Source organism: Kribbella sandramycini, assembly GCF_013131805.1.
GTDB lineage: Bacteria > Actinomycetota > Actinomycetes > Propionibacteriales > Kribbellaceae > Kribbella > Kribbella sandramycini.
Genome location: NZ_JABJRC010000007.1, coordinates 56923 through 114593, shown reverse-complemented (window position 1 = coordinate 114593; position 57671 = coordinate 56923). Strand labels below are relative to the sequence as shown.

Genomic DNA, 57671 nt, shown 5'->3' with positions numbered 1-57671 from the left:
CGACCCAGTCCGCCTTCGAGACCGCCTGGCTGTCGCCCTCCGCGACAACACCGATCTGGTCCGACGCCTGGCCGCCCGAGACTCCTCTGCCCCCCGAGTCGCCAGCCGCGTAGATCTCCTCCCCGGCGCCTCCGAAACCGCCACCGTCCTCCAAGTCCGCGCCCACGACCGCCCTGGCCTCATGTACGACGTCACCTCCGCCATCGCCGCCACCGGCGCCGACATCCGCTCCGCCCACGTCAGCACGCTCGGCGCCGAATGCGTAGACGTCTTCTACCTCACCGACCGCCACGGCTCCCCCCTCGAAGCAGAAGACGCCCGCACCACCGCCAAAACCGTCCTGGATCGCTTGAGCTCCTGACTACCGCGGCGCGAAGGACCAGCGCTGGCATTTACCGCCGTGGTAGAACCAGGTGATCACCTCGGTCGGGATGTCAGGCCGGCATCCGGCGACGTCCAGCGACATCCCCGTACTCACGGCGACGACGCTGTAGGTCCCGCCGGGTGTCGGCTCGATCCGCCACTTCTGGCAGTCCGATCCGTCCACCGGGAACAAGTAGACCGTTGCTCTGGGCAACCTCGAACATCCCTGAATGGTCAGCGGATGACCGGAGGTCGGGTCGACGATGCGATAGATGTCGTCACCCAGCGAGTCCAGCTTCCAGGCCTGGCATTTGCTGCCCTCGACGATCTCCCACATCCGGACCTCGCTCTCCGGCCCGGTCCGGCAATCGGTCACGTCGAGGACCGCCGGGCCGGTCGCGGCCGTCGTCCGGTAGCGCTCGTTCGCCCCGCCGAGCTGAGTGGCGTTGAAGGCGGGCCGCAGAATCCATTGCTGGCTGGTCGCCTGCCCACAGGTCTTCTGGGTGGCCGGCGCCGTGTCGTCGAGCCGCGCCTTGTCGACATCAAGACACTTCCCGCTGTGCGCGAACTTGAGCTGAACGACGGTGTCGTACGCGCTCCCGTCGACGTAGTCGAACGTCACCTGCTGCCAGGCGAACGGATCGCCCTGACCGCCGCCGCACGGGTACTGCACGATCCGTGTGTCGTCGTCGGTCCTGCCCTCGAACACGTCCGCGCACTTGATCGGCCCGTCGTCGACCGCGGTGTGCACCGGCCGCACACTGTACTGATCGGTGCCCGGCACCGGCATCAGCCGAAAGCGAGCGTTCAGCTCGACCGGCAGACAGCGGTACTGGATGAGCTCTCCCAGGTCGGCTGTACTCGCGTGATGCACATTGAGGCATTTCCCGCTGTTCTTGTTCACCAGCTCGTACTGCCGGTGCTCGATGTCGAACTTCGGACCGGTGACCGCTCCGACCGCCCCGGACCACGTTTTCACCTTCCCGGCGAATGCCGTACCGGTGGACCGCAGCGTGTACACCTCACGGTCGCCCTCACCAACGGCGTACAGCAGCCCCACGTCCTCCTTCCGGTCACCGTCGTAGTCACCGGTCACCAGGGTCGTCCGCGCCAGCGCCAGCCCATCAGTTCGCTGCCACTCCGACCGGGTCAGTTTCGACCCGTCCGAACGCAGTACCAACACACTTGCCTCGGACGGCGCCAACTCGTACAGAGCAACGATGTCGTCCCGTCCGTCTCCATCCGGATCAGCCACGGCGAACCGGTTCTTCTCCCAACACACCTGCCCGGCAGCCGAGTCGTACACCGTCGTCGGCGTACCGAACGCCGACCCGGTCGACTTGTACAGATCCACCGTGGTCCGGCATCCGGTGAGGTTCCGGACGCTGAGCAGATCGGCCTTGCCGTCCCCATCGACATCAGCGATCAGCGGCGTGCTGTTCGACCACGGGTTACCCGCAGCGGACCGAACCCACCGGACCGGCGTCCTGAACCCGTCCGACGACCGGAACACGAGCGCCTGCCAGTCATCACCACTACCCGCCGTCTGGACGACGATGTCGTCCTTCTGGTCACCGTCGACGTCTCCGGCCACCACTCGCGCCGTAGCCAGCGACCAGTCGGCCGAACTCGTCATCCACGACGCCTCCGGGTTCAGGTACGTGTTGCCGTCAGCCGGTAGCGGGTACAACCACATCCGCTGCCCAGCGCCAACCCGGAACACAGCCATGTCGCTGCGCCCGTCCCCGTTGAAGTCGCCCTGCACCGGCTTCACCTTCGCCAGCGAGAACCCTGTCCCCTCACCGGTGTCCCACGTCATGACGCCAGGGTGGAAACCGCTGCCGGTAGAGGTCAGGTTCCAGATGCCGGTCCGGCCGAACCCGTGATCGAAGACCGCTGTCACATCTGCTTTGCCGTCACCATTGCTGTCCGCCCGCACCCGCGCCGGTGTGACGTCCGAAGCGGCTGCTTTGGCATCCCAGCCCTTTCGGGTCTCGCTGACGTTGCCGGCCCGGTCGACCGCCTGGACGTACAGCCGCAGCGCCGCGGGTAGTCCGGGCTGCGGGTGGATGGTCAGTGGGATGACCGCCGAGCCGTCCGCTGCCGCCTTGACCCGGTTGGTCAGCACATCGGCGTTGTCGGTGCCGTAGCGGTACTCGACGATGTCTGTCTCGGCCGGAGTGCCACCGGGGCGGAACGTCACGGTGCCGGTCGTCCGGACCTTGATCGGGCCGGTCGTGCCATCCGGGAAGTCGGTCGAGCTGACTCGCGGAACCTCCGGCTGTGCGGTGTCGATGACGAAGTGGCACGGCGGGGTCTCCGGGCTGCTCGCGTCTGCGGTGTCGGTCGTCACGGCGGTGTAGCTGTAGACCTGCCCGTCGTTGAGGACTCCGGCCGGCACCTCGGGCCAGGTGAACGCCGCTCCGCTCACGGTCGGGCCGATCGACGACTCGTGGACGACGGCGCCCCCGGCGTCCCGGACCCGGAGCCTGGTCGTCACGTTGTCGCCGAGGTCAGGGTCGTTGGCCACTGCGGCCCACTGCGGCCGCGTCGTGTTCACCCGGGCCGGCGCCGTCGAAGTACCGCAGGGGAGCGGCCGGCTGAAGGTGAGGCCCTTCGGCATCTTGGGTGTCGAGTTGTACTTCACCGCGAGCAGCGCGGTGTGCGGGTGGAACTTCTTCCACTGGTTCTGCGCCACGGCGCTGGTGGTCTCGTTGGGCGCCTTCAGCCCCAGCGAGATGCCCGGCCGGCGGCCGTCGGCCGCGGCCTGGACGATCTGCTGGAGACCGCCGCCGAACTCCATCGGGTTGTCCTCGTGCTCCGGCCAGGCCTCACCGTTCTGGGTGTCCAGATGACGCTGCCAGTACCCGCTGGTCGTGCCCCAGTGCAGGCCGCGGTTGCTCGGGTCCAGATCGTTGACCTGCCACAGCTCGACCGGGGTCGCGGTGGACGTCGGGGTCTTGTTGAGCGTGATCCGGAACGTTGCGGACAAGATGGTGGTACCGCCGAGGCTCTGCGTCCCGCTGCTGGTGTTCATCAAGAACATCGACCGGTACAGGTTGGCGGTGTCCCGGTAGGCCCGCCCGACTTTCGCGCCCTCGTCATCGCGGTCGTAGGTCCAGCCGTCCACCTGCCCCGAGCGTTCGTTCACATGCAGCCAGTCGACCGCCGTACCGGCGAAGGACGGGTCGATGAACAGCGGGAACTTCGCCTTCGGGTCGCTGAGCAGGCCCAGCTCGGGGGTGAGCCGGAACTGGCCCGGCACCTGCTGGATCCCGACCCGGGCGGTCCGCTGGGCGGCGTCCCACATCCGCGGCGGCTCGGCGGTGTAGAGAGTCTTCCCTGCCGGTGTCTTCGCGACGGTCGTACCGTCGCGGCGGACGTCGAGCCGCACGCCGTCCGCGGTCACCGGGTAGTTCAGCCTGCGCAGCGCCGGGTTGCGGGCCGCGTCGCGGCTCTTCACCACCAGCAGGTGCGAGAACCGGTCGACGCCGACCCGGACCTGCAGATCGACACCCGGCAGAACCTCGGCGTACGTCGCAGTGTCGCCGGCCAAGCTAGGCGCAGGCAGCCGGCCGGGCCAGCCGAGGCTGAGGGCGGCGCCACGGCAGCCGATGGTGAGCAGGTGTCGCGACCCGCCGCCGGACAACGCGATCGGCAGCACGGCGGCCTTCGGACGGATCCGCCCGTCCCGCTCGCGAACGAGCGTTGGGTCGACAGCCACCCAGTCGGCGCCGCGGCGGACGCGAACCGGCCCTGCGTGTTGCTCCATCGTCTTGGTGCCGTCCGGGTTCGCGAACACCTGGCCGGTCTCGGAGCGCAATGCGGCCAGCTCGACCGGCCGTCCGGTTCGACGGGCGGTCGCCATCGCGCGCGCCTCCGCGCCGCCGTCCTCGACCGCGACGAAGCTCCCGGGTCTCGTTGCCTGGGCACCCGATCCGGACGCCGCCCGCGCGGCGTCGTTCCGCGCGGCGACCGGTACGACGAGCAGCCCGGCGGCCAGCACCAGCGCGGCGGTCAGTCTCGGCAACCTGTTCGAACCTGGTTGCATTGTGCTCTCCTAACGGTGCCCCCAGGCACCGGGGGCCCAGCGTGGACTGTCGCACGCGATCACCCTCCGGCGCCCATGTTTCAGTCCTGGCCGAAGGGGTCTTCGATCCTGGTCGAAGGGCTTCTCCATCGATAGAAAGCCCTGTGAGCCTGGCAGCTTCTCAGCTGCCTGCTCTGGAGGCCCCGATGACCACCCGATTGCCCAAGGCATCATTTGCCCGAGCGACGATCGCGCTGGGACTAGCCGTCTCACTGTTGCTCGGGGATCAGCAGCACGGCCTCAGCGCCGCAGCTGCCACCCGTCCCGATCCCAAGTTCACCCCGACGAAGTTCGACTCGATCGAGGGGCGGACGGCCAAGGCCGATCCCCGGCCCGCCGATCCGTCCGCGAACCGGGCCGTCCGCTCCGCCCCGGTCGTCCGCTGGCCGGCCGCCGGGACGGCGGAGGTCGCCGTGCCGGCGCCGGACGCGAAGGGCACTTGGCAACTTGCGCTGAACGGCGGCCGGGTCACCGACCGGGCCAGGGCCGGCGCGCTGCCGATCTGGGTGGGCCCGACCCGGGCGGCGGCCCAGCAGAAGCTGCGATCCGGGACCACCGATGCCCCCGGCAAGGTTCACGTGGAGCTCCTCGGGCGCCGCGGCAACGCGCTCGAACTGAAGGTCAGGCGGACCGACGGGCCGGCGAAGTCCGGCCAAGTGGCGCTCGCGGTCGACTACCGCGAGTTCCGCGACGCCTTCGGGGGCGATTGGGCCACTCGCCTGCGATTCACCCACCGGCGCAGAGGTCGTACCGTGGTCGTCCCGACCCGTAACAACGGCAACGGCGAAGCGATCGCGGACCTCCCGGTCAGCGCGCAGACGCAGACCTTCCAGCTCGCGGCCGGTCCGTCAAGTGGCGCGGGCGACTACAAGAAGGCTGCCGACGAGGGCGCCGCGACCTGGTCGATCGGCGGATCCTCGGGTGACTTCGAGTGGAAACAGCCGCTCAAGGTGCCGCCGCCGGCCAACGGACCGGTCCCGGAGATGGCGCTGACCTACTCGTCCGGTGGTCTCGACGGGATGTCGTCGGCGTCCAACAATCAGCCGTCGACGATCGGCCAGGGATTCAGCCTGTCCGGCGGCGGCGCGATCGAGCGCCGGTTCAAGCCGTGCTCGAAGGACGGCGAGGAGGGCAAGGGCGATCAGTGCTTCGCCGGTGACAGCCTCAACGTCTCCGTGGCCGGCAAGTCCGGCTCCCTCGTGCTGGAGAGCCGGACGCAGGAGCGCGAGGTCTGGCGGATGCGCGGCGACGACGGCTCGGTGATCGAGCGGCTGTCCGGCGCCGAAAACGGGGACCAAGGCAAGGAGGTGAAGGACCGCGGCGAGTACTGGCGGATGACCACGCCGAACGGCACCCAGTACTACTTCGGCCTGAACCGCCCCGACGGCTGGACCGACGGCAAGGACACCACGAACTCCACCTGGACGGTCCCTGCCTACGGCAACAACTCGGGTGAGCCGTGCCACGGCAGCAGCTTCGCGGACTCCTGGTGCCAGCAGGCCTACCAGTGGAACCTCGACTACGTCGTGGACAAGTTCGGCAACACGATGACGCTGTTCTACGAGACCGAGACCGGCCGGTACGCCCGGAACGCCGACAAGACCGCGGTCACCGAGTATGTCCGCGCGGGCAACCTGAAGCGGATCGAGTACGGCCAGAAACACGGCCAGGTCTACAGCCGGCAGCCGATCGCCAAGGTCCACTTCGGGATGGCGGAACGGTGTGAGCCGGCGCCCTGCGGCCCCGGCCAGCAGGAGCGTTACCCCGACACCCCGTGGGACCAGAACTGCACCGGGACGACCTGCGAGGACCACCTTTCGCCGACCTTCTGGACGCAGAAGCGCCTGGACCGCGTGAGCACCCAGGTCTGGCGGCAGGCGACCGGCAAACACGAGGACGTGCAGGCCTGGTCGCTCCGGCAGGAGTACCTGCGCGGTGACAACAGCAGCCCGGCACTGTTCCTGAAGGAAATCATCCCGGTCGGGCTGGTCGGCGGCCGGCCGCTGCAGATGCCGGCGACCGTCTTCGACGGCGTCGCGATGGCCAACCGGGTCGACACGACCAGCGACAAGGTGCCGCCACTCGAATGGTTCCGGATCGCCGCCGTCCACAACGGAATCGGCGGATCGGCGGCTGTCACCTACGAGGCGATCGATCCGGGCTGCAAGCCGACCGGTCTCCCGGCCGCGGACAAGAACACCCTGCGCTGCCGGCCGCAGAAATGGGCGCCGGAGAACTCCGAGCAGCGCGAGGACTGGTTCCACAAGTATCGCGTCGCCAAGGTCGTCGAGACCGATCGCACGGTCTCCGCATCGGATCCGTGGCAGGCGCCGATCCCGCAGGTGACCACGGTTCGCTACCTCGACAAGCCGGCCTGGCGTTTCGAGGAGCAGGACGTCGGTACCGACCTGAAGGAATCGACCTGGTCGCAGTGGCGCGGCTACGGCAAGGTCCAGGTGATCAAGGGGCACGAGCAGGAGACCAAGACGGTCACCGACAGCCTCTATTTCCGCGGGATGGACGCCGACCGGGACGCGAACGGCCAGCCGACCGATGTGAAGATCGAGGACTCCCGCGGTGTCAAGGTCGACGACACCAACGAGTACAGCGGCCAGGTCCGCGAGCAGATCAGCTACCGCGGCGCCGAGGTGACCTCGAAGCTGATCAACGATTACTACTTGTCGGCGCCGACTGCGACCATGAAGCAGCCCTGGGGCACGCTGACCTCGAACCGGTCCGGCCAGCAGGCGTCGGTCCAGTTCATGCAGTCCGACACCGGCCTGGTCCAACTCGGCACCGAGAACCGGTACGACGATGCCGGTCGGCTCACGGCCAAGGACGAACGCCACGGCCCGGGCACCGCGGACGACACCTGCACGCGGTTCACCTACGTCGAGAACGCGGCCAAGAACCTCCTGGAGCTGCCGGCCCGGCAACAGGTCGTGTCGAAGTCGTGTGACGCCACGTTCGGGAACGCCGACGTGATCAGCGACGAACGGCTGTTCTACGACAACGCCACCACCGTCACCGCCGAGCCGGAGCGGGGGCTGGTCACCCGGGCCGAGCGACTCGCCGGTTTCGACGCTGCCGGACAGCCGCGCTACGAGCTCGTCCACACCGCGACGTACGACGGCGCCGGCCGCGAGACCAGCCGGACCAACGCGATGAACGAGACGGTGTCGAAGAAGTTCTTTCCCGAAACCGGGCCGGTGACGAAGATCGTCGACCGGGCGCCGAACGGTCAGGAGACCGTCACGGAGCTCGAGCCGGCCTTCGGCGCCACGATCAGCACGACCACGGCGAGCGGCCTCCAGGAGTCCCGCGAACTCGATGCTTTCGGCCGGGTCGCCAAGGCCTGGAACGCCGGCAGCCCGCGATCCGGCGCGGCCGACCTGGAGTACGAGTACCTGCTCCGTGACAACGGCGCCACCGTCGTCACGACCAAACGCCGTGTCGACGGCGAGGTCAAGGACATCAGCCACGACCTGTACGACGGTCTGAACCGGCATCGCCAGACCCACGAGCGCACCCCGACCACCGGCACCGGCTGGCTGGTCACCGACCACCGCTACGACTCCCGTGGCAACGAGGTCAAGGTCAACGGCCCCTACTTCACCAGCGTGCTGGCCGAGCTCGAGCTCAAGACGGTCGACGAGGCCACCCTCCCGAAGCAGGAGGTCAAGACCTTCGACGCGGCCGGCCGGCCGCAGGCCCAGACGGTTCGGTCGCTGGGCAAGGACAAGTGGTCGGTGCTGCACGACGTGAACACGTACCGGCAGACCGTGGACCCGCCGGACGGGCAGACCCCGACCGCCCGGATCACCGACCCCCAGGGCCGGCTGACCGAGCTTCGGCACTATCGATCCGGTTCGCCGGCCGGCGCGTACGACAGCACGAAGTACACCTACTGGCCGGGCGGCCGGATCAAGACCGTGGAGGATGCCGCAGGCAACAAATGGACCTACAAATACGACCTGCAGGGCCGCAAGATCGAAGAGAGCGACCCGGACAGCGGTATCACGCGTAACGAGTACGACGCTGCCGACCGGTTGATCGCGTCAACCGACTCCCGTGGCCGCAAGATCGTCACGGCGTACGACGTGAACGGTCGTAAGACCGCGCTGCACAAGGACTCGTTGCAGGGACCGAAGCTCAGCGAATGGACCTACGACACGCTGGCGCCCGGAATGCCGACCGGCTCGGCCCGGTTCGTCACCAGGGACGGCGTCACCTCGGCGTACCGGACGGAGATCACCGGGTACGACGGGGCCGGTCGACCGACCGGCACCAAGGTCACGATCCCGGCCGCCGAAGGCAAACTGGCCGGGACGTATGCGATCGGCCAGACCTACGGCGACGCCGGTCAGCTGAAGACCCGGACGCTCCCGCAGGTCGGTGACCTGGCAGGCGAGACCCTGAAGTACAGCTACAACCGCAAGGGGCTGCTGAACGGGCTCAGCGGTCAGGACAGCTACGTCCGGGATCTGAGCTACACCCCGTTCAAGGATGCGAACATCCTGACCTTGGGGACGGCGAACGGGCCGTACGTCCAGCAGAAGTTCGGCTACGACAAGGTCACCCGCCGGGTGAACCAGGTGACGGTCGACAAGGAGCTCGCGCCGGAGCGGGTGTCGGACACCTATTACGAGTACGACCCCGGCGGCAACATCACGAAGGTCACCGATCTCGCGCCGAACGGCTCGGGCGCGGCGACCGACACGCAATGCTTCGGCTACGACCACCTGCGCCGGCTGGAGAAGGCGTGGACGCCGAAACCCTCGCCCGACAACGAGAGTGGTGACTGCCGGGCGCCGCCGTCCGTCGCGAACCTGGGCGGACCCGCGCCGTACTGGCAGCAGTGGACCTTCGACAAGATCGGCAACCGCAAGACCGAGGAGCGGATCTCCGCCGCCGGCACGACGACCAGCACCTACGAGTACGGCACCGCCAAGCCGCACGCGGTGACCTCGGTGCAGACCACCGGTCCGAACGGAACCAGCACCAAGACGTTCGGCTACGACGAGACCGGCAACACCACCAAGCGCTCCGACGAGGTTCTCGAGTGGGACGATCTCGGCCTCCTGGTCGAGACCCGCAAGGGCGACAAGAAGACCGGCGCGGTCTATGACGCGGACGGTCAGCGACTGCTCCGCAAGGACTCCTCCGGCACCACCCTGTACATCGGCGAGACCGAGCTCCAGCTGGACAAGGCGGGCGCCAAGCTCACCGGCACCAGGCACTACGCCCTCGGCGACCAGATCGTCGCCGTCCGCACCGGCGGCAAGCTGAGCTGGCTGCTCAGCGACCTGCAGGGCACTCCCAACACAGCGATCGACTCCGTCACCCAGACCGTCCAGCGCCGCCGCAGCACGCCGTACGGCGAAACCCGCGGCGCACCCCCGGTCAACTGGCCAGGACAACGCGACTTCCACAAGGGCATCAGCGACCCGGACACCGACCTTGTCCACCTGGGCGCCCGCCAGTACGACAAGAGCATCGGCCGATTCCTCTCGGTCGACCCGCTGATCGACAACACCGACCCCCAGCAGATGCAGGGGTACGTCTACGCCAACAACAACCCGGTCAGCTTCGTCGACCAGGGCGGCACCAACCCGGTGATGATCGTCGTCCCCGTGGTCCGGATCGTCATCCAGCTCGTCCAGATCGTCGTCTCGATCGTCGAACTGGTCGAAGAGACCCGCATGGTCGAACAGGTCCAGACGGTGGTCGACTCGGTCTGGAGCTTCTTCGCGATGCTCTGGCAACAGATCGAGCGGGCGATCATCATCCTGGTCGCCATCGTCGTCCTGATCTACAAGACGCTCGAGTACATCGCCGAACAGGTGTACACGATCACCGAGATCGCCTACGAGACGATCATGCGGGACACGCCCAAGGTCGTCGAGGCGACCAAGAGATCGAATTACGTCCCCGCCGATCCCAAGGAGAAGGCGAAGCAGGCCGGTCAGTCGAAGAAGGACGAAGCCTACGCGGAGAGAACCAGAGCCGACCCGAAGCAACCCCCTCGGCCGGGGCGGGAGCACGACGACGAGGACGAGAACCTGTATCGCGGCGTCGACCCGGCGAAGGGGCCGGCCGCTCCCCGGCTCAATGTGGACTACAAGATGCAGCCCGACGGCGTGCACATCATGAACAACCGGGGGATCTCGGTCGACACCGACGCCGATTTCCTCCGCCTCCGGAACCTGGAACCCTGGATCGTGGACAAGACGTCCATCGATCCACGGCTCGAGGTTCGCCGAACATCCACGAGACCGAGCCATTTCGAGGTGGTGCCGAGAGCAGGGACACAGATGACCGAGCAGACTTACCACAGTCTCATCGCCCAGATACGTCTTACCCCGAACAAGTAGGAGCCGATGACCATGCCCGACACCCCGGCCTCGTGGAGACTGGAACCCATCGAGCTGTTCGAGAGCAGCGACTGGGACATGTTGGAGAGCCGCGGGATCCTGATGGGCGTGCAACTCGTTCATGGTGACCGGAGTTTCCCGGTAGTTCTCTACGACCACGTCCGGATCGCACAGGATGCCGAGGTGGAGACGCTCAGTCCCGATCCGTATTACGAGGCCAACGTCATCATCGTGCGCAACCTGACCAAGGAGACCGCTGAGGCGGCCGTCGCGCGGTTGGGCGAACTGGGTGCGTTCGACTGGATGTTGAAGTGAGCTGACTGGGTCGGCGTCGTCGTCAGGTGGGGCTGGCGGCGGCGCCGGCTTTTGGTTCTAGGGTCGGGGTATGGGTCTTGTGGAGTCTTTGCAGCGGCAGGCCGGGTGGTGTGCGGGGCTGGGGTCGCCTATGTATGCCGAGTTGTTGCGGCGGGTGGTGGACGACTTCGAGGTGGGTGGGGTGTCTGCTGCGGTGTTGGCTGGGTATGAGGGGGCCGGGCCGGGGGAGGCGGTGGGGTTGCGGTTGTTGGGGGGTGTGCATGGGCTGGTGCTGGCGGGGGAGGTGCCGGAGCTGGCGGGGTTCTATCCGAGTGTGGGTGGGGTTTGGGATCCGGTGCTCGGGTGGGAGGCGTTCGAGCAGGTGCTGGGGGCTCGGTCGGGTGAGGTACGGGCGTTGTTGACGCAGCCGCCGCAGACCAATGAGGTGCGGCGGTCGGCGGCGTTGTACGGCGGGTTGCTGCAGCTGGTGCGGGAGGTGCCGTTGCCGGTGCGGTTGTTCGAGATGGGGGCCAGTGCTGGGTTGAATCTGCGGGCTGACCAGTTTCGGTACGTCGCGGACGGGCGGGCGTACGGCGCTGTCGACAGCCCGGTGGTCATCGAGGACGCGTGGTCGGGGCGGGTGCTGGAGCCGGTTGAGCTGCGGGTCGCCGAGCGGATTGGGGCTGATATCGCGCCGGTGAATCCGCTGTCGGAGGAGGGGGCGCGGACGCTCGCGTCGTACGTGTGGGCGGATATGCCGGAGCGGTTGGCGCGGCTGCGGGCGGCGGTGGAGGTCGCGCGGCGGGTGCCGGCTGATGTGCGGCGTGAAGATGCGGTGTCGTTCGTCCGCGGGCTCGAGGTGTCGCCGGGGCATCTGACGGTGTTGTGGCACTCGATCATGTGGCAGTACCTGACCGACGACGACCGCGCAGCTGTGGATGCGCTGGTGGCCGAGCTGGGGGAGCGGGCCGACGCGTCGGCGCCGTTCGCGCGGCTGCGGTACGAGCCGGGGCCCGAGCAGGGCTTCCTGATCGAGGTGGAGACCTGGCCGGGCGGCGTCCGGCGGGTGCTCGGACGTATCGAGGGTCACGGTCAGGGGCTGGTCTGGGAGCTTCCCTCCGGAGTCAGGTAACGACTAACCTTAGTTAGGTAAGGCTTACCTATCTCAAGGGAGTTTCCGCTCAGATGATGCGTCGTATCGTTCTGACTCTCACCGCCGCCGTCGCGCTCTCGGCCGGGCTGGTCGCTCCGGCCTCGGCCGCGCCCGGAAGCGCTTCGAATCTTGGCAAGACCCTGAACGCCTCGAACGCCACCGGCCTCGCGAAGGCCGGCGAGACCATCACCGTGACCGGCAGTGGCTACAACCCGGCGCAGGGGTACTACGTGGCGCTGTGCGCCGTCCCGTCGGACTACAGCTACGGCACCAAGCCGAGCCCGTGCGCGGGTGGTGACGGCCAGGGTGGGACGACGGTCGGCCCGTCGGCGTGGGTGACGAACAACCCGCTCGGCGGCAGCGCGTCGTACCCGATCGCGTCGAACGGGACGTTCACCGCGCAGATCCGGATCGCCGAGGTGAACTCCGGCCTCGACTGCAGCGACCCGGACATCACCTGCGCGATCGTCAGCCGCCGCGACCACTTCGCGTCGAGCGACCGCACCGGCGACGTCTACATCCCGGTCTCGTTCAGCTGAGCGCTGCCACCAGCGTGTCGGTGAGCTCGGCCGCGTAAATCAGGTCGGGATCGAGATCGGGGTCGTAGATGCCGATGTCGATCCCGACGCAGTTCGGCGCGGCCAGCAGCGGCTGCAGCAGCGCCCGTAGCTGCGCGTGGTCGAGGCCGCCTGGGTCTGGGCTGTCGACGGCCGGCATGATCGCGGCGTCCAGGATGTCGACGTCGAGGTGTACCCAGAAGCCGTCCAGCTCCGGCCGGGTCAGATGCTCGAGTACGCCGGCCGCGGCGGCTGCCGGGTCGTCGATGATCCGGCGTGCCGACCAGTGCGGGATCCCCGCCTCGTCGAGCGTCTCCAGGTACGCCTCGTCCTCGCGATAGCCCAGCATCACCGCGTCGGTGTCGAGTACGTACGGCGCCCGCCCCTCCAGATCGGTCAGATCCGCCTGCCCGCGCCCGGTCGCCAACGCCAGCGCCTCGCCGCCCGCGGCGCCGACGTACGCGTCGTTGTCGACCGTCCGCATGTCCGAATGCCCGTCGAGGTAGACGACGCCGTACCGCCCCAGTCGTTTCAGCGCCAACGCCGGCCCGAGCACGTTGCTGCACTCACCCCCGAGCAGCACCACAAACTTGCCCTCAGCAACAAACCCGCCGACCCGATCGGCCAGCCGCACGCTGTACGCCGCCATCCCCGCCGCGTTGAACACCCCGTCCCCCGGCTGCCACCCGGCCCGGTCGTACCGCGGCGGCACCACGCACCCGCCGTCCACCGCCCCGATCCGCTCCCGGATCCCCTGATCCCGCAACGCCCCCGCCAACTTGTAACACCCCGGCACCGCCCCCGCGACCGGCGGTCGCAAACCCAAGTTCGACGGCCCGTCCACCACAACCCGCATCAACCCACCCCTAACCACTAACCCGTACTCGCTCGGTTAGCAGACCTTACCCCCGCTCCATCCCGGTTGTCTGCCCGGCGCGCTCCGGCCGGCCACGGGCGCCGTCCCCGAGGTCCGGCGCGTTCTGCACCGCCCCGGACGCCGCGGGCTGGTCGGCCAGGAACCGCGCGAGACCGCCGTCCCGCCCGGCGTCGGTCACCTGCTGGCCACTCGTCGCCCCCGGGCTGTTGCCCGGCTGCGCGGCTGTCGCGGTCGCGCGCTCGGCCGCTGATGCGATCCGGCTCTCCGCGGCCGGGGGCGGCAGTGCACGCAGCTCCTCGGCGCTGATGGTCCGCTGTTGCTCCCCGGCCTGCGCCGCGCGCGAAGCCGCCGGGTTCGGCGTGACCGCCGGATACGGTTCGTCCGGGCTCTGCCGGTAGTGCTCGCGGAGCTGTCCGACGGCGCGATCTACGCCGGCCCGGGTGAGGTCGGCGGTCAGGCCGCCGGCGTTCGGCCGGTGCTGTACGCCGTCCCATTCGGGAATCGCCATCTGGTTGACCAGCTGGGCGCGAGCGGCCTGCTGGTGCGCCGGCTCCGGCGGCACCACATCCGCGAGTTCGTTGCGCACGATGTGGTCGGCGACGGCGTCGAAGCGCATCACCACCGGCTGGTCGAGGGCGGACTGCAACAACTGCTGACGCTCCGCGGCGGAGCTGGTGGCACGATCGAGCAGCTCCGAGCCGGCCCGGACCGCGCCCGGATACTCCGGCGTCGGCTGCGGAACTCCGGCATACCCGGCCCGCTGGACGAACTCGGGGAAGTTGTCACCGGTGCTCAGCTCGGTGAGCGACTCGTCGAGGCCGAAGGACTCCCGCCGTCGGACGGCGTTCGGCTCACCCGGCGCGTCGATCGCGACCCGTGCATGTTCGGACTCGTGCAAGACCGTCGCCAATGCCTGCGCCTGCCGGTCCGGATCGTCGGTCGGCTCGCCACCGGTCAGCTGGTCGAGGACCAGGTCCTTGTGCAGCCGCATGGTCCCGTCGACGGCCAGGCCGCCCCACTTGTCGTCGGTGCGCGCGTACAGCTCGCGGTTCCAGCGGTCTTCGCTGCCCGGGCGCAGCTCCTGGGCGATCTGGTAGAGCCGGGCGAACTCCTGGTACGTCCGGGACGACGGGTCGACCCGGACCATGCCGTCGTTCGGGGACATCTCAGGCTCCGGATGGCGACGGGTTGTTCCAGGGGTCGTCGGTGAGCAACTCCTCGGATCGCTCCAGGCCGCGGGTGAGCCCGCGGATGGCGCCGCTGTCGGCTCCGGCGCGGTCGGCGATCGCCCAGATCTGGCGCCGCGCCGCGGCCAGTGCGGCCAGGCGCTGCTCCGGGGTGCCGCTGGTGAAGTCCGCCTCGTCCAGGACGCGGAGCGCTGATTTCAGCTCCGGCGACTGCTCGGAGTTCTCCGGTGCCGCGAGCCGGGCGATCAGACCGGCTGCGACCTCGCGATCCGTTGCCGTTTCCAGCTGGGCGGCCAGCTCCTGCAGCTGCGCCTTGATCTCGCCGACGTCGGTGAGCCGGCCGGACTCCAGCTCCGTCCGCGCCACGGCGTATTCCCGGGTGAACCGCTCGAACTCCATCGGACCCTTTCGACGATCGGTGAGGTGCTCCCGACATCATCATCCAGGCCAGGGCGGCGGGGCGGGAAGCGGGCGTCGGCAGGCCGGTAGACTCGGGGAGTTGTTCGGTCCTGGCTAGAGGATGGATGTTCTCGTGTTCGACACGCTTTCCGATCGGTTGTCCGCCGCGTTCAAGAATCTGCGCGGCAAGGGCAAGCTGACCGATGCCGATATCGAGGCGACCACGCGGGAGATCCGGATCGCGCTGCTGGAGGCGGATGTCGCGCTGCCGGTGGTCCGGGAGTTCATCGCGAAGGTGCGGGAGCGGGCCGGCGGCGCCGAGGTGCGCGGCGGGCTGAACCCGGCGCAGCAGGTGATCAAGATCGTCAACGAGGAGCTGGTGAGCATCCTCGGCGGCGAGACGCGTGAGCTGCGGATGGCCAAGCGGCCGCCGACGGTGATCATGCTCGCGGGTCTGCAGGGCGCGGGTAAGACGACGCTGGCCGGCAAGCTCGCGAAGTGGCTCAAGGAGACCAAGCACCAGACGCCGATCCTGGTCGCGGCGGACCTGCAGCGGCCGAACGCCGTGACCCAGCTGCAGGTGGTCGGCGAGCGGGCCGGCGTGCCGGTCTACGCGCCCGAACCGGGGAACGGCGTCGGCGACCCGGTGGAGGTCGCGCGGAAGGCGATGGACGAGGCGCGCGCCAAGCAGCACAGCGTCGTCATCGTCGACACGGCCGGCCGGCTGGGTGTCGACGAGGAGCTGATGAAGCAGGCCGCGGACATCCGCGACGCTGTCAGCCCGGACGAGATCCTCTTCGTCGTCGACGCGATGATCGGTCAGGACGCCGTCACCACGGCGCAGGCCTTCCTGGACGGCGTCGGCTTCGACGGCGTCGTGCTGTCCAAGCTGGACGGCGACGCCCGCGGTGGCGCCGCGCTGTCGATCGCCCAGGTGACCGGCCGCCAGGTGATGTTCGCCAGCAACGGCGAGAAGCTCGAGGACTTCGACGTCTTCCACCCCGACCGGATGGCGTCGCGCATCCTCGGCATGGGCGACGTGATGAGCCTGATCGAGCAGGCCGAGCGCACCTTCGACGCGGAGGCGGCGGCCAAGACCGCGGCCAAACTGCAGAAGAAGGGCGGTAAGGACTTCACGCTGGACGACTTCCTCGCCCAGATGCAGTCGGTGCGCAAGATGGGCCCGCTGACCAAGATCTTCGGCATGCTGCCCGGCGCGAACCAGTTCAAGGACCAGCTGGAGAACTTCGACGAGCGTGAGATCGATCGCATCGAGGCGGTCATCCACTCGATGACGCCGGCCGAGCGCAACGACCCGAACATCATCAACGGCTCCCGCCGGGCCCGGATCGCGAAGGGCTCGGGGACGGAGGTGGCCACCGTCAGCGGCCTGGTCGAGCGGTTCTTCGAGGCCCGCAAGATGATGGCCGCGATGGCCTCCGGCAAGGGCCTCCCGGGGATGCCCGGGATGCCGGGGATGCCGGGCGGCGGCGGCCGCAAGGCCAAGCAGCAACAGCAGAAGAAGGCCAAGAAGCGCGGCTCGGGCAACCCGGCCAAGCGGGCCGGTCAGGGCGCTCCGCAGCCGTCGGAGCCGCAGCCCGGCCAGCTCCCGGCGGCCTTCGGCGGGGCGGCCGGCGGCGGCGACTTCGAGCTCCCGGACGACCTGAAGAAGATGCTCGGCGGGGGCAAGTAGTCCCGCCGTCCTGCCCGATCGGACCACCGGTCACTGCATCAAGTGACACCCCGTGACCGGTTGTCGATGATCCTGAGCCCGCTAAGATCGTCCCTACGCCCGGATGGACAGTTACTGCGGAACGTCGAAGGACGGATCGGATGAGGCAGCAGTTCAAGAACCTGGACACGTGGCGGGGCAAGCTGACCGCCACCTGGGTCTGCTTGGCTCCGCCCACCGCGATGGTCGCCGTTTTCGTGGTCGGCGGCGTCACGTCGAACACGTTCATCGTCGACGCGCACGCCCTCGCGCAGCCCCGGCCGGATTCGGTCTTCGACGAGCTGGCGAACAACCTGCCGCCCGGTCCCGGCGTCGACGGCAGCCTGCCGACGCAGGAGAAGTCGACCATTCAGGTCCCGATCACCGGCACCACCGACGGCTCGGTGAACCCGATCCAGGGCGTCACCGGGAACACCTCCGGTATCCCGAACACCGTGCTCGCGGCGTACCAGAAGGTCGCCGCCGACCTGGCCGCCGCGAAACCGGGCTGTCACCTGACCTGGCCGCTGCTGGCCGGGATCGGCAAGATCGAGTCCGATCACGCCAAGGGCGGCAAGGTCGACGCGAAGGGCGACACCCGCGGCCAGATCCTCGGCCCGGTGCTGAACGGCGGCCCCGGGATGGCCGCGATCTCCGACAGCGACCAGGGCCAGTTCGACGGCAACACGCAGTGGGACCGCGCGGTCGGCCCGATGCAGTTCATCCCCGGCACCTGGAAGGCCTTCGGCGCCGACGGGAACGGCGACGGCGTCAAGAACCCGCACAACATCTACGACGCCGCCCGCGCGGCCGGTGACTACCTGTGCTCCGGCGGCTCGAACCTGGCCGACGCGCAGGCCCTCGTCAAGGCCGTGCTGCGCTACAACCACTCGATGGACTACGTCTCCAACGTGCTGCGCTGGATGCAGTCCTACAGCAAGCAGACGGTGACCGTCCCGAACGACGACGGCTCGATCGACAACCCCGGCGACGACGGCAACGCGAACGACCCCGGCCGGACGGACACCACTCCGACGCCGACTCCGACGCCGACGATCACGCCGTCCCCGACCAAGCCGACGTCCCCGAAGCCGTCGTCCCCGAAACCGCCGAACACCCCGGGTGGGACGCCGACGACCCCGAAGCCCTCGACGCCGCCGCCGAGTACGCCGAAGCCGCCGGTGACGCCGCCGACGAAGTACACGCCGCGCCCGACGCCGACGCCCACGACGCCGACCACCCCGACGTCGCCCACGCCCAAGCCGCCGGCCTGCTCGCCGTCGACGCCGCCGACGACGACGCCGGAGGAGACTCCGTCGACCACGCCGGAGGCCACCCCGACCGAGCAGGCGAAGGCCGAGGCGCAGGCCGAGGAGCCGACGCCGACCTGCACGACCCCGCCGCCGGACCCGGAGGCGGCCGCCGCCACCCCGCAGGACGCCCCGAAAACGGTGAGCTGACTGCCCGTTAGGGCACCCTCAGGCACCCGTTGCCGGGAGGGTTTGCGGGTCAGGTAACTTTGCGTCGTCTTGATGTAACTTTTTGGCGCATCGGTCGTTGACGAGATCATGCGCCTAACCCGTAGTGGAAACCGTCGGGTCAAAATAATCATCGCGTCACTGTGCACGGTCCCGCTCCTGGTCGGGGCCATCGTCACGGTGGCCTCGGGCGGGGCCGGTGCCTCCGGTCAGCTCGCGGCGGACAGTCCGGTGGCTCCTTCGCCTGGAGCCGGGCTGAACAGCGGTGAGTTCGACGAACTGACGATGATCGTGCCGCAGCGTCCCGGAGTGGACGGCCGGCTCGGCTCCGACAAACCCGCCCGTGCCGACGTGCCCGTCCAAGGGGCCACCGACGGCCGCTCGGTCGTCCGTCCCGGGCGTCCGGATGCCGTCAACGGCATCCCGCGCGGGGTCTTCCCCGCCTACCGCCGCGCCACCGCGAATCTCGCCGTGGTCCGGCCGAACTGCGGCCTCACCTGGCCGCTGCTGGCCGGGATCGGCAAGGTCGAGTCCGACCACGCGAGCGGCGGCCGGGTCGACGTCGCGGGTACCACCCGCGGCAAGATCCTCGGCCCCCAGCTGAACGGCAAGGGCGGCAACGGCCGGATCACCGACAGCGACAAGGGCAAGTTCGACGGCGACCTGGTCTGGGACCGCGCGGTCGGGCCGATGCAGATCATCCCGCAGGTCTGGGACGACTTCGGCGCCGACGGCAACGGCGACGGCTTCCGTAACCCGAACAACGTCTACGACGCCGTCACCACGGTCGCCGTCTACCTGTGCGCCGAGGGCGACGACCTGAAGCGCCCGCGCGACCTGGTCGAGTCCCTGCTGCGCTACCAGCACTCCAAGGACTTCGTCGCCACCGTGCTGAAGTGGATGCGCGTCTACAGCAAGAACGCCGTCCTGATCCCGAACGAGAAGGGCCTGCTGTCGGTGCCGAAGCCGGCCGGGAACGCCGAGCGCAAGACCGACCCGCGCGAGGTCCCGGACATCCCGGACGGCACCAAGACGCCGACCCCGACGCCGACGAAGAAGCCGACCGCGACGCCGACCGGCACCCCGGACCCGGTGGATCCGACGACCACGACACCGACCCAGAAGCCGACGAAGCCGCCGACACAGCGGCCCACGCCGACCCCGACGCCGACTCCCACGCCGACGCCGACCCCCACACCCACCCCGACCCCGACGCCTACGCCGACCCCCACGGAGACGCCCACCAGCTCTCCCTGCACGGCCGACCCGACAACCCCCACCTGCACCCCAGGCGGCGGCTCTCACGGCTGACGGGCCCCAACAGCCCGTAGTAGGCGTACCCGAGCCCCTTCACCTCAGACCGCTGAGGTGGAGGGGCTCGCGGCGCGGCAGGCGGTATGCGGGTGTGCGGGCCGGGATACGGTCGGGGGTATGACCGTACTGAGGCTGGTCGGGACGGTGTTGCCGTCCGGTGAGCGGCAGGAAGTGTTCGTCCAGGGCGGGCTGGTGGTGGAGCGGCCCGCGACGGGCGAGGTGACGACCGTGCATACCGGCGGCTGGATCTTGCCGGGACTCGTCGACGCGCACTGTCATATCGGCCTCGATCAGCACGGCGGTGTTGATCGGGAGACCGCCGAGCGGCAGGCGATCGCGGATCGGGACGCCGGGGCGCTGCTGGTGCGGGACGCCGGATCGCCGACGGACACCCGGTGGATCGACGATCGGCCGGATCTGCCGAAGATCATCCGCGCGGGCCGGCACATCGCCCGGTCGAAGCGCTACATCCGCAACTACGGCTGGGAGATCGAACCCGACGAGCTGGTCCGGTTCGTCGAGCAGGAGGCCCGGGCCGGTGACGGCTGGGTCAAACTCGTCGGCGACTGGATCGACCGCGCCGCCGGCGACCTGACGCCGTGCTGGCCGGTCGAGGCGCTCACCGCGGCGATCGCCCGCGCCCACGAGCTCGGCGCCCGCGTCACCGCGCACGTCTTCGGCGAGCACGCCCTCCCCGACCTCCTCGCCGCCGGTATCGACTGCATCGAGCACGGCACCGGCGTCGAGCCCGGCCTGCTCGCGCACATGGTCGAGCGCCAGGTCGCCGTCGTCCCGACGCTCATCCAGCTGGAGAACTTCCCCGAGTACGCCGAGCAGTCCGCCGCCAAGTTCCCCGTCTACTCGGCCCACATGACCGACCTGTACGAACGCCGCCTGCACCGGCTCCGCGACGCGTTCGAGGCCGGCGTCCCGATCTACGCCGGCACGGACGCGGGCGGCGTCCTCGGGCACGGCCTGGTCGCCCAGGAGATCCAGGCGCTGACCGGGATCGGGATGTCGGGGGAGCAGGCGCTCGCGGCCGGCTCCTGGGCCGCCCGCGAGTGGCTGGGCGCGCCGAGCACCCTGCAGCCGGGCGACCCGGCCGATCTGGTCGTGTACGACGAGGACCCGCGCGCCACCCCGGCGATCCTCACCCACCCGCGGCTGATCCTGCTCCGTGGGATGATCCCCTGAATTCAGACAGTACGGGAATTCAGACAGTGACGGGAAAAAGTTCACCCAACCACTGGTCACGGCGGAAGTTTTTGGCTTAGCGTGCTGAACGGAGTCCCCGACGCCCCTCGGAGACCCGACCTAGGGAAGGAACACCCATGGGGAAAACCGCCCGAGTACCCGTGTCCAAGCTCTCCGCCCTTCTGGCCGCCGCGGCCGCCGGCACCCTCGCGCTGAGCGCCCTGCCGAGTAGCGCGGTCCAGCCCGTCCAGCTCGCCCAGCCGGTGGGCTCGGTCGACATCTCGACCGCGTTCACCAACGCCGCCGCGAAGTACGACGTCCCGCGCGAGGTCCTGGTCGCCGTCGGCTACGCCGAGTCGCACCTGGACGGCCACGACGGCAAGCCGAGCCAGGCCAACGGCTACGGCGTCATGCACCTGGTCAGCAACAACCAGAACCCGACCATGTCCGAGGCCGCCAAGCTGACCGGCCTGCCGGTCGAGAAGCTCGCCAAGGACACCCCGTCGAATATCGACGGCGCCGCCGCCGTCCTCGACTCGTACGCCGATGCCGCCGGCCTGGCCGGTGACGCGCGCAAGGACGCCGGCCGCTGGTACGAGGTCGTCGCCAAGTACTCGCATTCGGCCGACGCCCCGACCGCCCGGCTCTACACCGACGAGGTCTTCCGGATCATCAACGCCGGCGTCCAGGCCCCGGGGATCGACGTCGCGCCGAAGAAGGTCGCACCGGCCCGCGGCGCCTACACGAAGGTCGCTCCGCTCGGCACCCGGACGGAGTCCTCGATCGAGGCCGTCGACTACCCGGGTGCGATCTGGAACCCGGCCAGCAGCAGCAACTACACCGTCGGCCGGACACAGGCGATCACCTCGATCACCATCCACGTGACACAGGGCTCGTACGCCGGGACGATCAGCTGGTTCAAGAACCCGTCGTCCAAGGTCAGCGCGCACTACGTGATCCGGTCCAGCGACGGCCAGGTCACCCAGATGGTGGCTGAGAAGGACAAGGCCTGGCACGTCGGTACCGCGAACGGCTACACCGTGGGTATCGAGCACGAGGGCTGGGTCGACCAGCCGTCCTGGTTCACCGACGCGATGTACCGGTCCTCGGCGGCGGTCGTCCGCAACATCGCGGATCGCCGGGGGATCCCGAAGGACCGGACCCACATCAAGGGACACGTCGAGTACCCGAACCAGACGCACACCGACCCGGGGCCGAACTGGAACTGGAACTACTACATGCAGCTGGTGAACGGCGGTAACCCGAACCCGCCGACCTACAACTTCACGACCTACGGCAGCGGCGTCCGGGTCCGGTCGGCGCCCCGGCTGAACGCCTCGATCGTCACCGAGCTGCCCGGCCCGACGCAGGTCTACGTCACCTGCCAGATCCAGGGCGACTCGGTCACGGCTGAGGGCACCACCAACAACTGGTGGGCCAAGCTACGCGACCAGAACGGCTACATGACCAACATCTACATCGACCACCCGGACGCGAAGCTTCCCAACGTGCCGGTCTGCGCATCACCGTAGTCACCCCGTCGTCACAGGGCCCAGGATGCGAATCCTGGGCCCTGTGGTGTTTTCTGGAGGCTGAAGAGTAGAGCCTGCTGTACCGACGGACGCGCCGCCAGTGCCGGAGGATCGAGGGGACGGGCGACGGAGGAGGCCGCAAGATGGTGAGCAGGGTGCTGGCGCGGGGTGTGGCGGCATGTGGGTACTTGACGATGCGCTGCCTGAAGTCGATGCTGCTGTTCGCAGCGACGCCGATCTGCCTGCTGGTGATCGACTGGGCGCCTTGGGTGCGAGGTGGGCTGGTCCGGCTGGCCAAGAGCGAGCTGGCGGCGGCATACCGCTATCTGGGCCGTCCGGCCGCGCTCCAGCTCCCACCAGCCGCAGCGCGGATGCCGTTCCGGCGCAGCCTCTGGCTCTACCTCGGCTGTCTGGTCATGATTCCGGAGCTGTTCCTCGCAGTGGCGGCGTTCTTCGCCATTCCGGCTGCACTGCTGACCGCAGTGCTCTGGCCGCTCGACCCCGGCAGCTTCACCATGATGGGCGTTCCGGTCGACAGCTGGTGGGACATCGCTTATCTGGCGCCGCTGCAGCTCCTGTTCGCGGTAGGCCTGCTCAGCTGGCTGGCTCCGGCCGCTGCGCGTGGCCACGCCAAGGCGGCCGGCAAACTGCTGGCCCTGACACCTGACGAGCTGGAGAACGCCCGGCTGGCCCAGCGCGTCGAGGAGCTGACCCGGACCAGGTCCGGCGCTGTGGACTCGCATGGCGCCGAGCTGCGCCGGATCGAGCGTGACCTGCACGACGGCACACAAGCGCAGCTGGTGTCGCTCGCGATGCGGATCGGCATCGCGAAGCAGACCATGGCCGACGACCCGGAGAAGGCCGCCAAACTGCTCGACGATGCGCGGGACGGCGCAGAGCAGGCCATGCACGAGCTACGCGGCGTCCTGCGGACCATGTATCCGCCGATCCTGCAGGACCGCGGTCTGACCGGTGCCGTCGCCGCACTGTGCGCCCGCTGCCCACTTCCGGTCGAACTGCGCATGGGTGAGCTCGGCCAGGTCCCGGCCGCGGTCGAGGCCGCTGCGTACTTCGTCGTGGCCGAGTCGCTCACGAACGTCACCAAGCACTCGGCCGCCGGCCATGTCGACCTCCTGCTCGAACGCCGCGACCACGAGCTCTATCTGGCCATCACGGACGACGGAATCGGTGGCGCGCGCATCAACGAGCAGTCCGACCTGCTGGGCCGGGGGAGTGGTCTGCATGGCATGCTGCACCGGGTGCAAGCAATTGACGGCCACCTCGAGCTGACCAGCCCGATCGGCGGGCCCACCACGGTCGAGGTGCTGCTGCCGTGCGAGTGATCATCCTCGAGGACAATCCGATCCTTGCCGAGGGCCTCGGTCTGCTGCTCGGCAACTCGGGTTTCGAGGTCGCCGCGGTGGCGGCGGACGTCGATGAGTTCGCCCAGGCGATGACCGAGCACGAGGTGGACATCGCGGTTGTCGACGTCCGGCTGCCGCCGACGTTCACCGACGAGGGACTACGGGCCGCGATCGACGCCCGCAAGGCCCGGCCCGGCCTGCCGGTGCTGGTTTTCTCGCAGTACGTCGAGGAAATCTACGCGGCCGAGCTGCTCGCGGCCGGCAGCGAAGGCGTCGGCTACCTGCTGAAGGACCGGGTGTCCCGCGTCGACGAGTTCCTCGAGGCGGTCCGCCGGGTGGCGGCCGGCGGCACCGTGCTCGACCCCGAGGTCGTCAGTCAGTTGATGATCAAGAAGAGCAATCCGCTCGATCGGCTGACCCCGAGAGAACGCGAAGTCCTCGCGCTGATGGCCGAGGGATTGGGCAACACCGCCATCGCGGACAAGCTCGTCGTCTCCGAAGGCGCCGTGCACAAACACGTTGGAAACGTTTTCCTCAAATTGGACCTGCCGCCGTCGGACTCCGGGCATCGCCGCGTGCTCGCCGTCCTGGCCTACTTGGGACTCTGACCGCCGCGGTCTTGACGCGCGCCGGAACGTCCGCCACTCTCGGTCCAGAGAGCGCTCTCACACCCACCGAAACCGCCCCTAGGTGAGGAGAGATCCATGAAGGTTCTGATTGCCGCCGTGCTCGCGGCCGGTGCGCTGACCGTGCCCGGCGCCGGCCAGGCTGTTGCCGCAGGCATCGATCAGCCGTTGGCCGGGCCCGGCCAGGCGGCCGCGATGCAGGAGGCGTTCGGGCTGACCGAGCAGCAGATGACCGCGCGGCTGAAGTCCGAGACCGACGCCGCCAAGCTGTTGCCGACGGCCCAGCGTGCGGCCGGTGCCGAGTACGGCGGCGCCTGGTACGACGCCGCCACCAGCAAGCTCGTCGTCGGGCTCGCGGGTTCGTCGCGGACCGCCGCCGTCCAGGCGACCGGTGTCGAGACGATCGCCGTCCCGAAGAGCGCCGCGGTGCTCGACAAGCAGAAGAACGCCGTCGACAAACTGGCCGGAAAGTCGGTCCCCGCCGCGGTCAGTGGCTGGGCCGCCGACCCGAAGACCGGCAGCGTCGTGGTGAATGTTCAAGCAGGTAAGCGGTCTCCGGCGGTCGACGCCTTCGTGGCGAAGGTGGCCAAGGCCGGTGCGGTGACGGTTCGCGAGGTCGCGGCCCAGGCGCCGCAGACATTCGCGGCCGGCACGGTCGGCGGCGATCCGTACTACGTCGGCAACATCCGCTGCTCGATCGGCTTCTCGGTGCACGGCGGTTACGTCACCGCGGGGCACTGCGGCCGCGGCGGCATCGTCCGTGGCTGGGACGGTTCGAACCAGGGCGAGTTCCGCGGCTGGTCGTTCCCGGGTAACGACTATGCCTGGGTCCAGACCGGCTACGGCTGGTGGACCGTCCCCGTCGTCCTCGGCTGGGGTAACGGCGACAGGCTCGTCCGCGGTTCCTGGGAGGCGCCGGTCGGCTCGTCGATCTGTCGCAGCGGCTCGACCACGCACTGGCGTTGCGGCACGGTCCTGGCCAAGAACGAGACGGTGAACTACGGCAACGGTCAGTTGTTCTACGGAGCGACCAAGACCAATGCCTGCGCCGAGGGCGGCGACTCGGGCGGGTCGTTCATCACCGGCGACCAGGCCCAGGGCGTCACCTCCGGCGGCTGGGGTAACTGCAGCAGCGGCGGGGAGACCTGGTTCCAGCCGGTGAACGAGATCCTGCAAGCGTACGGCCTCACTCTGCATACCGCGTAACGGACAGGTGTCCCGGATCCCCCGCGCAACAAGGGATCCGGGACACCTGGTTCAGCAGAGATCCACGCCGGGCAGGCGGGCGTCCGGGTGGTCGATGTAGATGTTGGTCATGAAGCCGTTCTGATCACGCAACTTCGACCACCAGTTGTGCGAGTAGCCCTCGGCGGTGACCGTGTCGCCTTGGGTCTGGCAGAGCACGTAGACCGTGGTCGGCCCGCCCAGCGTCGTCACGATGGACGCGTTCAGTCGCGGCTGCGAGCGGACGTTGATCCCGGAACCCCAGGTCCGGAACTGCTTTCCGGGCCCACCGCAACCGTTGTCGCTGGTCAGGTGGTGGCTGCCGTACGAGCCCGGGTAGGCGAGGCCGCTGCCGTTGATGACGATGTTCTGACCGACACCGTTGTACAGCTGCTCGTAGTGGATGTGTGGGCCGCTCGAAGCGCCGGTGCTACCGGTCACCCCGATCTGCTGACCCTGGGAAACGGCTTGCCCGTTGGCGACGGAGTACGCGGACAGGTGGAAGTAGTAGGTCTTCCAGCCACCGCCGTGCTCGACGGCGATGTAGTTGCCGGCGCCACCGGGCTGGGAGAAGCGGTACGCCGTACCGCCCGCGGATGCGAGCACCGGCGTACCGTTCGTGGTGCCCCCGTCGGAGCGGATGAAGTCCAGCGCGCGCCGGACCTCCTGCGAGTGGTGGCTGTAGGTCCACCGTTGGCCACACGGGAACGGGGCCTTGAAATTCGGCGCGGCCTGCGCCTGCGTCGGTACCGCCACCAAGGTGGCGGCACCGAGCAGCAGCGCGGCGAGAACTGCTAACAGTTTTCTGGGCGGCATTTTTTCAGTGTCGTGGTGAACGACCTACCATGCAACAGCCCAGATGGTGAATTTATGTCAGACGCTGTGGTTGGATCAGACGCTGTGGTTCTGGTTGTTCTCCAGCGCCGCCTTGGTCTCGTCGCCCTTGCCGTTCAGGGATTCGATCAGCTGCTTGGCCAGCGCGAAGCCGGAGCCGCCCATCGTGATCGTCTTGACCAGGGTGTCCTCGATGCCCTGGGCACCGTTCAGCACGACCATGTTGCCGACCTTCTCGAACGACGACGCCGCCGCCGAGACGATCTCCGGGTAGGCCTCGGCCAGCTGCTGCGCGACGACCGCGTCGGTGTTGGTGGCCAGGGCCTCGGCGCGGGCCTTGATACCGGCCGCCTCGGCCATCGCCTTCGCCTGCACGGCGGCCGCCTCGGCCTTACCGGTCAGCTCGGTCGCCTTCGCCTCGGCCTCACCGCGCAGCTGCACCTCACGGGCGTTCGCCTCGGCGGCCGCGATCTGCGCGTCGCGCGCGGCGGCGGCCAGCGTGCGCTGCCGGTACGCCTCGGCGTCGGCCGGCTTCAGCACCGACGACTCCAGCTGCTTCTCGGCCAGCGACGCGTTCAGCTTGGCGGTCTCGGTCTCGGCGACCACGACCTCCTGGCGGGCCAGCGCCTCGGCCAGCGGGCCGGACTGCGAGGCCTTCGAGTTCGCCTGGTCGACCTCGGCCTGGTAACCGGCCTGCGCGATCGAGCTCTGCCGGACGGCGGCGGCCTTGGCGGCGGCCGCGACCTGCTCGCGCTCGGTGGCCTCCTTGTCCCGCTCGGCCTGCGCGATCCGGGCCGCGGCCTCGACGGCCGCGGCCTGCGGACGACCGAGGTTGCGGATGTAGCCGGACTCGTCGTCGATCTCCTGGATCTGCAGCGAGTCGACCACCAGGCCGAGCTTCTCCATGTCGCCGGCCAGCGAGCCGCGGATGTTCGTGGTCAGGGTCTCCCGGTCGTGCAGCATCTCCTCGACCGTGGTGGAGCCGACGATCGCCCGCAGGTGACCGGCGAACAGCTCGTGGATGGTGCCCATGACCTGCTCGTCGCTCTGCTCCAGGAAGCGGCGCGCGGCGTTCGCGATCGAGCCGTAGTCGTCACCGACCTTGTACGCCGTGACGCCCTTGATGTGCAGCGGGATGCCCTGGGACGACACGCACGTCACGGTCAGCGGCGTCGCCCGGATGTCCAGCGGGAGCCGGCGTACGGTCTGGAAACCCGGCAGGACGGCGGTGCCGCGGCCGACCACGATCTTGAAGCCCAGCGTCTCGTTGACCTGTTCGGAGCTGGAATGCGCGCCGAGGCCGGAGATGATGAGCGCCTCGTTCGGCTCGGCCACCCGCCAGACCATCCGGAAGATGATGAGCAGGACGATCAGAGCGACGGCGCCGCCGATCAGGTACGTGAGCATTTCCCCTCCAGGGAACCCGTGACGTTCAGAGAGCGCGGGAGACGTAGACCGTGCGCGGCGGGTCGTAGTCCACGACCACGACCTGCGCGCCGACCTCGATCTCTTCGTCGACCGCGGGGTAAGCGTAGAAGGCTTCGGTGGCACCGCGGACCGGCAACATCACTTCACCGACGATCCCCGGCGCGATCCGCCCGATCACGCGTCCCCGCTTGCCAACCATGACGCCCCTCCGACGTACCGCTGCTGCTCTCGGTTCCGCCGAAGCTTATCCCCTGACCGCGCCCTCGGTGGCCCCCTTGATGAACTGCCGCGCGAACACGATGAAGACCACGATCAGCGGGACCATCGCCATCAGCGCCCCGGTCATCACCATCGAGTAGTCGACGCCGTGCGAACGGTTCAGCGACGACAGCGCGACCTGCAGGGTCAGGTGGTCGGGGTTCGTCAGCACCACCAGCGGCCAGAAGTAGTCGTTCCAGGAGGCGACGAAGGTGAAGATGCCGAGGAACGCCAGCGCCGGCCGGGCCGACGGCAGCGCCACGTGCCGGTAGACGCCGAGGAAGCCGCAGCCGTCCAGCGTGGCGGCCTCGACCAGCTCGTCGTGGATCGAGCTGGAGAAGTACTGCCGCAACCAGAAGATGCCGAACGCGTTGGCCGCGGCCGGGATGATCAGCGCCTTCAGCGAGCCGACCCAGCCGAACGCGGCCATGGTCTGGAACTGCGGGATCGCGCCCAGCTGCGCGGGCAGCAGCATCGTGGCCAGCAGGATCACGAACAGCGCGTTCCGCCCCGGGAACCGGAACTTCGCGAACGTGAACGCCGCCAGCGAGTCGAAGAACAGCACCAGCAGCGTCGTCGAGACCGCGACGATCACCGTGTTGCCCATCGACTGGAAGAACGCCACGTTGTCGAGCACTGCGCGGATGTTGTCGTCCAGCTGCGAGCCGAGCGTGAACTTCGGCGGGAACCGGTAGATGTCGGCCGTCGTGTTGGTCGCCATCACGAGCGTCCAGTAGAACGGGAACAGGCTCAGGACCGCGGCCAGCGCCAGAACGACGTGCAGCGTCACGCGCCGCCATTGCCACCTCACTGCTTACCCCTTCCGCCGACCAGCTTCCAGTTGATCGCCGTGAACAGCAGCACCAGCATGAAGATGCTCAGGGCAATCGCCGCGGCGTAGCCGTAGTCGTTGTTCAGGAAGGCCTGCTGGTAGAAGTACATGACGATCGTCAAGCCGCTCTGCCCGACGCCGCCGGTGTTGCCGACCATCACCTGTGGTTCGGTGAAGGTCTGCAGGCCGCCGATCGTCGACGTCACGACGGTGAACAGCACGACCGGCCGCAGTTGCGGCAGAGTGATCGAGAAGAACGTCCGGACGGCGCCCGCGCCGTCCACCTTGGCGGCCTCGTACTGCTCCCGCGGGATCGCCTGCAGGCCGGCCAGATAGATGATCGTGTTGTACCCGGCCCATTGCCAGACGATCATCGTGGAGATCGCGATCTTGATCCCCCACGGTTCGCCGAGCCAGTCCTGCGCGGCGATGCCGAGCGCCCGCAGGCCGGAGTTGATCAGGCCGAAGTTGGTGCTGAACACGGCCGCGAAGAAGATCGCCGCGGCCACCAGCGAGGTGATGTTCGGGATGAAGTACGCGATCCGGTACACGCTGGAGAACCGGACGGCGGAGTTCAGCATCACGGCCAGCACGAGCGCGATCGCCAGCGTCGGCACGGTCGACATGAAGAACAGCACGACGGTGTTCTTCAGCGCCAGCCAGAAGGTGCTGTCCTCGAGCAGGAAGGCGAAGTTCTGCAGGCCGACGAAGGTGCGCGGCGTGAAGCCGTCCCACTTCTGGAAGCCGAGCAGGATCGTGGACGCCATCGGGTAGAGCCCGAAGATCAGGAACAACAGGTAGAACGGCGACAGCGCCAGGTAGAACCGCCAGTAGGACCAGACGCTGCGCCGGCGCCTCGGCTTGAGCGGCCGAGACGCCTTCGCGGGGGATGTCGCGGTCAGCGTCACTGAACGCCCTGACGTTTGCCGATCTGCTTGGCCTTCGCGACGGCCTCGGCCCAGGCCGCGTCGGAGGTTTTCTTACCGACCTGCACCAGCTTCAGCGCGTCGGTGAACGGGACGGCGATCGCGGCGTCCAGCGGGGCCTCGTACGCGATCGGGATGTCCTGGGCGGCCGGGCCGAACACCTCGATCGGCACCTGCCCGCCGAAGAACGGGTCCGCCGCCTTCAGTTGCGGTTTGTCGTACGCCGCCGGCGTCGCCGGGAAGATCTGGGCGTCGGCGAAGGCCTTGGCCTCGTTGTCCGGGCTGAGCATGTACTTGATCACCTCGAACGCGGCCTTCGGATCGGCGGCGTTCTTGGTGATCGCCAGGAACGAGCCGCCGAAGTTCGCCGCGCCGCCCGGCGTCGGCGCGACCCGCCACTTGCCGACGCTGGTCTTGGCGGCCGCCTTGATGTCCAGCGCGACCCAGGCCGCGCCGACGACGGTCGGCACCGTGCCCTGGTCGAGGCCGGCGTTCCAGTCGTTCGATCCGCCGAGCGTCCGGCCGTCGACCTTGAGCGTGATCGCCTTGACCGCGGTGTCCCAGGCCTTGCGGATGTGGTCCTGGTCGCCGATGAACTTGTTGTCCTTGTCGATGTAGCGCGCCGTGCCCTGGTTGACGACGGTGCCGTACAGGTCGACGGCGTCCGCGACGATGAACGCCTTCGGGTTCTTCGCCTTCAGTTCGACACCGGCCTGCAGGAACTCGTCCCAGGTCTTCAGCTGCTCGCCGATCTGCTTCGGGTCGCCCGGCAGGCCGCCCGCGGTGAAGATGTCCTCGCGGTAGAACAGCGCGGTCGGGCCGATGTCGATCGGGATGCCGAGCACCTTGCCGTCCAGCGTGGTGGCCTGCTTGACCTTCCACTCCAGGTACTGGCCGAGGAAGGCGTCGTCGGCGCCGATCGTCTTCAGGTCCACGAAGCGGCTGGCCTGGGGGAGCAGCGAGGCGATGTCCTCGCCCTTGATCCCGGTGATGTCCGGAATCGACGTGCCGCCGCTGAACGTGGTGAGCAGCTTCTGCTTGAAGTCGCCGCCGACCTCGGAGTACTTGATGTTCTGGTCGGGGAAGTGGGCGATGGTGTCGTCCAGGACGGACTTGCCCAGACCGCCCGGCCAGCACCACAGCGCGAGGTTCCCGGTGGCGTTCTTCTTGGTCGAGCCGGTGTCCATTCCGGACGAACAGGCGACGACCGTGCCGCCGACAACGGCTGCGAGGCCCCCAGCAAGCAGCGTTCGACGTGACAGCTCCATGGTCTTACCTTCCTGAGTGAGCGCTGATCAGCGCGTGGAGGTGACGGTCTTCGGGGTGGGCGGACTGCCACCGGGCCAGATCCACCCAGCGGGGCGCGGAGTCCGCGCCGCCGAGCCGGGTGACGGACAGGGCCGCGGTGAGGGCGGCGAAACGGACCCGCTGCGCGAGCGGCAGCTCCCACAGCGTGGCCGCGATGAAGCCGGCGGCGAACACATCACCCGCCCCGGTGGTGTCCGCCGCCGGTACGGGGTAGGCCGGGACGGCGACCCGCTCGCCCGTCCGGCCGTCGACGGCCAGCGCGCCGTCCGCGCCGTCGGAGACCACGACGACGGCGACCTTGGCCGCCAGCGCGTCGAGCGCCGCGGCAGGTGTGGTGGTGCGGGTATAGGCCATCGCCTCGTCCGCGTTCGGTAGGAAGACGTCGCAGTACTCGAGTTGCTCGAGGACGGCGGGATCCCAGCGCTCGCTCGGATCCCAGCCTACGTCGGCGAACACCAGACTCCCGGCAGCCTTGGCCTTGGCCAGCCACGCGTTCGGCCAGGGACCGATGTGCGCGGCAACGGCTTTCGCCGGCGGGGGAGTGGCGATCAGGTCATCGGCCGAGAGCGGCGGTGTGCTGCCGCGGGTGACCAGCGCCCGATCGTTGTCATAGGCAAGGGCCACGGTCAGCGGGGTCGGCCAGCCGGGGACGGTCCGGGACAGGCTGAGGTCAATCCCTTCGTCGGCCGCCAAGTGGTCCCACAGCCGGGCCCCCAGGTCGTCGGCGCCGAAGACGGCGGCCATCCCGGTGCGCAGGCCGAGCCGGGCCAGCGCGACCGCGAAGTTGGCGATACCGCCCGGGCTCTCGTGCGAGTCGCTGGCCCACACCTCGGTCCCCGGTCGCGGGGGCGTGGGCAGGCCGAGCACCAGATCCTGGAACACCAGGCCGGATACGACCACGTCAAGCTCTTCCATGAGCTGCCCCACACTCCTGCACTTTTGATCAAACTCGTGCATGAATCTTGGATCGCTTCGTCAACTTCCGCAATACCCGAGCATAGCTATGACTGAAAATGACAGAGTTTGCGTGATACGGTCGTGATGTGTTGCCGAAGCAGCGTCAGGACGAGATCGTGCGCGCCCTCCGGGTCGACAAGGCCGGGGGCGTGAAGGTGCTGGCTGCCCGGCTGGGCGTCAGCGAGGCGACCATCCGGCGCGATCTGGAGCAGTTGCACGACGAGGGCCGGCTGACCCGGGTGTACGGCGGGGCGCTGGCCGTCGACGGCGGTGACGAGCCGTTCGCCGACGTGAACGCCGTCCATGCCGCCGAGAAGGACCGGATCGCCCGCCGCGCCGCCGAGCTCGTGCAGGACGGCGAGTCCGTGCTGCTCGACATCGGGACGACGGCGCTCCGCGTCGCCCAGCATCTGCACGGCCGCTCGCTGACCGTTGTCACGAGCAACCTCGCCGTCCTCGAAGAGCTGCAGAACGACGAGTCAATCGAGCTGATCATCCTCGGCGGGTTCGTGCGCCGCAGCTACCGGTCGCTGGTCGGCTACCTGACCGAGGAGAGCCTGCGGCAGATCCACGTCGACTGGCTCTTCCTCGGCACCAGCGGCGTCCGCCCGGACGGCCGAGTGATGGACAGCACGATGATCGAAGTCCCGGTCAAACGCGCGATGATCCAGGCCGCCGACCGCGTCGTCCTGCTCGCCGACGCGACCAAGTTCCCCGGTCACGGCGTCGCCCGCGTCTGCGAGCCCGCCGAGCTGCACATGGTCGTGACCGAGCCCGGCGCCGATCCCGCGACCCGAGCCCAACTGACAGAAGCAGGAGCCCAGGTGGTGCTGGCATGAGACTGACCATCCTCGGCGGCGGCGGTTTCCGCGTGCCGCTCGTCTACCACGCCCTCCTCGGCGACCACGGCCCCGGCCGCATCACCCAGGTAACCCTCTACGACACCGACCGGGCCCGTCTGGGCTCGATCGCCGCCGTGCTCCGTCAGCAGGCTCTGGCCGCGGTCGAGCCGCCGACCGTCACCGCAACCACAGATCTCGATGAGGCACTGCGCGGAGCGGACTTCATCTTCTCGGCCATTCGGGTGGGCGGGCTCGAAGGGCGGACGGTTGACGAGCGGGTCGCGCTGGATCTCGGCGTCCTCGGGCAGGAGACCGTCGGCGCGGGCGGTATCGCGTACGGGCTGCGGACGATCCCGGTGGCGACGGCGATCGCGCGGCGGATCGCGGCGCTGGCGCCGGAGGCGTGGACGATCAACTTCACCAACCCGGCGGGCATGGTGACGGAGGCGATGATCCCGTACCTGGGCGACCGGGTGATCGGCATCTGCGACTCGCCGTCCGGGCTGGGCCGGCGGGCGGCGCTGGCGCTGGGTGTGGACCCGGCGACGGCGTTCTACGACTACGCGGGCCTCAACCACCTCGGCTGGCTGCGCGGGCTGCGGTCCGGCGGCGTCGACCGGCTGCCGGAGTTGCTCACGTCGTCCGCGGAGTTGACCTCCTTCGAGGAGGGCCGGCTGTTCGGCGTCGACTGGCTGCGCTCGCTCGGCTCCATCCCGAACGAGTACCTGCACTACTACTACTTCGCCCGCGAGACGCTCGCCGCCGTACAGGCCGTCCGGCAGACCCGCGGCACGTTCCTCCTGGAGCAGCAGTCCGCCTTCTACGCCGAGACCGCGCGGCACCCCGAGCAGGCGCTGGAGCTGTGGCAGAAGACCCGCGCCGAGCGCGAGTCGACGTACATGGTCGAGAGCCGCGAGGTCGCCGACGCCGGTGAGCGCGACGAGCGTGACATGGCCGCCGGTGGCTACGAGCAGGTCGCGCTGTCGCTGATGCGCGCCATCGCGCACAACGAGCGCGCCGCGCTGATCCTGAACGTCCGCAACCGCGGCATCCTGCACCACCTGGACGACGACGCCGTCGTCGAGATCCCGTGCACGGTCGACGCCAACGGCGCCCTGCCGGTCGCTGTGAGCCAGCTCACCGACCATCAGGCCGGGCTGGTCACCGCGGTCAAGGCCGTCGAGCGGTCCACGATCGAGGCGGCCACCTCCGGCTCCCGCTCCGCGGCCTTGCGCGCGTTCGCCTGGCATCCGCTGGTCGACTCGGTCGCCGCGGCCGGTCAACTGCTGGAGTCGTACGTCGACCACCTGCCGGATCTGGGCTATCTGCGCGCCTGAGGGCCGGATTGGTCCCGGCAGGCCGGTATCTGGCAGAATGTTTGGTTGAGTCCGTCCAGGTTCGTGCAGCCCTCTAACTCCACTGCCTGGTTCGGCCCATTCGAGCGGTCACTCGTTGTCCCCACGACGCCGTGCTGCTCACCCAAGTCGTGTAATCCCAAGGGAGTTCCCGCAAACGTGGCAGTCAAGATCCGTTTGAAGCGCATCGGCAAGAAGCGTGCGCCGCACTACCGCATCGTCGTGATGGACGCCCGCACCAAGCGTGACGGCCGCGCCATCGAGGAGATCGGTAAGTACAACCCGAAGGCCGAGCCGTCGTTCATCCACGTCGAGTCGGACCGGGCGCAGTACTGGCTGGGCGTCGGCGCGCAGCCGACCGAGGCCGTCGAGGCCATCTTCAAGGCTTCCGGCGACTGGCAGAAGTTCAAGGGCCTGGAGGCTCCGGCCCCGCTGCGGGTCAAGGAGCCGAAGCGGGACAAGCAGGAGATCTTCAACGAGGCGCTGGCCGAGGCCCACGGCACGCTGAAGACCGAGGCCGTCACCGCCAAGAAGACGGCGAAGAAGGCCGCTGCCAAGGACGAGGCCCCCAAGGCCGACGCCAAGGCGGACGAGGTCAAGGCCGACGAGCCGAAGGCCGACGAGGCTGCTGCCGAGGCCCCGGCCGCGGAAGCCGCCGCCGACGCCAAGGCCTGACGGTGATGGAGACCGAGGCGCTGGAGCACCTGGTCCGAGGCATCGTCGACAACCCGGACGACGTCAGCGTCCGGGCCCGCAACCTTCGTCGCGGCCGGACGCTCGAGGTGCACGTGCACCCCGACGACATCGGCAAGGTGATCGGCCGCAACGGCCGCACCGCCACGGCGATCCGCACGGTCGTCGGCGCGCTCAGCGCCGAGCAGTCGCTGCGTATCGACTTCGTCGACGAAGGGAACCGGCGCCCGCGCCGGTGAGCTGAGGTAGTACTTCGAAGGGCCGCACCTGTCCGGTGCGGCCCTTCGCTTGTCACACACGAGAAGAGGTTGTTCGCGGTGCTGGTGATTGTCGGCCGGATCGGCCGTGCGCACGGGATCAAGGGCGAAGTGGGCATGATCGTCCGGACGGACGAGCCCGACCTGCGGTTCGCCGACGGCGCGCGGCTGGTGACGGTCTCGAAGCCGCCGAAGACGCTGACCGTGGCCGCCAGCCGCTGGCACAGCGGGCGGCTGCTGGTGAAGTTCGCCGAGTCGCCGGACCGGACCGCGGCCGAGCTGCTGCGCAACCTGGAGGTCCAGGCCGAGATCGGGGCGGACGAGCGGCCGGAAGACCCGGAGGAGTTCTACGACCGGGAGCTGATCGGGCTCAAGGTTCGCACCACGGACGGCGTCGAGGCGGGTGAGGTCATCGACGTCATCCATCTGCCGTCCCAGGACCTGCTGGAGATCCGGCGGCCGGCCGGCAACGCCGTACTGGTGCCGCTGGTCGAGCAGCTGGTGCCGGAGATCGATCTGGACGCGAAGTACGTGACGGTCGCGGACCGGCCGGGGCTGCTGGACCCTGAGGGTGCCGAGGTCGTGCCGACCGATCCGGACGGCGAGCGATGAGGCTCGACGTCCTCACGATCTTCCCGGAGTACCTGGCCGCGCTGGATGTGTCGCTGGTCGGTAAGGCCGCGCAGAGCGGGCTGCTCGACGTCCGGCTGCACGACCTGCGGCAGTGGACGCACGACCGGCATCGGACCGTCGACGACACGCCGTACGGCGGTGGCGCGGGCATGGTGATGAAGCCGGAGCCGTGGGGTGAGGCGCTCGATGCGGTGGCGCCGCCCGATGGTCCGGCGCAGCCGCGGTTGATCGTGCCGACTCCGGCTGGGCGCCCGTTCACGCAGGAGCTGGCTTATGAGCTGGCTGAGGAGCCGTGGCTGGCGTTCGCCTGCGGGCGGTACGAGGGGATCGACGCGCGTGTTTCGGCGTACGCCGGGGAGCGGATGCGCGTCGACGAGGTGTCGATCGGCGACTACGTGCTGAACGGCGGTGAGGTCGCCGTACTGGTCATGGTCGAGGCGGTGGCCCGGCTGCTGCCTGGCGTGATCGGGAACCCGGAGTCGCTGGCTGAGGAGTCGCATTCGGGGGATGGGCTGCTGGAGTACCCGGTCTACACGAAGCCGGTGAGCTGGCGGGGCCACGACGTACCGGAGATCCTGCTGTCGGGGAACCACGCGAAGATCGCCGACTGGCGGCATGAGCAGTCGATCGAGCGGACGGCGGCTCGGCGTCCGGATCTGCTGGCCGCGTGGGGCGACGTACTGGCAGCCAAGGGCGACGCGGACGGCGTACGGCTGCTACCGGCTACGCCTGTGGACGCGGGGGAGATCCACACCCTGCAGCTCGCCGCCTTTCTGGCTGAAGGGCATCGGTACGCCGACTATGCGATCCCGCCGCTGCTGGAGACGCCGGAGGCCGCTGCTGAGCGTCTGCGGGACGGGGTCGTGCTCAAGGCGGTAGCGGGCAGCCGGATCGTCGGCTCTGTCCAGCTGACCGTTGACGGGCCGGTGGGCGAGATCGCACGGCTCGTCGTCGCTCCGGACTGGCAGGGCCGGGGGCTGGGCAGCCGGCTGCTGAAGGCCGTCGAGAAGCTCGCTCCGGGCGAGGTCACCACCTTCGAGCTCTTCACCGGCGCGGCCAGCGAGCGGAATCTGGCGGTCTACGCGAAGGCGGGCTACCGGGAGCTCCGGCGCGAGGCGCACAGCGCGGCCGTGGACCTCGTCTATCTGGGGAAGCGCCGCCGGCGAAAGTGACGCTCCGCTGCCGCGACGGGCGGATTTCGTTACCGTGCGGGGCGTGTGGCAAACTTGTCTGCTGCTGCTCTTTCGGTGCTCCTGCCACAGGGGGTGACCACCGACTGGCAGCTTTTCGATGACTCTCACCACCGACTTTCGTGGGTGACCTGTGGCACGCGCGAGAAAGAGACACCCTGATGAGCAAGATCCTGAACGAGCTCGACAACGCGAGCAAGCGCGACGACATCCCGGCCTTCCGCGCCGGTGACACCGTGAACGTGCACGTGAAGGTCGTCGAAGGCAACCGGTCCCGCGTCCAGGTGTTCAAGGGTGTCGTGATCCGTCGCCACGGCGGCGGCCTGCAGGAGACCTTCACGGTCCGCAAGGTCAGCTTCGGCGTCGGCGTCGAGCGCACCTTCCCGCTGCACACCCCGATCGTCGAGAAGGTCGAGGTCGTCACCCGCGGCGACGTCCGCCGCGCCAAGCTGTACTACCTGCGCGAGCTGCGCGGCAAGGCAGCCAAGATCAAGGAGAAGCGGGACGTTCCGGCCTCCTCCTGAGCCGCGCGTACCTGACGACGGTCACCTATGGCGCCGAGCACTGCGACTCGCGCTCGCCCGCGCACCGCACCGCGCAGGGCTCGCCGCAGTAAGGGACGTCACCGCAGGCTGAAGCAGCGGAATCCGCTGCTCAGCCTGCTCACCGAGATGACCACCGTGACAGTGCTCGCGCTGGTCATCACGGTGGTGCTCCGGTTGTTCGTCGCCGAGGCGTTCTACGTGCCCTCGGAGTCGATGTACGACACGCTGACCAAGGACGACCGGATCCTCGCGGAGAAGATCAGCTACCTGCACCGCGATGTCACCCGCGGCGACATCGTCGTCTTCAAGGACCCGGGTAACTGGCTGAACGAGGAGATCGTCCAGCCCGGCCCGCTGCGCCGCGTCGGCGAGTTCGTCGGCATCCTGCCGCGCAGCGGCGAGGGGCACCTGGTCAAGCGGGTGATCGGGATCGAGGGCGACAAGGTCGTGTGCTGCGATCGCGACGGCCGGGTCACCGTGAACGGCATTTCGCTGGACGAGCGCGAGTACCTGCTCCCCGACGCCCACCCGTCCGATGTGCCGTTCAATGTCGTCGTCCCGCCCGGACATCTGTGGGTGATGGGCGACAACCGGGCCGAGTCCGCGGACTCGCGGGCCCATATGGGCGGTCCCGGCGGCGGGATGGTCCCGGTCGAGAACGTGGTTGGCCGGGCCTGTTGCGTAATCTGGCCGTCTGACCGGATGACGATGCTGCGTCCTCCGGAAACCTTCAAGAAGCCGGGGCTGAAGAAGTGACCGATACACCGACGAAGACGGACACCGCCAAACCCGCTCATCGTTCGGGATTCGCGGCGGCCGCCCGCGAGTTCGTGCTGATCGTGGTCGGAGCGCTGATCGTCTCCTCGATCCTGCGGGCGTTCGTCGGGCAGATGTTCATCATCCCGAGTGAGTCGATGGAGAACACGCTGCTGGTCGGCGACCGCGTCGTGGTCGAGAAGATCACCGACGTCAAGCGCGGCGACGTGGTCGTCTTCGAGGATCCGGGCGGCTGGCTCGGCGCCGAGGAGAGCGGTCAGAAGCGCGGTTCGGTCGGCCGGTTCTTCGAGGTCGTCGGCCTGCTCCCGGACTCCAGCCACGGCCACCTGATCAAGCGCCTGATCGGCATGCCCGGCGACAAGATCGCCTGCTGCGACTCCCAGGGCCGCCTGCTCGTCAACGGCCAGCCCCTCGACGAGACCGCCTACCTGTACCCGGGCGACGCGCCCTCGCAGATGGACTTCCAGGTCACCGTCCCGGCCGGCCGCGTGTTCGTCATGGGCGACCACCGCTCCGCGTCCGGCGACTCCCGCGTCCACCTTCAGGACGTCGACGCCGACGGCGGCAACCCCGGCGACGCCGCCTTCGTCCCCCTCGACAAGGTCACCGGCCGTGCGATCCTCGTCGTCTGGCCGGCCGGCCGCTGGTCCAAACTCGGCGTCCCCGAGACCTTCAAAGCCGTCCCCGCCCCCACCGGCCCGCCACCGGCGAAGCCGTCGATCTCCCTGACACCGCCACCCAAGTAGCCGCTGCTTCGGTGATCGCGCCCCCGCCCGCCGGCCCCGCCGCCCGATCCGGGTGCCGCGGGGCGCAGGACCGGTATCTCGGCCCGCGGGCAGCGCGCCGACCGGATGCGTGGTTCGTCGGTTCGAGTGCCTAGGGTGGGTTCTGTGATGCGGAGGGTTGGATGAGCGTGTTGCCCCGCGGGAGCACGGTGCGGCGGGACGCCGGGCTGTACGGGTACGAGCGCGCCCTGCGCCGGGTCGGCCTCGATCCGATCGCCGGCGTCGACGAGGCCGGCCGCGGCCCGTGCGCGGGCCCGCTGGTCGCCGCCGCGGTGATCCTGCCCGACGGCAAACGCGGCCAGATCCCCGAGCTCGCCGACTCCAAGCTGCTCACCGCCAAGGCCCGCGAGCGCTGCTACGACCAGATCCGCGCCCGCGCCCTGGCCTGGTCGGTGGTTTCCATCGAGGCCCCCGAATGCGACCGCCTGGGTATGCACGTGGCGAACCTCGAAGCCCTGCGCCGCGCCCTCTTCCGCCTCGACGTCCGCCCGTCGTACGTCCTGACCGACGGGTTCAGCGTCGACGGCCTCGGCGTACCGGGGCTGGCCATCTGGAAGGGCGACCGCGTGGCGGCTTGTATCGCCGCCGCATCCGTGATTGCCAAGGTGACTCGCGATCGCGTGATGGAGCGCTGGGACAAGGAGTACCCGCAGTACGGTTTCGGGATCCACAAGGGCTACTGCACGCCTGAGCACCAGGCGGCGCTGGACGAATACGGCCCGTGCCCGCAACATCGACGGCGGTTCGAGAATGTCCGCCGCAGTCTGCGGCCCGATATGGGACAGAATGTCACCAGTCCCACCGGAGCGGAGAGCAGCCTATGAGTGAGCGTAGCGAGCGAAAAGTTAATAGAGCTGCCCTGGCACTCACGACGGAGCCGAGCGCCAGCGAGGTGGAGAAGTGAGTGCCGAAGATCTCGAAAAGTACGAGAACGATATGGAGCTTCAGCTCTATCGCGAGTACAAGGACGTCGTCGGGATCTTCAAGTACGTCGTCGAGACCGAACGGCGCTTCTACCTGTGCAACGCGGTCGACCTGAAGGTCCGGACCGAGGGCGGCGACGTCTACTTCGAGGTCACCATGGCCGACGCCTGGGTCTGGGACGTGTACCGCTCCGCGCGCTTCGTGAAGAACGCCAAGGTCGTCACCTTCCGCGACGTCAACATCGAAGAGCTGGCCAAATCCGATCTCGAGGTCCCGAAGGATTCCGACTTCGGCCGCTGACCTCGCCCCGGCTGATCAGCGATGCTGTGGGGATGAAGTACATATCCAGGGCGCCGCGGCCGCCGCTGGACGGGCTGATCGACGACCTCTACTACCTCGAGGGCGCGGCGCCGTACGCGCGGCTGATGCTGCCGCCGAGCCCCTCGGCGCTGCTCATCGTCAACCTCGGTGATCCGTTCCGCATCCGCGGCTGCGCCGACGCCGAGTCGGCCGCGTACGCCGACGGGTGCGTGATCACTGTGCCCACCCGCGCGGTGGAGTTCAGCTACCCGCCTTGGACGCGATCCGTCGGCGTCCACTTCAAACCGTGGGGCCTGGCGCCGCTCGTGCCGATGCCCGCGACCGAGCTGTGTGATCGGCCGGTGACGATCGAGCAGGTCTGGGGCCGGGCCGCCGTCGCCGAGCTGCGCGAGCGACTCGCCTCGGCGTCCGGCCCGCACGAGCAGTTGACGCTGCTCGAGGCCGAGCTGATGGGTCGGCTGAACGAGACTGCCGGGCTGGGCCTGGTCCGCCATACGAGCAGCCTCATCGCGGTGACCAGCGGCGCCGTGGCGATCGGCGACCTGACCCTGGCAGCCGGCGTCAGCAGCACCTATCTCGCCCAGCGGTTCAAGGCGCTCATCGGTGTCACGCCGAAGCGGCTGGCCCGCAGCTACCGCTTCACCACCACCCTGCTCGCCCTCGACCCCGCCGACCAGATCGACTGGGGCGACGTCGCCGCTCGCGCCGGCTACTTCGACCAGGCGCACTTCGGGCACGAGTTCCGCGCCTTCACCGGCCTCACCCCGACCCGGTACCTCGAAGTCCGGCGGCGCTTCCTGCGTGAGCACCCCGGCCACACCCTCGACGGCTGGCCGCTCCCGGCCGATTGATTTCTTACAAGCCCGACCGCCACGCCGCGCGCTACTTTTGCCGCACCTCAAGCAAAGGAGAACCCCTGTGGGCAAGGTCGTCATGTACAGCTCGGTCTCGGTGGACGGCTTCATCGCCGACGCGAACGACCAGCCCGGCCCGCTGTTCGACTGGCTGACCAGCGGCGACGTCCCCCTCGACGACAGCGGCGTCCTCAACGTCTCGCAGGTGTCCTACGACTACACCCGCGCCTACTGGGACCAGATCGCCGTCACCATCGCCGGCCGCCGCGTCTTCGACCTCACCGACGGCTGGGACGGCAAACCCCCAGGCGGAGTCGACCACGTCGTCGTAGTCACCCACCGCCCACCGCCCGAAGGCTGGGACCCCGAAGCCCCCTTCCACTTCGTCAACACCATCGAAGCCGCCGCAACCAAAGCCCAGCAACTAGCCGGCGACCGACTCGTCGAAGTCGCCGCCGGCGACGTCGGCGGCCAAATGCTCGCCGCAGGCCTGGTCGACGAAGTCCGCATGGACGTAGTCCCCGTAGCCTTCGGCTCCGGCAAACCCTACTTCGGCTCAGTAAGCACCCAACACCTCCTCGACAACCCCGAAGTCCTCCAAGGCAACCGAGTCCTCCACCTCCGCTACCAAGTCCAGCACTAGCCCCCTCACCAGACCGACCCCAGACACCTGCCGCCAGGCGCGCCCGCAGTCAGGCGGGTGGTGGGGTGGGTTGTCAGGTGGGTGGGGGGAGGTGCCAGCCGGTGGGGGAGCGGTGGGTCAGGGAGAGGGCGGCTAGGGCTTGTAGGGCGGCTTGGGTGGTGGGGAGGTCCAGGCCGGCGGTGACGGCTATGCGGGTGGCGGGGACCGGGTGGTTGACGGGGACGGCGTCGAGGACTCGGCGGAGTTCGTGGGAGAGCTCGTCGAAGGGGGTGGTGGGGGAGTGGGGGTAGGGGGTGAGGCCGGAGCCCAAGGGGGAGACGGCTTCGATGATTTCGGCGACGTTGGTGACGAGGACGGCGTCGCGTTCGCGGACCAGGACGTGCGTGCCGGCGGACATCCGGGAGGTGATCGGGCCGGGGACGGCGAGGACCGGACGGCCGCATTGCTCGGCCCAGCCGGCGCTGTTGAGGGCGCCGCTGCGGACGGCGGCTTCGATGACGACGGTGCCGAGGCTGCCGGCCGCGATCAGCCGGTTGCGGCTGAGGAAACGCAGTTTGGTCGGTGAGCAACCGGGCGGAAGCTCGCTCACGACCAGCCCGCGCTCGACGATCCGGCTGAAGAGGGCCGAGTTGCTGCGGGGGTAGCTGACGTCGACGCCGCAGGCGAGCACGGCGACCGTGACGCCGTCCGCGGCGAGGACTCCGCGGTGCGCAGCCGCGTCGATGCCGTACGCACCGCCCGACACGACGGCATACCCGCTTTCCGCGAGCCCGGAGGCCAACTCGCCGGCGACGTGTTCGCCGTACGCCGAGCATGCACGCGCCCCGACGACCGCCACCGACCTCTCGACCGCCGCCTGCAGCAGGCCGGCACCGCGCACCCACAGCCCGAACGGCGCGCCGGCTCGCCGGGACACTCGCCCCGCCTCGTCCAGGACGTCGAGCTGCTCCGGCCACTCGTCATCGCCGGGGATCACGAACCGGGCGCCCGCCGCCGCACCGCGCTCCAGATCACGCTCCGGCTGGGCTGCGTCGACCCGAGGGCCCCAACGCTCCGTCCCCGTCTCCTTCCGCCGGAGGCGCTCCCAGATCTCCACCACTCCCAACCCCTCGAACACCCGCAGCGCCGTACCGTCACCCGGCTCGATTACCCGCCCCAAAGCCACCCGAGCCAACCGCTCGTCATCCCCCGAGCCACCCGCCCCCACCCGAGTCACCCCGCCCACCCCATCACCCGCACCTCCCGCCAACAGCCGCCCCTCCCGCTCCACAACCTCACACCCGGTCTGCACGACACACCCCCTCCCGTCCCCGACCACCGGCGAAGACCTCGCCGGTGGTCCAGCAGCCGGTGCCGGAAGGGAAAGACGAGGCGATGCGATCCGTGCATACGCCTGAGGCCGGGATCATCCTGTCGGCAGGAGTAGGAGTAGGAGTAGGAGTAGGAGTAGGAGTAGGAGTAGGAGTAGGAGTAGGAGTAGGAGCAGGAGCCGCTGCGCGCGCTGAAGTGGGCGTGGGGGCCGGGACGAGTGCTGGAGCGAGGTCGAGGGGCGGCGTGGTGGCGGCAGCGGCCGAGGCTGGGGTGGGGGTCATGGGGTGGGTCCTTTGAGGGGGCGGTGGTCGGTGTAGGGGGTTAGGGGGTCGCCGGTGCGGAGTTGGAAGGCTTCGTGGGTTTGGTCGAGGGTGGGTTGGGGGGTGCCTTGGAGGTCGGCGAGGGTCCAGGCGACGCGCATGACGCGGTCGAAGCCGCGGCCGGTGAGGCGGCCGGAGGCGTAGTGGTCTTCGAGGAGTTGTCGGGAGGGGGCGTCGAGGGGGAAGTCGCGGCGGAGGAGGGCGCCGGGGACCTGGCTGTTGAGGGTCCAGGCGGTTGATCGGTAGCGGTGGGCCTGGCGGTCGCGGGCGAGTTGGACGCGTTCGGCGACGGTTGCGGTGGGCTCGGAGGGGTCGAGGTCGGAACCCCGGTGGGCCGCGGGCAGGATCTGACGCTGGATGTCGAGGCGGTCCTTGATCGGGCCGCTGATGCGTTGCTGGTAGCGGGCCAGATGTTGTGGGGTGCATTTGCAGACTGCGTTCTGGACGCCGGAGAGACCGCAGGGGCAAGGGTTCGCCGCGAGGACGAGCATGAAACGCGCCGGGAACTTGGCGACGGCTGCCGAGCGGTGCACTTCGATGAAGCCGGACTCCAGCGGCTGGCGCAGCGTGTCGAGGGTGAGCGGGTGCATCTCCGGGGCTTCGTCGATGAAGAGGACGCCGCGATGCGCACAGCTGATGGCGCCGGGGCGCGGGACGCCGGAGCCGCCGCCGACCAGGCTGGACAGCGAAGCGGTGTGATGAGGTGCGATGAAAGGCGGACGCCGGACCAGCTCGGCCTCGCCATTGAGGAGCCCCGCCAAGGAATGGACCGCGGACACTTCGAGCGACTCCTCCGTACTCAGCTCCGGCATCAGGCCGGCCAGCCGCTCGGCCAGCATCGTCTTGCCCGAGCCGGGCGGGCCGTGCAGGAAGAGGTGGTGACCGCCGGCGGCGGCCGCCTCGATCGCGCGCCGCCCCTCCTGCTGACCGATCACATCGTGCAGATCGACTTCCGGGACACGGGTCAGCGACTCCGACAGCAGTCGCGGCTCGGCCCGCACGGGCTCCTCATCCGGGACCTCGACGCCACGCATCAGCGCGAGGACCTGGCGCAGCGAGCGAACGCCGTACACGTCGATCCCAGGGACGAGCCGGGCTTCGCCGGCATTCAGCTCGGGGACGACGATGCGGTCGAAACCGGAGCGCGACACCGCGAGCGTCATCGCGAGGGCGCCGCGCACTTCACGGATCCGCCCGTCGAGGCCGAGCTCACCGATGATCGCCGTTCGCCGGGAGGAGGCGACCTCGACGGCGCCGGCCGCGGCAAGGAGAGCGACAGCTATGGCGACGTCGTAGTGCGAACCTGTCTTCGGCAGTGTCGCGGGGGAGAGGCCGATGGTGACCTTACGGTCGGGGAACCGCTCGCCGCTGTTGACCACGGCCGCGCGCACCCGGTCGCGCGCCTCGGACAGCGATGCATCCGGGAGGCCGATCAGCGATGTCTTCGGCAAGCCCTGGGCGATATCGGCCTCGACCTCGACCAGATGGCCCTCGAGACCGACCAGCGCGACGGACCACGTCTGTGCCAGCGTCATCAGGCCGCTCCGCGTAGATGGTCCACCCGGGGCGGCGCGTTCTTGTCGAGAAGAATGGCGATGATGTCGATGCGAATTGCCGCCGGGCGGAGCTGGTGACATTGCAGCCAGGCGCCGGCGAGTTTCCGCAGGGTGACGAGTTTGCGATAAGTGATGGATTCCAGCGGGGAGCCGTAGCCGAGGCCGCGGCGGGTTTTCACCTCGCAGACGACCAGGGTGTCGCCCTCCCGCGCGACGATGTCGATCTCGCCCAGCTCACAGCGCCAGTTGCGCTCGAGGACGGCGAAACCGTTGGTCGTGAGATATCTGGCGGCGAGCTCCTCGCCGAATCGCCCGACGGCATTTCTGGTCCGCATCGATGACCACCTCCGACCAAGAACATGCCGAGTTCGGAGGCTGTTTCGAACATGACTTCGCCGCCTGTGGAAAACCACAGACGGCGAAGTGGGAGAGCTTTATCGGGAGTGCGTCAGTTGCGCATGTGTTTACCGCGTCCGGGTTTCGGCGGCGGTGGATTCCGGACGGCGCGGAGCTCGCCCGTGCGCGCCTCCGGCGCCGGGCGGACCGGCTGCAGGCCGCCCGTCCCGGGGTCGGTGTCGCCGATGTCGAAGTCCCAGCTGTCTTCGTTGGCCAGGCGGCTGTGCCAGCGCCCGTACAGGCCGTAGATGGCCAGGCCGAGCAGCATCCAGAGGCCGAACTTGGCCCACGTGCTGGTCTTGAGGTTCAGCATCAGCCAGACCGTCGCGGCCAGCGACAGCAGCGGGATGAGCGGCACCATCGGAACCCGGAAACCGCGCTCGAGGTTCGGCTCGGAGCGGCGCAAGGTGAGCACGCCGACCGCACAGAACGCGAAGCAGAACAGGGCGCCGATGACGAGCAGCTCTTCGAGCTCCAGGACCTTCGGGTACAGAGTCAGCAGGATGGCGGCCACCCCGGCAGCCCCGGCAGCGCGGGCCGGCGAGGAGTAGACGCGGCTGACCCGGCCGAGGCTCTTCGGCAGCAGGCCGTCGCGGCCCATGTTGAACAGGACGCGGCTCTGCGCGATCAGGACCACCATGATGACGGTCATCAACGCGAGTAATGCGCCCAGGTTGACCACCTTCGCGGCCCAGCCGACGCCGACCGCGGACAACGCGCTCGAGACCGGCGCGCTCCCGCCGAGCTGACCGTAGGGCCGCATACCGACCAGGACGACGGCCATCGCGATGTACAGGATCGTGACGGCGCCGACGCCGAGCAGCATGCCCTGCGGGACCGTCTTGCGCGGGTTCCGCGCGTCCTCGGAGGCGGTGGCGATCAGGTCGAAGCCGATGTAGGCGAACACGATCGAGCTCGCGGCGGTGAAGATGCCCATCGTGCCGAAGGTGCCGAACGAGGAGTCGAGTATCCAGCTCAGCAGCGTTGGACTGGCGGTCGCCGAGGCGGCTCGCGGCATCGGCACGAACGGCTTGTAGTTGTCCCAGTTGATGTGCGTCGCGCCGACCACGATCACCAGCAGGATGACGGCGACCTTCGCGGCCACGACCACGGTCAGCACCCGGGCCGAGAGCTTCGTGCCGGTGACGACCATCGCGGTCAGCAGGAGCAGCAGCAGCGGGGCGACCAGGTTGAGCTTGGCATCCGGGCCGAAGTACTGCGCGACATTCGCCGGCAGGGACAGGCCGAAACTGTCCAGGGTGGCGAGGAAGTAGGCGGACCAGACGCGCGCGACGATCGCGGCGGCGGTGACGAGCTCGAGCACGAGAGCCCAGCCGACCAGCCAGGCCCACATCTCGCCGAAGGTCACGTAGCTGAAGGTGTACGCGCTACCCGAGACCGGGATCGTCGACGACAGCTCGGCGTAACACGCCGCGGCCAGCAGGCACACGATCGCTGCGATGACGAACGACAGGATCACGGCGGGACCGGCGGTCAGCGCCGCCTGGTTGCCGCTGATACTGAAGATGCCGGAACCGATCATCACGCCCAGGCCGAGAACGACCAGGTCGCGACGACCGAACAGGCGCGGCAGACGGTGCCGCGCATCCTCGACTCGAGTGAACGCCGACTCGACCGGCAGGCGCCGGCCTACGGTCTGTCCGTTCGCTGAGGGGGCCATGGTCAGGGGTGCCTCCGTTGCTACTAGGGCAATCGGGCCGAACAGTAGTCGACCGTCGGGCTATCGACCAGCCCTCCTTTCCTCGCCATGGCGCGGTGGCTTGTGATCCAGGGCCCGCTCCCGCATGGTCGAGGCATGACGCCGGACGATGTCAGCGCGAACCCTTCCTGGCCGGAAGGTTTCACGGTGTTACTGACTGACTACGAACGGCATCTGACGGCGGAAAGAGACCTCAGCAAACACTCCGTCAGAGCGTACCTCGGGGATGTCGCGGATTTACTCGATCATTTGATTCGGCTTGGTCACAACGATCTCGCCGGGCTGGACATCCGCGGGCTGCGCTCCTGGCTGGCCAAACAGCAAAGCCTCGGCAAGGCGCGCAGCACGATGTCGCGCCGGGCCACCGCCGCCCGCGTCTTCACGGCATGGGCGCAGCGGACCGGGCGGATCGAGACCGACCCGGGCGCGCTGCTGGCCAGCCCGCGCCCGCACAAGAGCCTGCCCGGCGTGCTGAACCTGACCGACACCCGCGCCGTCCTCGACGCGGCCGCGGTGGCCGCGGACGACGGCAGCCCCGTCGGCCTGCGCGATCTGGCGATCATGGAGTTGCTCTACGCAACGGGTATCCGGGTCGGCGAGCTCTGCGCGCTGGACATCGACGACGTCGACACCTCGCGCCGCGTCGTCCGGGTGTTCGGCAAGGGCCGGAAGGAACGCTCCGTCCCGTACGGCGTGCCGGCCGCGGAGGCGATGGCGCGTTGGCTCGGCGAGGCCCGGCCGCGGCTGGCGCGGCACGGCAGCGGGCCCGGGGTCTTCCTCGGGGCACGCGGCGGCCGGATCGATCAGCGCGCCGTCCGGCGGCTCGTACACGAGCGGATCGCGGTCGTCGAAGCGCCGGACCTGTCGCCGCACGGGCTGCGGCACACGGCCGCCACGCACCTGCTCGAGGGCGGCGCGGATCTGCGCAGCGTGCAGGAGCTGCTCGGCCACGCGTCGCTCGCGACCACCCAGATCTACACCCATGTCTCGACCGACCGGCTCCGGAAGGCCTACGAGCAGGCCCATCCGCGGGCGTGAAAGCAGCCGGAGCTCAGGCTTCGCCCGGCGCCGGCGGGGGTGTGTCGGCGGACCGGGTGCGGCGACGACCCCGCAGGATGCGGCAGACTGCGGACCATGCGGGTTTCGGCGAAGTCTGACTATGCGTTGCGGGCGCTGATCGAGATCACCCAGCGCTGGGTGTCCAACGACCCCTCGGTGGTGTCGGCCGAGGAGCTCAGCCGCGCGCAGGCGATCCCGCACGGCTTCCTGCAGGGGATCCTGGCCGACCTGCGCCGGGCCGGCATCCTCTCCAGCCAGCGTGGGCAGTCCGGTGGGTGGAAACTCGCCGTCGACCCGAACGAGGTCTCGGTCGCCGATGTGATGCGGGCCGTCGACGGGCCGATCGTGAGCATCTCGGGCGTGCGGCCGGAGAGCGTCGCCTACAACGAGCGGGCAGTCGTGTTGCAGCGGGTGTGGATCTCTGCCCGGGCGAGTTTGCGGGACGTGCTGGAGCACACGACGCTCACCGACCTGGCCAAGAACAAGCTCCCGGCCGGAGTCGAGCGCCGATCGAAGGATGAGGACGCGTGGCAGGCGCGCGTCCCGGGCAGCTGAGCCTCGAACATCGGGGCGCTGATCGTCGGCGGGGCGCATCTAGTGCCTCCGGACGGCGATGAGCGCGGCCAGGCTGAGCACGGCGCTGACCGCCACGACCGCGGCCGCCGTACGCCGATTGTGCGCGGACGGCGCGGCCGAGGCGGGGCTGACCGCGGCAGGGACGTCCGAGGCGGGGGTGACCTGTCGCATGGGTCTGCCGGGCGGTTGCTGAGGTCTGCCGGTCAGGGGGAGGAGGCGGATCGGCGGTCTCGGGAGCAGGGTCAGCGGGTTGAGGTACGTGCGGCCTTCGAGGAGGCCCCAGTGCAGGCAGGTCGCCGGGGCGCAGTGGGAGCCTGCGGCCGAGAGGTGGCCCAGGACAGCGCCGGGCGTGACGGCGGCGCCGACGCGGACGGCCGGGACGACGGGCTCGTAGGTGGTTCTTCGACGACCGGCGGTGAGCGTGATGACACCGCGGCCGGCGAGGGGGCCGGCGTACGTGATCGTGCCGGCGGTGGCGGCGTGGACGGGCTGGCCGGGGCGACCCGCGAGGTCGAGGCCGCGGTGGCCGGGCAGCCAGGGTTTGGCGGGAAGCTCGAAACTGTGCACAACCGCGGGGCGCGGCTGCAGCGGCCAGGTCACCGCAGCCTGGACTGCGGTCGCGGACGGCGCCGCCGAGGGGCTCGGGGCTGGGGCGACGGGGAGTAATGCGGTGGTCAGGAGCGGGAAGATGTTCATGACGGGAACATGCCGCGGAAGGGCCCGATTTCGGCCGGCGACTTCGCCGCCTGTGGACAACGGCGGCCGGTTCGCGTATTGCGGGGTCGGTCCCGTAGACTTCCGGTGGCGCCTCACCTCGGGTGGGGCGACTACGCATGCCCGCACCACAGTGTGACCCTCTCGGTCCTGGCTCCGGCCTGGATGGGGTCGGACGACGGGCATCAGGCGCGGCGGGCCGACCGGTCCGCGGCGAAGCAACCGAGAGTGCGTCGTCCGGGGCGATACCTGGAGGCGCGACAGGAGGAACACCCTCATGGCCGTCGTGACCATGAAGCAGATGCTCGAGAGTGGCGTCCACTTCGGACACCAGACCCGGCGCTGGAACCCGAAGATGAAGCGATTCATCCTCACCGAGCGCAACGGCATCTACATCATCGACCTGCAGCAGTCGCTGTCCTACATCGACCGCGCGTACGAGTTCGTCCGCAGCACGGTCGCGGCGGGCGGGGCGATCCTGTTCGTCGGCACCAAGAAGCAGGCCCAGGAAGCGATCGCCGAGCAGGCGACCCGGGTCGGCATGCCCTACGTGAACCAGCGCTGGCTGGGCGGCATGCTCACCAACTTCCAGACCGTCAACAAGCGGCTGCAGCGCCTCAAGGAGCTGGAGCTGATCGACTTCGACGACGTCGCTGCCTCCGGTGTCACCAAGAAGGAGCTGCTGCAGAAGCGTCGCGAGCACGACAAGCTGCTCAAGACCCTCGGCGGTATCCGCGACATGGCCCGGGTCCCGGCCGCCGTGTGGATCGTGGACACCAAGAAGGAGCACCTCGCGGTCGACGAGGCGCGCAAGCTGAAGCTGCCGATCATCGGCATCCTGGACACCAACTGCGACCCGGACGAGGTCGACTTCCCGATCCCGGGTAACGACGACGCCATCCGCTCGGTCGGCCTGCTGACCCGCGTGGTCGCGGACGCCGTCGCCGACGGCCTGATGTCGCGTGGTGGCCAGGGCGCCGCCGCGGCCGGCGAGGAGCTGGGCGCCGAGGAGCCGCTGGCTGCCTGGGAGCGCGAGCTGCTGGAGAGCCAGAACGGCGCCGCCAAGGCTGACGAGGCCCCGGCCGCCGAAGAGGCTCCTGCCGCCGAGGCTGCCCCGGCCGCCGAGGCCGCTGCCGAGGCTCCGGTCGCCGAAGAGGCCCCGGCCGCCGAGGCCCCGAAGGCCGACGAGGCCTGAGATCCGCTGAATCCTGCCGCCCGCGCCGCGGGCGGCAGGGCTCCGGACCGCCCCGCTCATCCAGCCGCATCGAGAAGGACGAGAGAACGAGGAATGGCGAACTACACCGCCGCTGACGTGAAGAAGCTCCGCGACACCACCGGCGCGGGCATGATGGACGCCAAGAAGGCCCTCGAGGCCACCGACGGCGACTTCGAGAAGGCCATCGAGGAGCTGCGCATCCACGGCGCGGCCAAGGCGCAGAAGCGGGGCGCCGAGCGCTCCGCCAGCAACGGCCTGGTGGCCGCTGCCGAGAACGCGCTGGTCCAGCTGAACTGCGAGACCGACTTCGTCGCCAAGAACGAGCAGTTCCAGCAGCTCGCGGCCGACATCGTCGCGCACGCGTCGGCCAGCAAGGTCGGCGACGTCGAGGGCCTGCTGTCCGAGAAGCTCGCCGACGGCAAGTCGGTCGCCGAGAACATCGAGGCCCTGGCCGCGGTGATCGGCGAGAAGCTCGAGCTCGGCAAGGTGGCCGTGTTCGACGGCCAGGTCACGGCGTACATGCACAAGCGCGCCGCGGACCTGCCGGCTCAGGTCGGCGTTCTGGTCGAGTTCGAGGGTGACAACGTGGACGCCGCCCGCGGCGCCGCGATGCAGGCCGCCGCGATGCGGCCGCTGTACACCACCCGCGAAGAGGTTCCGGCCGAGACGGTCGCGAACGAGCAGCGGATCGCCGAGGCGACCGCCCGCGAGGAGGGCAAGCCCGAGGGCGCCCTGCCGAAGATCGTCGAGGGCCGGGTGAACGGCTTCTTCAAGGAGGTCGTGCTGCTCGAGCAGCCGTCGGTCACCGAGAACAAGAAGACCGTGAAGGCCGTCCTGGACGAGGCCGGCGTGACCGTGAAGCGGTTCGCCCGCTTCGAGGTCGGCGCCTGAGCCTGCGGGCTCGCAAAGGATCTGATAGCACGGCAACGCAACGAGGAGAGGCCGGAATCGTGACGGAAACCCTGGGTGCCGAGACGAATCCGGCCTCTTTGCCGTATTCGCCCGCCTACCGGCGGGTGCTGCTCAAACTGTCGGGTGAGGTGTTCGGCGGCGGCAAACTCGGCGTCGACCCCGATGTGGTGAACTCGATCGCCAAGCAGATCGCGGAGGTGGCCCGGGCCGGCGTCCAGGTCGCCATCGTCGTCGGCGGCGGGAACTTCTTCCGCGGCGCCGAGCTGCAGCAGCGCGGGATGGAGCGCAACCGCGCCGACTACATGGGCATGCTCGGCACCGTGATGAACTGCCTGGCCCTGCAGGACTTCCTGGAGAAGCTCGGGATCGAGACCCGGGTGCAGACCGCGATCACGATGGGCCAGGTCGCCGAGCCCTACATCCCGCGCAAGGCCGAGCGGCACCTGGAGAAGGGCCGCGTGGTCATCTTCGGCGCCGGCTCCGGGATGCCGTACTTCTCCACCGACACCGTTGCCGCGCAGCGCGCGCTCGAGGTCGGCGCGGAGGCGCTGCTGATGGGTAAGCAGGGCGTGGACGGGGTCTACGACTCCGACCCGAAGAAGAACCCGGACGCGGTCAAGTTCGACCAGCTCTCGTACGACGACTTCCTGGCCCGCGGCCTGCGGGTCGCCGACGCGACCGCGATCAGCCTGGCCCGCGACAACGCGCTGCCGATCGTGATCTTCGGTCTCGAGGAGGGCAATATCGCCCGCGTCGTGCACGGCGACAAGATCGGCACGGTCGTCGCGCCGGGGTAGTCCGCCGTTCCGGGCCGCAGTACCACTAGGATCGTTCGAAACGGGCTGCGACGAGGCGGCCTTGAGGAAGCGAGGAATGTCGTGATCGACGAAGCACTCCGCGAAGCCGAGCAGAAGATGGCGAAGGCCGTGGAGGTCGCCAAGGACGACTTCGCCGCGATCCGGACCGGCCGCGCGCACCCGTCGATGTTCTCCAACATCGTGGCGGACTACTACGGCTCGCCGACCCCGCTGCAGCAGCTGGCCGGTTTCCAGGTCCCGGACCCGCGGACCGTGCTCATCTCGCCGTACGACAAGGGCGCGATGGCCGCGATCGAGAAGGCGATCCGCGACTCCGACCTCGGCGTCAACCCCGGGAACGACGGCGCGGTCATCCGGGTCACGATGCCGCAGCTGACCGAGGATCGCCGCAAGGAGTACATCAAGGTCGCCAAGACCAAGGGTGAGGACGCCAAGATCTCGGTGCGCAGCATCCGCCGGCACGCCAAGGACGCGATCGACAAGTCGGTCAAGGGCGGCGAGGCGGGCGAGGACGAGGGCAAGAGTGCTGAGAAGCGGCTCGATGGGATGACGAAGAAATACGTCGACTCCATCGACGAGCTGCTCAAGCACAAGGAAGCCGAACTGCTCGAGGTGTGATGGGCGTCGAGAGCACGCCCGCGCCGAGTACCGGCCCGAAACCGAGCCGCGCCGGGCGGAACCTGCCGGCCGCGGTCGGGGTCGGGGTCGGTCTCGGCGCGCTGATCATCGGCTCGCTGTACTGGCAGAAGGTCCTGTTCACCTTCCTCGTGCTGGCAGCGGTGCTGTTGGCCGTGGACGAGATGATCAAGGCCCTGCGGACGGGCGGCGCGGTGATTCCGCGGGTGCCGTTGTTCGTCGGCACCACGGCGATGTTGCTGGCCGCCTACTTCGGCGGGCCGATGGCGCTGCTGGTCGCGCTCGCGGTGACGGTCCTGGGCACGATCTTCTGGCGGATGCCGGGCGGCTCGGTCGGGTTCGTCCGCGATGTCACGGCCGGGGTGTTCCTGATCGGCTACGTGCCGTTGCTGGCCGGGTTCGCGATCCTGCTCGTGCAGCCGGACGGCGACGGCCCGGGCCGGGTGCTGACGTTCTTCCTGGTGGTCGTCGCGAGCGACGTCGGCGGGTACGCGGCCGGCGTCCTGTTCGGTAAGCACCCGATGGCGCCCACGATCAGCCCGAAGAAGTCCTGGGAGGGTTTCGCCGGTTCGACGCTGGCCTGTATCGGCGCCGGTATCGCGTCGGTCGTCTTCCTGCTCGACGGCAACTGGTGGGTCGGTGCGATCGTCGGCGCGGTCGCGGTGGTGACGGCGACGGTCGGCGACCTCGGCGAGTCGATGATCAAACGCGACCTGGGCATCAAGGACATGTCGAACCTGCTGCCCGGTCACGGCGGCGTGATGGACCGGCTGGACTCGCTGCTCGCGACGGCGCCCGCGATGTGGCTCCTGCTGCATCTGCTCGTGAAGGGCTGACGCGATGACCGTCGCGCCGGACGGGCGTTCACTCGTGGGCGACGTCGTCCGCCTGGATCCGTTGCAGGACGGCGATTACGACGAGCTGTACGCCGCCATCGGCAACGAGCAGGTGTACGCCGGCGGGTTCAACGGCGGCGTCGTGCCGGCCGATGTCGCCGCGATGCGCGCGGAGTGGACGCCGGCGATCGCCAAGCGATTCGCCTACACGGTCCGGATGGTTGCCGACGGCACCGTCGTCGGTACGTCGAGTCTCGGGGACGTCGACCTGGTCAACGAACGGATCCACCTCGGCTGGACGGGGTACGCCCCGGCCGTCTGGGGGACGGCGGTGAACCCGGCGACGAAGCTGCTGCTGATGCGGCACGCGTTCGAGGACTGCGGATTCGGCCGGCTGAAGATCCAGACCGGCTTGAAGAACACGCACTCACAGGCCGCGATCGCCAAGCTCGGCGCGACGCGGGAGGGCGTGCTGCGCCGCCACATGCTGCTGGGCGACGGCACCTGGCGGGACACAGTCGTGTTCTCGATCCTCGCCGACGAATGGCCCACGGTGCGGCAGCGCCTCGAGGAGCGGATCAACCGCTAGTCAGCTCCGCGAGCGCCGTGTACGACGCGACCAGGTCGCCGCGATCGAAGGTGTTCGTCGTGATCAGCACCTCGTCCGCGCCGGTACGCCGAACCAGCCCGCCGAGCGCGACGTCGACCTCGGCCGGCGTTCCGTAGATCTGACCGGTGAGCGCGCCCTCGAACAACTCACGCTGTTTCGGCGTCATCGATGCCGGGGGAGTGGAGTCGAGTGGCGGGAACACGCCCTGGGTTCGGGAGTAGGCGCTCGCCCATGCCTCCGGCAACAACAACTCCCTGGCCTGTTCGGTAGTCGGAGCGACGGCGGCAGTCGCCGCCAGGACGACGTACGGGCGCGCACCCCAGGCCGACGGCTGGAAGTCGGCCCGGTAGCTTTCCACGAGTTCCAGTAGGTCAGTCTCGCCCTTGACGCCAGCGATCACCAGCGGCAGCCCGAACGACGCAGCCAAGCTTGCGCCGGAGCCGATCGCCAGCACGAACGCTGGGATCCGCAGTCCCTCACCTGGGCGGGCGTGCACCTGCGGATGCGTCTGCTGCGTTCCGTCGAAGTAGCCCAACAGCTCACGCAGTTGGTCGGCGAAGTCGGCAGCGGCATCCTTCTCGACGCCGAGCGCGCGCCGGATGCCGTTCGTGAAGCCGACCGACCGGCCAAGGCCCATGTCGATCCGGCCTGGGTACAGCGACTCCAGTACGCCGAACTGCTCAGCCACGACCAGCGGCTGGTGGTTCGGCAGCATCACGCCACCGGTGCCGACCCGGATGTGCTCTGTCCGGGCCGCAACGGCCGCTGCAAGCACCGTCGGCGCCGAACCGACCACTCCGGGCACGCTGTGGTGTTCAGACACCCAGAAACGCCTGTAGCCCAGTTTCTCGACCTGCTGAGCCAGCTCGACGGTCGCACGCAGTGTCTCGGCCTCTGTCTCGCCGATCCGTGTCCGCGACCGGTCCAGCACCGACAACGGAACACCCGCCAATGCGCCCATGCTTCGTCCAACGGCGCCCGGGAACAGCACATTCCCCTCGCGCTTCGAGTCAGATCGAAAGGTGCGGAACTTTCTCGGAGACCCGCCCGGAGCCCTCGGAACGCTCCTGACCTGCGGAAACACGGCTCCGTCACTATCTGACATTACCTTGCGTAAATCAGGCAGGGGTTTACATCTCGGCTCGATAGGAATGCACTCGGTGATGGACCGACCGCCCCGGGTCGCTCCACAGGCTGAGGGAGTTGACATGAGACACACCCCGCCGAAACTCAGGGCCGCCCTGTGTGGTCTGACTCTGGTTGCCGCGTCGGCCTTGCCGATGGCGTCCACCCCCGCTATCGCGCACCCAGTCGCTGCCGTCTCGGCCGAGGCGGCAGCGACGGCCAAGCCTGTCCCCGCGCTGGGTTTCTCGACCCAGACGCTGAAGACCTTGAACATCCAGTTCCAGTACCAGTCGACCGGGTATTGGTGCGGCCCGGCCGCGACCCGGATCGCGCTGTCGGCCAAGACCTCCAACCTGCCCAGTCAGCAGCAACTGGCCTACGAGCTGCCCACCGACGAAGAGGGCACCGACCACATCAGCCAGGTCACCCGTGTGCTGAACAACCGGCTCAACACTGGCTACTACGAGACCAAGTCGATGCCGAACGACCCGCCGACCCAGTCGCAGCGTGACCTGCTCTGGCACGACATCACCTACGACATCGACCGCGGCTGGGCGCTCGTCGCCAATATCGTTGCCCCGGCCAACAACCACCCGCCGGGCTATCCGAACTACACGATCTGGCACTACTTCACCGTGATCGGCTACGACAGCAGCGACCAGACGGTGCTGATCGCCGATCCGGCCGGCTTCGCGGACACACCGACGTACTGGCTGACCTTCAACCAGCTCGCCACGCTGATCCCGCCGAAGGGCTATTCGGCCTGACGATCGGCCGGCGTGATGAGACGGGGCGTCGCGCCGGCGGTCCGGCCGAGATACTGGGGGAGTGAGCACAACACCGCGGTTGGAGATCGTTTACTGCACGCAGTGCCGGTGGCTGATGCGGGCGGCGTGGACCGCGCAGGAGGTGCTGACGACCTTCCCGAAGGAGCTGGGGGAGGTGGCGCTGGTGCCGTCGACCGGCGGGATCTTCGACATCTCGCTGGACGGCGAGCTGTTGTGGTCGCGGAAGGCGGAGGGCGGTTTCATCGAGCTGCCGCTGCTGAAGCAGCTGGTGCGGGACCGGATCGCGCCGGACCGCCAGCTCGGGCACTCCGATCGCAAGGCGGAGTGATCCTGCGCACGTCGTGGATGTGAATTTGTGAATGACTGCGCGCGCGGGCGACAATGGAACGGTTATGACTACCTCCCTGCCCCTCGTTTTCGATGAGCCGCGTCGTGCCAAGAAGCCGCCGCGGCATCTGGCCGACCTGTCCGGGGAGGAACGCCGGACGGCGGTTGCCGCGCTGGGCGAGCCCGCGTTCCGGGCCAAGCAGCTGTCGAACCACTACTTCGCGCGGTTGACGTCCGACCCGGCCGAGATGACCGATCTGCCGGCCGCGTCGCGCGACAAGCTGGTGGCCGAGCTGATGCCGCCGCTGCTGACCCGCGTGCGGAACCTGGAGTGCGACGACGGGCAGACGCGGAAAACGCTCTGGAAGCTGCTGGACGGCTCGCTCGTCGAGTCGGTCCTGATGCGCTACCCGGGGCGCGCGACGATGTGCGTCTCGTCGCAGGCCGGCTGCGGGATGGCGTGCCCGTTCTGCGCGACCGGCCAGGCGGGCCTGACCCGGAACATGACCACTGCCGAGATCGTCGAGCAGGTCGTGGACGGCGCCCGGGCGCTGGCGCGAGGTGAGGTCGCGGGCGGGCCCGGGCGGGTCAGCAACATCGTCTTCATGGGGATGGGCGAGCCGATGGCCAACTACAAGGCCGTCATCGGCGC

The 57671-nt window shown here is 69.1% G+C and carries 54 protein-coding genes (2 of these 54 only partly in view); 37 read left to right on the top strand and 17 right to left on the bottom strand.

Going from position 1 to position 57671, the window contains the following annotated elements; translation table 11 throughout:
- On the top strand, nt 1-361 hold the final stretch of the coding sequence (locus tag HPO96_RS26165; RefSeq protein WP_171676999.1) for a [protein-PII] uridylyltransferase. It extends 1895 nt beyond the left edge of the window; only the last 361 of its 2256 coding nucleotides appear in the window; its start codon lies off the left edge, out of view; its stop codon occupies nt 359-361.
- Here the strand turns inward: HPO96_RS26165 and HPO96_RS26160 are convergent, their stop codons facing one another.
- The gene (locus tag HPO96_RS26160) at nt 362-4393 is read right to left on the bottom strand and encodes an RICIN domain-containing protein (RefSeq protein ID WP_171676998.1); all 4032 of its coding nucleotides are present in this window, start codon (nt 4391-4393) and stop codon (nt 362-364) included. It lies immediately after the preceding gene.
- Between the two features lie 206 nt (nt 4394-4599).
- Between HPO96_RS26160 and HPO96_RS26155 the strand changes: the two genes are divergently transcribed.
- The 4 genes from HPO96_RS26155 to HPO96_RS26140 all read left to right on the top strand — a co-directional run bounded on the left by HPO96_RS26155 (nt 4600) and on the right by HPO96_RS26140 (nt 12813).
- A complete protein-coding gene (locus HPO96_RS26155; RefSeq protein ID WP_171676997.1) occupies nt 4600-10827 on the top strand; it encodes an RHS repeat domain-containing protein in 6228 nt (2075 codons plus the stop codon).
- A 6-nt stretch (nt 10828-10833) separates the two neighbouring features.
- Nucleotides 10834-11142 carry a hypothetical protein gene (locus tag HPO96_RS26150; protein WP_171676996.1) on the top strand — a complete coding sequence of 103 codons (309 nt, stop codon included), beginning with the start codon at nt 10834-10836 and terminating at the stop codon, nt 11140-11142.
- 70 nt (nt 11143-11212) lie between these two features.
- Complete coding sequence (locus HPO96_RS26145) at nt 11213-12253, top strand: DUF2332 domain-containing protein (protein WP_171676995.1); 1041 nt, start codon at nt 11213-11215, stop codon at nt 12251-12253.
- 56 nt (nt 12254-12309) lie between these two features.
- Complete coding sequence (locus HPO96_RS26140; protein WP_238355538.1) at nt 12310-12813, top strand: hypothetical protein; 504 nt, start codon at nt 12310-12312, stop codon at nt 12811-12813.
- Here HPO96_RS26140 and HPO96_RS26135 read toward each other — a convergent pair.
- The 3 genes from HPO96_RS26135 to HPO96_RS26125 are packed head-to-tail and all read right to left on the bottom strand — an operon-like array spanning nt 12806 to nt 15294.
- Nucleotides 12806-13687, bottom strand: a complete 882-nt coding sequence (locus tag HPO96_RS26135) for an arginase family protein (RefSeq protein ID WP_171676993.1) — start codon at nt 13685-13687, stop codon at nt 12806-12808. The genes HPO96_RS26140 and HPO96_RS26135 overlap by 8 nt on opposite strands.
- Before the next feature lie 46 nt (nt 13688-13733).
- Complete coding sequence (locus HPO96_RS26130) at nt 13734-14873, bottom strand: hypothetical protein (RefSeq protein WP_171676992.1); 1140 nt, start codon at nt 14871-14873, stop codon at nt 13734-13736.
- Nucleotide 14874: 1 nt separating this feature from the next.
- The gene (locus HPO96_RS26125) at nt 14875-15294 is read right to left on the bottom strand and encodes a hypothetical protein (RefSeq protein WP_171676991.1); all 420 of its coding nucleotides are present in this window, start codon (nt 15292-15294) and stop codon (nt 14875-14877) included.
- A 133-nt stretch (nt 15295-15427) separates the two neighbouring features.
- Between HPO96_RS26125 and ffh the strand changes: the two genes are divergently transcribed.
- The 8 genes from ffh to HPO96_RS26085 all read left to right on the top strand — a co-directional run bounded on the left by ffh (nt 15428) and on the right by HPO96_RS26085 (nt 25719).
- Nucleotides 15428-16987 carry a signal recognition particle protein gene (gene ffh / locus HPO96_RS26120; RefSeq protein WP_171676990.1) on the top strand — a complete coding sequence of 520 codons (1560 nt, stop codon included), beginning with the start codon at nt 15428-15430 and terminating at the stop codon, nt 16985-16987.
- 140 nt (nt 16988-17127) lie between these two features.
- On the top strand, nt 17128-18465 hold the full coding sequence (locus HPO96_RS26115; protein WP_171676989.1) for a lytic transglycosylase domain-containing protein: 1338 nt from the start codon (nt 17128-17130) through the stop codon (nt 18463-18465).
- Nucleotides 18466-18714: 249 nt separating this feature from the next.
- Nucleotides 18715-19794 carry a lytic transglycosylase domain-containing protein gene (locus HPO96_RS26110; RefSeq protein WP_337796810.1) on the top strand — a complete coding sequence of 360 codons (1080 nt, stop codon included), beginning with the start codon at nt 18715-18717 and terminating at the stop codon, nt 19792-19794.
- Between the two features lie 120 nt (nt 19795-19914).
- The gene (locus HPO96_RS26105; protein ID WP_171676987.1) at nt 19915-20991 is read left to right on the top strand and encodes an amidohydrolase family protein; all 1077 of its coding nucleotides are present in this window, start codon (nt 19915-19917) and stop codon (nt 20989-20991) included.
- A gap of 137 nt (nt 20992-21128) precedes the next feature.
- Complete coding sequence (locus HPO96_RS26100) at nt 21129-22523, top strand: N-acetylmuramoyl-L-alanine amidase (RefSeq protein ID WP_171676986.1); 1395 nt, start codon at nt 21129-21131, stop codon at nt 22521-22523.
- 143 nt (nt 22524-22666) lie between these two features.
- Nucleotides 22667-23866 carry a sensor histidine kinase gene (locus HPO96_RS26095; protein ID WP_171676985.1) on the top strand — a complete coding sequence of 400 codons (1200 nt, stop codon included), beginning with the start codon at nt 22667-22669 and terminating at the stop codon, nt 23864-23866.
- Nucleotides 23857-24495 (top strand): response regulator, encoded by a 639-nt coding sequence (locus HPO96_RS26090; RefSeq protein ID WP_171676984.1) that lies wholly within the window; start codon nt 23857-23859, stop codon nt 24493-24495. The genes HPO96_RS26095 and HPO96_RS26090 overlap by 10 nt, the downstream gene beginning before the upstream one ends.
- 96 nt (nt 24496-24591) lie before the next feature.
- Nucleotides 24592-25719: a S1 family peptidase gene (locus tag HPO96_RS26085; RefSeq protein ID WP_171676983.1), complete on the top strand. Its 1128-nt coding sequence runs from the start codon at nt 24592-24594 to the stop codon at nt 25717-25719.
- 51 nt (nt 25720-25770) lie between these two features.
- On the opposite strand, the gene HPO96_RS26080 is transcribed toward HPO96_RS26085, so the two are convergent.
- The 7 genes from HPO96_RS26080 to HPO96_RS26050 all read right to left on the bottom strand — a co-directional run bounded on the left by HPO96_RS26080 (nt 25771) and on the right by HPO96_RS26050 (nt 32238).
- Nucleotides 25771-26553 (bottom strand): peptidoglycan DD-metalloendopeptidase family protein, encoded by a 783-nt coding sequence (locus tag HPO96_RS26080; RefSeq protein ID WP_171676982.1) that lies wholly within the window; start codon nt 26551-26553, stop codon nt 25771-25773.
- Between the two features lie 75 nt (nt 26554-26628).
- Complete coding sequence (locus tag HPO96_RS26075) at nt 26629-27978, bottom strand: flotillin family protein (protein WP_171676981.1); 1350 nt, start codon at nt 27976-27978, stop codon at nt 26629-26631.
- A 25-nt stretch (nt 27979-28003) separates the two neighbouring features.
- Complete coding sequence (locus HPO96_RS26070) at nt 28004-28198, bottom strand: hypothetical protein (protein ID WP_132412772.1); 195 nt, start codon at nt 28196-28198, stop codon at nt 28004-28006.
- A gap of 45 nt (nt 28199-28243) precedes the next feature.
- Nucleotides 28244-29068, bottom strand: a complete 825-nt coding sequence (locus HPO96_RS26065) for an ABC transporter permease subunit (RefSeq protein ID WP_171676980.1) — start codon at nt 29066-29068, stop codon at nt 28244-28246.
- Nucleotides 29065-29997, bottom strand: a complete 933-nt coding sequence (locus HPO96_RS26060) for an ABC transporter permease subunit (protein ID WP_171676979.1) — start codon at nt 29995-29997, stop codon at nt 29065-29067. The genes HPO96_RS26065 and HPO96_RS26060 overlap by 4 nt, the downstream gene beginning before the upstream one ends.
- Nucleotides 29994-31283, bottom strand: coding sequence for an ABC transporter substrate-binding protein (locus HPO96_RS26055; protein WP_171676978.1), 1290 nt, complete (start codon nt 31281-31283; stop codon nt 29994-29996). Before HPO96_RS26055 ends, HPO96_RS26060 begins: the two co-directional genes overlap by 4 nt.
- A gap of 4 nt (nt 31284-31287) precedes the next feature.
- The gene (locus tag HPO96_RS26050; protein WP_171676977.1) at nt 31288-32238 is read right to left on the bottom strand and encodes a carbohydrate kinase family protein; all 951 of its coding nucleotides are present in this window, start codon (nt 32236-32238) and stop codon (nt 31288-31290) included.
- Between the two features lie 128 nt (nt 32239-32366).
- On the opposite strand from HPO96_RS26050, the gene HPO96_RS26045 reads away from it, so the two are divergent.
- From HPO96_RS26045 to HPO96_RS25985, 13 genes are all read left to right on the top strand, one after another.
- On the top strand, nt 32367-33119 hold the full coding sequence (locus HPO96_RS26045; protein ID WP_171676976.1) for a DeoR family transcriptional regulator: 753 nt from the start codon (nt 32367-32369) through the stop codon (nt 33117-33119).
- Nucleotides 33116-34459 (top strand): 6-phospho-beta-glucosidase, encoded by a 1344-nt coding sequence (locus tag HPO96_RS26040; protein ID WP_171676975.1) that lies wholly within the window; start codon nt 33116-33118, stop codon nt 34457-34459. The genes HPO96_RS26045 and HPO96_RS26040 overlap by 4 nt, the downstream gene beginning before the upstream one ends.
- 177 nt (nt 34460-34636) lie before the next feature.
- Entirely contained in the window at nt 34637-35152 is a 516-nt protein-coding gene (rpsP, locus tag HPO96_RS26035; RefSeq protein WP_171676974.1) for a 30S ribosomal protein S16, read from the top strand.
- Nucleotides 35153-35157: 5 nt separating this feature from the next.
- Nucleotides 35158-35409: an RNA-binding protein gene (locus tag HPO96_RS26030; RefSeq protein ID WP_171677315.1), complete on the top strand. Its 252-nt coding sequence runs from the start codon at nt 35158-35160 to the stop codon at nt 35407-35409.
- A gap of 78 nt (nt 35410-35487) precedes the next feature.
- Entirely contained in the window at nt 35488-36039 is a 552-nt protein-coding gene (gene rimM, locus HPO96_RS26025; protein ID WP_171676973.1) for a ribosome maturation factor RimM, read from the top strand.
- A complete protein-coding gene (trmD, locus tag HPO96_RS26020; protein WP_171676972.1) occupies nt 36036-37232 on the top strand; it encodes a tRNA (guanosine(37)-N1)-methyltransferase TrmD in 1197 nt (398 codons plus the stop codon). The genes rimM and trmD overlap by 4 nt, the downstream gene beginning before the upstream one ends.
- Nucleotides 37233-37411: 179 nt before the next feature.
- A complete protein-coding gene (gene rplS / locus HPO96_RS26015) occupies nt 37412-37774 on the top strand; it encodes a 50S ribosomal protein L19 (RefSeq protein WP_171676971.1) in 363 nt (120 codons plus the stop codon).
- Nucleotides 37775-37921: 147 nt separating this feature from the next.
- Entirely contained in the window at nt 37922-38551 is a 630-nt protein-coding gene (lepB, locus tag HPO96_RS26010) for a signal peptidase I (RefSeq protein ID WP_238355537.1), read from the top strand.
- The gene (gene lepB, locus HPO96_RS26005; protein WP_171676969.1) at nt 38548-39318 is read left to right on the top strand and encodes a signal peptidase I; all 771 of its coding nucleotides are present in this window, start codon (nt 38548-38550) and stop codon (nt 39316-39318) included. The genes lepB (HPO96_RS26010) and lepB (HPO96_RS26005) overlap by 4 nt, the downstream gene beginning before the upstream one ends.
- A gap of 161 nt (nt 39319-39479) precedes the next feature.
- The gene (locus HPO96_RS26000) at nt 39480-40181 is read left to right on the top strand and encodes a ribonuclease HII (protein WP_171676968.1); all 702 of its coding nucleotides are present in this window, start codon (nt 39480-39482) and stop codon (nt 40179-40181) included.
- A gap of 76 nt (nt 40182-40257) precedes the next feature.
- Nucleotides 40258-40581, top strand: coding sequence for a DUF2469 family protein (locus HPO96_RS25995; protein ID WP_171676967.1), 324 nt, complete (start codon nt 40258-40260; stop codon nt 40579-40581).
- 32 nt (nt 40582-40613) lie between these two features.
- Complete coding sequence (locus HPO96_RS25990; RefSeq protein ID WP_171676966.1) at nt 40614-41453, top strand: helix-turn-helix domain-containing protein; 840 nt, start codon at nt 40614-40616, stop codon at nt 41451-41453.
- 67 nt (nt 41454-41520) lie between these two features.
- Entirely contained in the window at nt 41521-42099 is a 579-nt protein-coding gene (locus tag HPO96_RS25985; protein WP_171676965.1) for a dihydrofolate reductase family protein, read from the top strand.
- 73 nt (nt 42100-42172) lie between these two features.
- On the opposite strand, the gene dprA is transcribed toward HPO96_RS25985, so the two are convergent.
- The 4 genes from dprA to HPO96_RS25965 all read right to left on the bottom strand — a co-directional run bounded on the left by dprA (nt 42173) and on the right by HPO96_RS25965 (nt 47363).
- The gene (gene dprA, locus HPO96_RS25980; protein ID WP_337796809.1) at nt 42173-43315 is read right to left on the bottom strand and encodes a DNA-processing protein DprA; all 1143 of its coding nucleotides are present in this window, start codon (nt 43313-43315) and stop codon (nt 42173-42175) included.
- Between the two features lie 372 nt (nt 43316-43687).
- Nucleotides 43688-45265, bottom strand: coding sequence for a YifB family Mg chelatase-like AAA ATPase (locus HPO96_RS25975; protein ID WP_171676964.1), 1578 nt, complete (start codon nt 45263-45265; stop codon nt 43688-43690).
- Complete coding sequence (locus HPO96_RS25970) at nt 45265-45621, bottom strand: YraN family protein (protein WP_171676963.1); 357 nt, start codon at nt 45619-45621, stop codon at nt 45265-45267. Before HPO96_RS25970 ends, HPO96_RS25975 begins: the two co-directional genes overlap by 1 nt.
- A gap of 113 nt (nt 45622-45734) precedes the next feature.
- Complete coding sequence (locus HPO96_RS25965; protein WP_171676962.1) at nt 45735-47363, bottom strand: APC family permease; 1629 nt, start codon at nt 47361-47363, stop codon at nt 45735-45737.
- A gap of 135 nt (nt 47364-47498) precedes the next feature.
- On the opposite strand from HPO96_RS25965, the gene HPO96_RS25960 reads away from it, so the two are divergent.
- Both HPO96_RS25960 and HPO96_RS25955 read left to right on the top strand, forming a co-directional pair.
- The gene (locus HPO96_RS25960) at nt 47499-48440 is read left to right on the top strand and encodes a tyrosine recombinase XerC (RefSeq protein WP_171676961.1); all 942 of its coding nucleotides are present in this window, start codon (nt 47499-47501) and stop codon (nt 48438-48440) included.
- Nucleotides 48441-48536: 96 nt separating this feature from the next.
- On the top strand, nt 48537-49016 hold the full coding sequence (locus tag HPO96_RS25955) for an RrF2 family transcriptional regulator (RefSeq protein ID WP_171676960.1): 480 nt from the start codon (nt 48537-48539) through the stop codon (nt 49014-49016).
- A gap of 39 nt (nt 49017-49055) precedes the next feature.
- Here HPO96_RS25955 and HPO96_RS25950 read toward each other — a convergent pair whose 3' ends face one another.
- The gene (locus HPO96_RS25950; protein ID WP_171676959.1) at nt 49056-49733 is read right to left on the bottom strand and encodes a M23 family metallopeptidase; all 678 of its coding nucleotides are present in this window, start codon (nt 49731-49733) and stop codon (nt 49056-49058) included.
- A 295-nt stretch (nt 49734-50028) separates the two neighbouring features.
- Here HPO96_RS25950 and rpsB point away from each other — a divergent pair, with 295 nt between their 5' ends.
- The 6 genes from rpsB to HPO96_RS25920 all read left to right on the top strand — a co-directional run bounded on the left by rpsB (nt 50029) and on the right by HPO96_RS25920 (nt 54758).
- A complete protein-coding gene (rpsB, locus tag HPO96_RS25945; RefSeq protein ID WP_171676958.1) occupies nt 50029-50946 on the top strand; it encodes a 30S ribosomal protein S2 in 918 nt (305 codons plus the stop codon).
- Between the two features lie 93 nt (nt 50947-51039).
- Complete coding sequence (gene tsf / locus HPO96_RS25940; protein WP_171676957.1) at nt 51040-51858, top strand: translation elongation factor Ts; 819 nt, start codon at nt 51040-51042, stop codon at nt 51856-51858.
- 98 nt (nt 51859-51956) lie between these two features.
- Nucleotides 51957-52676, top strand: coding sequence for a UMP kinase (pyrH, locus tag HPO96_RS25935; RefSeq protein ID WP_171677313.1), 720 nt, complete (start codon nt 51957-51959; stop codon nt 52674-52676).
- Nucleotides 52677-52760: 84 nt separating this feature from the next.
- Nucleotides 52761-53315 (top strand): ribosome recycling factor, encoded by a 555-nt coding sequence (gene frr / locus HPO96_RS25930; RefSeq protein WP_425551751.1) that lies wholly within the window; start codon nt 52761-52763, stop codon nt 53313-53315.
- Complete coding sequence (locus HPO96_RS25925; RefSeq protein WP_171676955.1) at nt 53315-54169, top strand: phosphatidate cytidylyltransferase; 855 nt, start codon at nt 53315-53317, stop codon at nt 54167-54169. Before frr ends, HPO96_RS25925 begins: the two co-directional genes overlap by 1 nt.
- A 4-nt stretch (nt 54170-54173) precedes the next feature.
- Nucleotides 54174-54758, top strand: a complete 585-nt coding sequence (locus tag HPO96_RS25920) for a GNAT family N-acetyltransferase (protein ID WP_171676954.1) — start codon at nt 54174-54176, stop codon at nt 54756-54758.
- Here HPO96_RS25920 and HPO96_RS25915 read toward each other — a convergent pair.
- Entirely contained in the window at nt 54748-55740 is a 993-nt protein-coding gene (locus tag HPO96_RS25915) for an MsnO8 family LLM class oxidoreductase (RefSeq protein ID WP_171676953.1), read from the bottom strand. The genes HPO96_RS25920 and HPO96_RS25915 overlap by 11 nt on opposite strands.
- 247 nt (nt 55741-55987) lie before the next feature.
- Between HPO96_RS25915 and HPO96_RS25910 the strand changes: the two genes are divergently transcribed.
- The 3 genes from HPO96_RS25910 to rlmN all read left to right on the top strand — a co-directional run.
- Nucleotides 55988-56671 carry a C39 family peptidase gene (locus HPO96_RS25910; RefSeq protein WP_171676952.1) on the top strand — a complete coding sequence of 228 codons (684 nt, stop codon included), beginning with the start codon at nt 55988-55990 and terminating at the stop codon, nt 56669-56671.
- Between the two features lie 61 nt (nt 56672-56732).
- Complete coding sequence (locus HPO96_RS25905) at nt 56733-57020, top strand: SelT/SelW/SelH family protein (protein ID WP_171676951.1); 288 nt, start codon at nt 56733-56735, stop codon at nt 57018-57020.
- A 64-nt stretch (nt 57021-57084) separates the two neighbouring features.
- Nucleotides 57085-57671, top strand: partial view of a dual-specificity RNA methyltransferase RlmN gene (gene rlmN / locus HPO96_RS25900; RefSeq protein WP_171676950.1) — the 5' portion only. Its footprint extends 535 nt past the window's final position; the window shows 587 of its 1122 coding nt (coding positions 1-587); it begins with the start codon at nt 57085-57087; its stop codon lies off the right edge, out of view.

Coding starts and splice junctions, on each gene's coding strand:
- HPO96_RS26155 (WP_171676997.1), top strand. CDS start 4,600: ATGACCACCCGATTGCCCAAGGCATCATTTGCCCGAGCGACGATCGCG.
- HPO96_RS26150 (WP_171676996.1), top strand. CDS start 10,834: ATGACCATGCCCGACACCCCGGCCTCGTGGAGACTGGAACCCATCGAG.
- HPO96_RS26145 (WP_171676995.1), top strand. CDS start 11,213: ATGGGTCTTGTGGAGTCTTTGCAGCGGCAGGCCGGGTGGTGTGCGGGG.
- HPO96_RS26140 (WP_238355538.1), top strand. CDS start 12,310: ATGCGTCGTATCGTTCTGACTCTCACCGCCGCCGTCGCGCTCTCGGCC.
- HPO96_RS26135 (WP_171676993.1), bottom strand. CDS start 13,687: ATGCGGGTTGTGGTGGACGGGCCGTCGAACTTGGGTTTGCGACCGCCG.
- HPO96_RS26130 (WP_171676992.1), bottom strand. CDS start 14,873: ATGTCCCCGAACGACGGCATGGTCCGGGTCGACCCGTCGTCCCGGACG.
- HPO96_RS26125 (WP_171676991.1), bottom strand. CDS start 15,294: ATGGAGTTCGAGCGGTTCACCCGGGAATACGCCGTGGCGCGGACGGAG.
- HPO96_RS26115 (WP_171676989.1), top strand. CDS start 17,128: ATGAGGCAGCAGTTCAAGAACCTGGACACGTGGCGGGGCAAGCTGACC.
- HPO96_RS26105 (WP_171676987.1), top strand. CDS start 19,915: ATGACCGTACTGAGGCTGGTCGGGACGGTGTTGCCGTCCGGTGAGCGG.
- HPO96_RS26100 (WP_171676986.1), top strand. CDS start 21,129: ATGGGGAAAACCGCCCGAGTACCCGTGTCCAAGCTCTCCGCCCTTCTG.
- HPO96_RS26095 (WP_171676985.1), top strand. CDS start 22,667: ATGGTGAGCAGGGTGCTGGCGCGGGGTGTGGCGGCATGTGGGTACTTG.
- HPO96_RS26085 (WP_171676983.1), top strand. CDS start 24,592: ATGAAGGTTCTGATTGCCGCCGTGCTCGCGGCCGGTGCGCTGACCGTG.
- HPO96_RS26080 (WP_171676982.1), bottom strand. CDS start 26,553: ATGCCGCCCAGAAAACTGTTAGCAGTTCTCGCCGCGCTGCTGCTCGGT.
- HPO96_RS26075 (WP_171676981.1), bottom strand. CDS start 27,978: ATGCTCACGTACCTGATCGGCGGCGCCGTCGCTCTGATCGTCCTGCTC.
- HPO96_RS26070 (WP_132412772.1), bottom strand. CDS start 28,198: ATGGTTGGCAAGCGGGGACGCGTGATCGGGCGGATCGCGCCGGGGATC.
- HPO96_RS26055 (WP_171676978.1), bottom strand. CDS start 31,283: ATGGAGCTGTCACGTCGAACGCTGCTTGCTGGGGGCCTCGCAGCCGTT.
- HPO96_RS26050 (WP_171676977.1), bottom strand. CDS start 32,238: ATGGAAGAGCTTGACGTGGTCGTATCCGGCCTGGTGTTCCAGGATCTG.
- HPO96_RS26040 (WP_171676975.1), top strand. CDS start 33,116: ATGAGACTGACCATCCTCGGCGGCGGCGGTTTCCGCGTGCCGCTCGTC.
- HPO96_RS26030 (WP_171677315.1), top strand. CDS start 35,158: ATGGAGACCGAGGCGCTGGAGCACCTGGTCCGAGGCATCGTCGACAAC.
- trmD (WP_171676972.1), top strand. CDS start 36,036: ATGAGGCTCGACGTCCTCACGATCTTCCCGGAGTACCTGGCCGCGCTG.
- rplS (WP_171676971.1), top strand. CDS start 37,412: ATGAGCAAGATCCTGAACGAGCTCGACAACGCGAGCAAGCGCGACGAC.
- lepB (WP_238355537.1), top strand. CDS start 37,922: ATGACCACCGTGACAGTGCTCGCGCTGGTCATCACGGTGGTGCTCCGG.
- HPO96_RS26000 (WP_171676968.1), top strand. CDS start 39,480: ATGAGCGTGTTGCCCCGCGGGAGCACGGTGCGGCGGGACGCCGGGCTG.
- HPO96_RS25990 (WP_171676966.1), top strand. CDS start 40,614: ATGAAGTACATATCCAGGGCGCCGCGGCCGCCGCTGGACGGGCTGATC.
- HPO96_RS25975 (WP_171676964.1), bottom strand. CDS start 45,265: ATGACGCTGGCACAGACGTGGTCCGTCGCGCTGGTCGGTCTCGAGGGC.
- HPO96_RS25970 (WP_171676963.1), bottom strand. CDS start 45,621: ATGCGGACCAGAAATGCCGTCGGGCGATTCGGCGAGGAGCTCGCCGCC.
- HPO96_RS25965 (WP_171676962.1), bottom strand. CDS start 47,363: ATGGCCCCCTCAGCGAACGGACAGACCGTAGGCCGGCGCCTGCCGGTC.
- HPO96_RS25960 (WP_171676961.1), top strand. CDS start 47,499: ATGACGCCGGACGATGTCAGCGCGAACCCTTCCTGGCCGGAAGGTTTC.
- HPO96_RS25955 (WP_171676960.1), top strand. CDS start 48,537: ATGCGGGTTTCGGCGAAGTCTGACTATGCGTTGCGGGCGCTGATCGAG.
- HPO96_RS25950 (WP_171676959.1), bottom strand. CDS start 49,733: ATGAACATCTTCCCGCTCCTGACCACCGCATTACTCCCCGTCGCCCCA.
- rpsB (WP_171676958.1), top strand. CDS start 50,029: ATGGCCGTCGTGACCATGAAGCAGATGCTCGAGAGTGGCGTCCACTTC.
- tsf (WP_171676957.1), top strand. CDS start 51,040: ATGGCGAACTACACCGCCGCTGACGTGAAGAAGCTCCGCGACACCACC.
- HPO96_RS25925 (WP_171676955.1), top strand. CDS start 53,315: ATGGGCGTCGAGAGCACGCCCGCGCCGAGTACCGGCCCGAAACCGAGC.
- HPO96_RS25920 (WP_171676954.1), top strand. CDS start 54,174: ATGACCGTCGCGCCGGACGGGCGTTCACTCGTGGGCGACGTCGTCCGC.
- HPO96_RS25915 (WP_171676953.1), bottom strand. CDS start 55,740: ATGGGCGCATTGGCGGGTGTTCCGTTGTCGGTGCTGGACCGGTCGCGG.
- HPO96_RS25910 (WP_171676952.1), top strand. CDS start 55,988: ATGAGACACACCCCGCCGAAACTCAGGGCCGCCCTGTGTGGTCTGACT.